Source organism: Arcobacter arenosus (genome assembly GCF_005771535.1).
In the GTDB taxonomy this organism is placed as follows: Bacteria; Campylobacterota; Campylobacteria; order Campylobacterales; family Arcobacteraceae; genus Halarcobacter; species Halarcobacter arenosus.
This window is the reverse complement of record NZ_VANU01000002.1, coordinates 461,372-519,042: the sequence shown is the minus strand read 5'-3', so window position 1 is coordinate 519,042 and position 57,671 is coordinate 461,372. Positions and strand designations below refer to the sequence as shown.

Annotated in this window: 60 protein-coding genes and 1 pseudogene (2 of these 61 running past the window's edge); 28 read left to right on the top strand and 33 right to left on the bottom strand. The window is 27.8% G+C overall.

Features of this window, described 5'->3' with window-relative positions:
* Together FDK22_RS07090 and FDK22_RS07085 are read right to left on the bottom strand one after the other, a co-directional pair.
* On the bottom strand, positions 1-318 hold the 5' end (the start) of the coding sequence (locus FDK22_RS07090) for an AEC family transporter (RefSeq protein WP_138152208.1). It extends 609 nt beyond the left edge of the window; only the first 318 of its 927 coding nucleotides appear in the window; its start codon is at positions 316-318; its stop codon lies beyond the left edge, outside the window.
* A complete protein-coding gene (locus FDK22_RS07085; protein ID WP_138152207.1) occupies positions 318-1,601 on the bottom strand; it encodes a tellurium resistance protein TerC in 1,284 nt (427 codons plus the stop codon). The genes FDK22_RS07090 and FDK22_RS07085 overlap by 1 nt, the downstream gene beginning before the upstream one ends.
* Before the next feature lie 90 nt (positions 1,602-1,691).
* Here FDK22_RS07085 and maf point away from each other — a divergent pair, with 90 nt between their 5' ends.
* The 5 genes and pseudogenes from maf (at position 1,692) to FDK22_RS07065 (ending at position 5,388) form a co-directional block, all read left to right on the top strand.
* A complete protein-coding gene (gene maf, locus FDK22_RS07080; protein WP_138152206.1) occupies positions 1,692-2,240 on the top strand; it encodes a septum formation inhibitor Maf in 549 nt (182 codons plus the stop codon).
* Entirely contained in the window at positions 2,237-3,169 is a 933-nt protein-coding gene (locus tag FDK22_RS07075; RefSeq protein ID WP_228711649.1) for a glycosyltransferase family 2 protein, read from the top strand. The genes maf and FDK22_RS07075 overlap by 4 nt, the downstream gene beginning before the upstream one ends.
* 161 nt (positions 3,170-3,330) lie before the next feature.
* Positions 3,331-3,816 (top strand): annotated as a pseudogene (locus FDK22_RS15955) (glycosyltransferase family 39 protein); the annotation flags it as partial.
* A 567-nt stretch (positions 3,817-4,383) separates the two neighbouring features.
* Positions 4,384-4,662 carry a hypothetical protein gene (locus FDK22_RS15820; RefSeq protein WP_228711648.1) on the top strand — a complete coding sequence of 93 codons (279 nt, stop codon included), beginning with the start codon at positions 4,384-4,386 and terminating at the stop codon, positions 4,660-4,662.
* A complete protein-coding gene (locus tag FDK22_RS07065) occupies positions 4,663-5,388 on the top strand; it encodes a class I SAM-dependent methyltransferase (RefSeq protein ID WP_138152204.1) in 726 nt (241 codons plus the stop codon).
* On the opposite strand, the gene FDK22_RS07060 is transcribed toward FDK22_RS07065, so the two are convergent.
* From FDK22_RS07060 to FDK22_RS07050, 3 genes are read right to left on the bottom strand one after another with little or no spacing between them, the layout of a single operon-like run.
* Complete coding sequence (locus FDK22_RS07060; protein WP_171012936.1) at positions 5,353-5,745, bottom strand: GtrA family protein; 393 nt, start codon at positions 5,743-5,745, stop codon at positions 5,353-5,355. The two genes, FDK22_RS07065 and FDK22_RS07060, sit on opposite strands and share 36 nt — an antisense overlap.
* Positions 5,729-6,676, bottom strand: coding sequence for a glycosyltransferase family 2 protein (locus tag FDK22_RS07055; protein WP_138152202.1), 948 nt, complete (start codon positions 6,674-6,676; stop codon positions 5,729-5,731). Before FDK22_RS07055 ends, FDK22_RS07060 begins: the two co-directional genes overlap by 17 nt.
* Positions 6,673-8,130 (bottom strand): hypothetical protein, encoded by a 1,458-nt coding sequence (locus FDK22_RS07050; protein WP_138152201.1) that lies wholly within the window; start codon positions 8,128-8,130, stop codon positions 6,673-6,675. The genes FDK22_RS07055 and FDK22_RS07050 overlap by 4 nt, the downstream gene beginning before the upstream one ends.
* Before the next feature lie 258 nt (positions 8,131-8,388).
* Here FDK22_RS07050 and FDK22_RS07045 point away from each other — a divergent pair, with 258 nt between their 5' ends.
* From FDK22_RS07045 to FDK22_RS07000, 11 genes are read left to right on the top strand one after another with little or no spacing between them, the layout of a single operon-like run.
* Positions 8,389-8,589, top strand: a complete 201-nt coding sequence (locus tag FDK22_RS07045; RefSeq protein ID WP_138152200.1) for a hypothetical protein — start codon at positions 8,389-8,391, stop codon at positions 8,587-8,589.
* Positions 8,590-8,638: 49 nt separating this feature from the next.
* Positions 8,639-8,797: a hypothetical protein gene (locus FDK22_RS15720; protein ID WP_171012935.1), complete on the top strand. Its 159-nt coding sequence runs from the start codon at positions 8,639-8,641 to the stop codon at positions 8,795-8,797.
* Positions 8,794-9,228, top strand: coding sequence for a prepilin peptidase (locus FDK22_RS07040; RefSeq protein ID WP_138152199.1), 435 nt, complete (start codon positions 8,794-8,796; stop codon positions 9,226-9,228). The genes FDK22_RS15720 and FDK22_RS07040 overlap by 4 nt, the downstream gene beginning before the upstream one ends.
* Positions 9,229-9,234: 6 nt before the next feature.
* Entirely contained in the window at positions 9,235-11,661 is a 2,427-nt protein-coding gene (locus FDK22_RS07035; RefSeq protein WP_138152198.1) for an Ig-like domain-containing protein, read from the top strand.
* Between the two features lie 8 nt (positions 11,662-11,669).
* Positions 11,670-13,256: a CpaE/TadZ family protein gene (locus FDK22_RS07030; RefSeq protein WP_138152197.1), complete on the top strand. Its 1,587-nt coding sequence runs from the start codon at positions 11,670-11,672 to the stop codon at positions 13,254-13,256.
* A 2-nt stretch (positions 13,257-13,258) separates the two neighbouring features.
* Positions 13,259-14,872, top strand: a complete 1,614-nt coding sequence (locus tag FDK22_RS07025; protein WP_138152196.1) for a TadA family conjugal transfer-associated ATPase — start codon at positions 13,259-13,261, stop codon at positions 14,870-14,872.
* On the top strand, positions 14,873-15,802 hold the full coding sequence (locus tag FDK22_RS07020; RefSeq protein WP_138152195.1) for a type II secretion system F family protein: 930 nt from the start codon (positions 14,873-14,875) through the stop codon (positions 15,800-15,802).
* Positions 15,802-16,644 (top strand): type II secretion system F family protein, encoded by an 843-nt coding sequence (locus tag FDK22_RS07015; RefSeq protein WP_138152194.1) that lies wholly within the window; start codon positions 15,802-15,804, stop codon positions 16,642-16,644. The genes FDK22_RS07020 and FDK22_RS07015 overlap by 1 nt, the downstream gene beginning before the upstream one ends.
* A gap of 9 nt (positions 16,645-16,653) precedes the next feature.
* Positions 16,654-17,844: a CpaB family protein gene (locus tag FDK22_RS07010; protein WP_138152193.1), complete on the top strand. Its 1,191-nt coding sequence runs from the start codon at positions 16,654-16,656 to the stop codon at positions 17,842-17,844.
* A 9-nt stretch (positions 17,845-17,853) separates the two neighbouring features.
* Positions 17,854-18,285: a hypothetical protein gene (locus FDK22_RS07005; protein WP_138152192.1), complete on the top strand. Its 432-nt coding sequence runs from the start codon at positions 17,854-17,856 to the stop codon at positions 18,283-18,285.
* A 10-nt stretch (positions 18,286-18,295) separates the two neighbouring features.
* Positions 18,296-19,864 carry a type II and III secretion system protein family protein gene (locus FDK22_RS07000; protein ID WP_138152191.1) on the top strand — a complete coding sequence of 523 codons (1,569 nt, stop codon included), beginning with the start codon at positions 18,296-18,298 and terminating at the stop codon, positions 19,862-19,864.
* A gap of 14 nt (positions 19,865-19,878) precedes the next feature.
* Here the strand turns inward: FDK22_RS07000 and dxs are convergent, their stop codons facing one another.
* From dxs to FDK22_RS06965, 7 genes are all read right to left on the bottom strand, one after another.
* Entirely contained in the window at positions 19,879-21,681 is a 1,803-nt protein-coding gene (gene dxs, locus FDK22_RS06995) for a 1-deoxy-D-xylulose-5-phosphate synthase (RefSeq protein ID WP_138152190.1), read from the bottom strand.
* 13 nt (positions 21,682-21,694) lie between these two features.
* Positions 21,695-22,804: a histidinol-phosphate transaminase gene (gene hisC, locus FDK22_RS06990; RefSeq protein ID WP_138152189.1), complete on the bottom strand. Its 1,110-nt coding sequence runs from the start codon at positions 22,802-22,804 to the stop codon at positions 21,695-21,697.
* A 2-nt stretch (positions 22,805-22,806) separates the two neighbouring features.
* Positions 22,807-23,874, bottom strand: coding sequence for a chorismate mutase (gene pheA / locus FDK22_RS06985; RefSeq protein WP_138152188.1), 1,068 nt, complete (start codon positions 23,872-23,874; stop codon positions 22,807-22,809).
* Positions 23,875-23,898: 24 nt separating this feature from the next.
* Positions 23,899-25,107, bottom strand: coding sequence for a diaminopimelate decarboxylase (gene lysA, locus FDK22_RS06980; protein ID WP_138152187.1), 1,209 nt, complete (start codon positions 25,105-25,107; stop codon positions 23,899-23,901).
* Positions 25,108-25,336: 229 nt separating this feature from the next.
* A complete protein-coding gene (gene fabI / locus FDK22_RS06975) occupies positions 25,337-26,164 on the bottom strand; it encodes an enoyl-ACP reductase FabI (protein ID WP_138152186.1) in 828 nt (275 codons plus the stop codon).
* Between the two features lie 2 nt (positions 26,165-26,166).
* Positions 26,167-26,877: a triose-phosphate isomerase gene (locus FDK22_RS06970; RefSeq protein WP_138152185.1), complete on the bottom strand. Its 711-nt coding sequence runs from the start codon at positions 26,875-26,877 to the stop codon at positions 26,167-26,169.
* A gap of 4 nt (positions 26,878-26,881) precedes the next feature.
* Complete coding sequence (locus FDK22_RS06965) at positions 26,882-28,078, bottom strand: phosphoglycerate kinase (protein ID WP_138152184.1); 1,197 nt, start codon at positions 28,076-28,078, stop codon at positions 26,882-26,884.
* A 171-nt stretch (positions 28,079-28,249) separates the two neighbouring features.
* Here FDK22_RS06965 and nadD point away from each other — a divergent pair, with 171 nt between their 5' ends.
* Positions 28,250-28,801: a nicotinate (nicotinamide) nucleotide adenylyltransferase gene (nadD, locus tag FDK22_RS06960; RefSeq protein ID WP_138152183.1), complete on the top strand. Its 552-nt coding sequence runs from the start codon at positions 28,250-28,252 to the stop codon at positions 28,799-28,801.
* The gene (gene rsfS / locus FDK22_RS06955; RefSeq protein ID WP_138152182.1) at positions 28,798-29,121 is read left to right on the top strand and encodes a ribosome silencing factor; all 324 of its coding nucleotides are present in this window, start codon (positions 28,798-28,800) and stop codon (positions 29,119-29,121) included. Before nadD ends, rsfS begins: the two co-directional genes overlap by 4 nt.
* Before the next feature lie 33 nt (positions 29,122-29,154).
* On the opposite strand, the gene FDK22_RS15895 is transcribed toward rsfS, so the two are convergent.
* From FDK22_RS15895 to FDK22_RS06910, 10 genes are all read right to left on the bottom strand, one after another.
* A complete protein-coding gene (locus FDK22_RS15895) occupies positions 29,155-29,283 on the bottom strand; it encodes a hypothetical protein (protein WP_276309173.1) in 129 nt (42 codons plus the stop codon).
* The gene (argS, locus tag FDK22_RS06950; RefSeq protein WP_138152181.1) at positions 29,283-30,872 is read right to left on the bottom strand and encodes an arginine--tRNA ligase; all 1,590 of its coding nucleotides are present in this window, start codon (positions 30,870-30,872) and stop codon (positions 29,283-29,285) included. Before argS ends, FDK22_RS15895 begins: the two co-directional genes overlap by 1 nt.
* Before the next feature lie 14 nt (positions 30,873-30,886).
* Positions 30,887-31,114 carry a twin-arginine translocase TatA/TatE family subunit gene (tatA, locus tag FDK22_RS06945; protein WP_138152180.1) on the bottom strand — a complete coding sequence of 76 codons (228 nt, stop codon included), beginning with the start codon at positions 31,112-31,114 and terminating at the stop codon, positions 30,887-30,889.
* 95 nt (positions 31,115-31,209) lie between these two features.
* The gene (gene crcB, locus FDK22_RS06940; protein ID WP_138152179.1) at positions 31,210-31,596 is read right to left on the bottom strand and encodes a fluoride efflux transporter CrcB; all 387 of its coding nucleotides are present in this window, start codon (positions 31,594-31,596) and stop codon (positions 31,210-31,212) included.
* Positions 31,596-32,276: a lysophospholipid acyltransferase family protein gene (locus tag FDK22_RS06935; protein ID WP_138152178.1), complete on the bottom strand. Its 681-nt coding sequence runs from the start codon at positions 32,274-32,276 to the stop codon at positions 31,596-31,598. The genes crcB and FDK22_RS06935 overlap by 1 nt, the downstream gene beginning before the upstream one ends.
* A complete protein-coding gene (locus FDK22_RS06930; RefSeq protein ID WP_138152177.1) occupies positions 32,260-33,408 on the bottom strand; it encodes a hypothetical protein in 1,149 nt (382 codons plus the stop codon). Before FDK22_RS06930 ends, FDK22_RS06935 begins: the two co-directional genes overlap by 17 nt.
* Complete coding sequence (gene purQ, locus FDK22_RS06925; protein WP_138152176.1) at positions 33,408-34,079, bottom strand: phosphoribosylformylglycinamidine synthase I; 672 nt, start codon at positions 34,077-34,079, stop codon at positions 33,408-33,410. The genes FDK22_RS06930 and purQ overlap by 1 nt, the downstream gene beginning before the upstream one ends.
* Before the next feature lie 4 nt (positions 34,080-34,083).
* A complete protein-coding gene (gene purS / locus FDK22_RS06920) occupies positions 34,084-34,329 on the bottom strand; it encodes a phosphoribosylformylglycinamidine synthase subunit PurS (RefSeq protein WP_138152175.1) in 246 nt (81 codons plus the stop codon).
* A gap of 67 nt (positions 34,330-34,396) precedes the next feature.
* Positions 34,397-35,350 carry a phosphoribosylaminoimidazolesuccinocarboxamide synthase gene (locus FDK22_RS06915; RefSeq protein ID WP_138152174.1) on the bottom strand — a complete coding sequence of 318 codons (954 nt, stop codon included), beginning with the start codon at positions 35,348-35,350 and terminating at the stop codon, positions 34,397-34,399.
* Positions 35,351-35,364: 14 nt separating this feature from the next.
* The gene (locus FDK22_RS06910; RefSeq protein WP_138152173.1) at positions 35,365-36,669 is read right to left on the bottom strand and encodes a S41 family peptidase; all 1,305 of its coding nucleotides are present in this window, start codon (positions 36,667-36,669) and stop codon (positions 35,365-35,367) included.
* Between the two features lie 116 nt (positions 36,670-36,785).
* Here FDK22_RS06910 and FDK22_RS06905 point away from each other — a divergent pair, with 116 nt between their 5' ends.
* Positions 36,786-37,367, top strand: a complete 582-nt coding sequence (locus FDK22_RS06905) for a tetratricopeptide repeat protein (protein ID WP_138152172.1) — start codon at positions 36,786-36,788, stop codon at positions 37,365-37,367.
* A 9-nt stretch (positions 37,368-37,376) separates the two neighbouring features.
* Positions 37,377-38,348: a hypothetical protein gene (locus FDK22_RS06900; protein WP_138152171.1), complete on the top strand. Its 972-nt coding sequence runs from the start codon at positions 37,377-37,379 to the stop codon at positions 38,346-38,348.
* Positions 38,349-38,393: 45 nt separating this feature from the next.
* Here the strand turns inward: FDK22_RS06900 and FDK22_RS06895 are convergent, their stop codons facing one another.
* The 4 genes from FDK22_RS06895 to FDK22_RS06880 form a co-directional block, all read right to left on the bottom strand.
* On the bottom strand, positions 38,394-39,617 hold the full coding sequence (locus FDK22_RS06895) for an EAL domain-containing protein (RefSeq protein WP_138152170.1): 1,224 nt from the start codon (positions 39,615-39,617) through the stop codon (positions 38,394-38,396).
* Between the two features lie 16 nt (positions 39,618-39,633).
* Positions 39,634-40,431 (bottom strand): ABC transporter ATP-binding protein, encoded by a 798-nt coding sequence (locus tag FDK22_RS06890; protein WP_138152169.1) that lies wholly within the window; start codon positions 40,429-40,431, stop codon positions 39,634-39,636.
* 124 nt (positions 40,432-40,555) lie between these two features.
* The gene (ntrB, locus tag FDK22_RS06885; protein ID WP_138152168.1) at positions 40,556-41,365 is read right to left on the bottom strand and encodes a nitrate ABC transporter permease; all 810 of its coding nucleotides are present in this window, start codon (positions 41,363-41,365) and stop codon (positions 40,556-40,558) included.
* A gap of 125 nt (positions 41,366-41,490) precedes the next feature.
* Entirely contained in the window at positions 41,491-42,870 is a 1,380-nt protein-coding gene (locus tag FDK22_RS06880) for a CmpA/NrtA family ABC transporter substrate-binding protein (RefSeq protein ID WP_138152167.1), read from the bottom strand.
* 181 nt (positions 42,871-43,051) lie between these two features.
* Here FDK22_RS06880 and FDK22_RS06875 point away from each other — a divergent pair, with 181 nt between their 5' ends.
* On the top strand, positions 43,052-45,040 hold the full coding sequence (locus tag FDK22_RS06875) for a molybdopterin oxidoreductase family protein (protein WP_138152166.1): 1,989 nt from the start codon (positions 43,052-43,054) through the stop codon (positions 45,038-45,040).
* A gap of 18 nt (positions 45,041-45,058) precedes the next feature.
* Here FDK22_RS06875 and FDK22_RS06870 read toward each other — a convergent pair whose 3' ends face one another.
* Complete coding sequence (locus FDK22_RS06870; protein ID WP_138152165.1) at positions 45,059-45,739, bottom strand: metallophosphoesterase; 681 nt, start codon at positions 45,737-45,739, stop codon at positions 45,059-45,061.
* A 151-nt stretch (positions 45,740-45,890) separates the two neighbouring features.
* On the opposite strand from FDK22_RS06870, the gene FDK22_RS06865 reads away from it, so the two are divergent.
* Positions 45,891-46,133 carry a hypothetical protein gene (locus FDK22_RS06865; RefSeq protein WP_138152164.1) on the top strand — a complete coding sequence of 81 codons (243 nt, stop codon included), beginning with the start codon at positions 45,891-45,893 and terminating at the stop codon, positions 46,131-46,133.
* Positions 46,134-46,403: 270 nt separating this feature from the next.
* Here the strand turns inward: FDK22_RS06865 and FDK22_RS06860 are convergent, their stop codons facing one another.
* The 6 genes from FDK22_RS06860 to FDK22_RS06840 form a co-directional block, all read right to left on the bottom strand.
* Entirely contained in the window at positions 46,404-47,180 is a 777-nt protein-coding gene (locus FDK22_RS06860) for an AraC family transcriptional regulator (RefSeq protein WP_138152163.1), read from the bottom strand.
* A gap of 4 nt (positions 47,181-47,184) precedes the next feature.
* The gene (locus FDK22_RS06855) at positions 47,185-47,775 is read right to left on the bottom strand and encodes a LysE family translocator (protein ID WP_138152162.1); all 591 of its coding nucleotides are present in this window, start codon (positions 47,773-47,775) and stop codon (positions 47,185-47,187) included.
* A 20-nt stretch (positions 47,776-47,795) separates the two neighbouring features.
* Positions 47,796-47,951 (bottom strand): hypothetical protein, encoded by a 156-nt coding sequence (locus FDK22_RS15715; RefSeq protein WP_171012934.1) that lies wholly within the window; start codon positions 47,949-47,951, stop codon positions 47,796-47,798.
* Positions 47,952-47,966: 15 nt separating this feature from the next.
* Entirely contained in the window at positions 47,967-48,377 is a 411-nt protein-coding gene (locus FDK22_RS06850) for a DUF2000 family protein (protein WP_129088391.1), read from the bottom strand.
* 275 nt (positions 48,378-48,652) lie between these two features.
* Positions 48,653-49,333 carry a response regulator transcription factor gene (locus FDK22_RS06845; RefSeq protein ID WP_138152161.1) on the bottom strand — a complete coding sequence of 227 codons (681 nt, stop codon included), beginning with the start codon at positions 49,331-49,333 and terminating at the stop codon, positions 48,653-48,655.
* Positions 49,317-50,807 (bottom strand): ATP-binding protein, encoded by a 1,491-nt coding sequence (locus tag FDK22_RS06840; protein WP_138152160.1) that lies wholly within the window; start codon positions 50,805-50,807, stop codon positions 49,317-49,319. The genes FDK22_RS06845 and FDK22_RS06840 overlap by 17 nt, the downstream gene beginning before the upstream one ends.
* 212 nt (positions 50,808-51,019) lie before the next feature.
* Between FDK22_RS06840 and FDK22_RS06835 the strand changes: the two genes are divergently transcribed.
* From FDK22_RS06835 to FDK22_RS06810, 6 genes are all read left to right on the top strand, one after another.
* A complete protein-coding gene (locus FDK22_RS06835; protein WP_138152159.1) occupies positions 51,020-51,862 on the top strand; it encodes a formate/nitrite transporter family protein in 843 nt (280 codons plus the stop codon).
* A gap of 95 nt (positions 51,863-51,957) precedes the next feature.
* Complete coding sequence (gene cynS, locus FDK22_RS06830) at positions 51,958-52,398, top strand: cyanase (protein WP_138152158.1); 441 nt, start codon at positions 51,958-51,960, stop codon at positions 52,396-52,398.
* Between the two features lie 51 nt (positions 52,399-52,449).
* A complete protein-coding gene (locus FDK22_RS06825; protein ID WP_138152157.1) occupies positions 52,450-54,174 on the top strand; it encodes a bifunctional protein-serine/threonine kinase/phosphatase in 1,725 nt (574 codons plus the stop codon).
* A gap of 169 nt (positions 54,175-54,343) precedes the next feature.
* Complete coding sequence (nirB, locus tag FDK22_RS06820) at positions 54,344-56,809, top strand: nitrite reductase large subunit NirB (RefSeq protein WP_138152156.1); 2,466 nt, start codon at positions 54,344-54,346, stop codon at positions 56,807-56,809.
* Positions 56,806-57,117, top strand: a complete 312-nt coding sequence (gene nirD / locus FDK22_RS06815; RefSeq protein WP_138152155.1) for a nitrite reductase small subunit NirD — start codon at positions 56,806-56,808, stop codon at positions 57,115-57,117. Before nirB ends, nirD begins: the two co-directional genes overlap by 4 nt.
* Positions 57,118-57,264: 147 nt before the next feature.
* Positions 57,265-57,671, top strand: partial view of a response regulator transcription factor gene (locus tag FDK22_RS06810; protein ID WP_138152154.1) — the 5' portion only. Its footprint extends 268 nt past the window's final position; only the first 407 of its 675 coding nucleotides appear in the window; its start codon is at positions 57,265-57,267; its stop codon lies beyond the right edge, outside the window.

The following is a 57,671-nucleotide window of genomic DNA, read 5'->3' as shown; positions in this document are numbered from 1 at the left end:
ATATCCTGTGTTCCCTGTACCACAAGTAAAAGCAAGAGTATTTACACTAGGATCTTTCCAGGTATCTTTATATTTGTGTAAAATAAAAAAGGCTATTGAACTTCCAAAAAGAAAAATAAAAACTGGTAAGAAAACAAGCTGGATATTAATCTCAATAGATAAAACTGCAAAAAAGATTACTACGGGACCAAGTATATAAACAAGTAAAAAAGCTATTTGTTCCCTTTTAATTTTAAAATATTTTGTAAAGATATAACCTGCTGCAATTGTTAAATACAAAGGAAATATTTTTCCTAGTATTATAAAAAGTATGTTCATTAAATTCCTAAATATTTAGCTAGTATATTTAAGATTATAACACACACAAAGTACATTTTGATGGTATAAGGAAGGTTAATTTTAAAAATATCCCAGGCAATCAATTTATATCTTGACTGAATAGTCAAATTAAGCCCGCTAAATGGGGAGGTTGATACTGCAATTGACCAAGACATTAGAAATGTTACTGCAAGTAACGTATGGTTTAACTCATTTATCCAATTTCCTATAATGGCTATTGTAATAATTGGATGGATTCCCATAAAAGATAAAAGAATAAATACTAAAAGTAGAATCGATGCACCCATTCCATCAAATTTTTCCAAAGGAAAATCAATATTTAAACCAACAATAATTGAACTTATACTAACTCCAAATAAACCCGCTACTAAAAAAAGCGAAAGTTCATTTTTCATATTTGGAAGTTCTGTTTTAATGTGAGTATCCAACAGTTTAAAAGAGTTTTTTAATCCCTCTTTAAGTGGTAAAATCAATATTGTTAGAAGCAAAGAAAAAACAGCAATAAGTAATATTACTTTTAGATTTGGAAAATAATGGTTTGTTATCAAAACAAATAATGCTAATAAAAAAGGTATATACAAAGATTCAAAATTTATAGGATAACCTTGGAAATCTTTAAAATCATATTTTACTAAAACCTCTAAATAAGTTATAACAAAAGCAATAATTGCCAAAAAAATCCCTAAAGGAAGTATTGTTGAAGCTTTTAAATTTGGAGCATAAGTTAATGCAGCAGCAAAAGCAACAAAAAAAGGTGACCAAAAAGCATCGGAAGAAAAAGCACGACTAAGAACTAAAACTTGCAATTTTGTTAATGAAGCTTTTTTATAAAGTTTATCAGCAACTAAAATAAAAGAAGATAAGTTTATAACAGACCCAAAAAGATGAACCCCAAAATATGTTTTTAAAAAAGAGTTTTTACCCCTAGGTAAATCTTTTATTTTTGTTTCCTTTGGACTTGCAATAAGCCTTAAAAAACCAACGCCTATTAAAAGTACTAATAAGTATTGATTAACCAAAATAGCCCTTTTAAAATCAATATCAAAACCATTTAAAAAGCTAAAAATAAAACTTATCATAGATAAAACCAAAAGGGAAACTAATAATTTCTTATTTGAAGTTTTACTAAACAATAAAAATAAAGCAAACCAAGCTAAAATTCCAGATAAAATATATAATTCAGGATAAAAAAAATAGCTAAAAACGGTTATTAAAAAAGATAGAAATATTAAAAAGCCAGATATTATATTGATTTTTTGCATTGGTGATTATATCCTATTTTCAATGAAAATATAAAAGTTAATATTTTATAACTTTTTAGTATACTTCAAATAAAAAAAGGTAATTAAGTTTTGATTCGACTAGGTTCAAATTCTCCTACAAGAGCACTAATTTTAAAAACTCACAATATTGATTTTATACAAAATGGAGGAGACTTTGATGAAGATACAATCAAAACTACAAACCCAAAATCTTTTGTATATGAAGCAACACTAGGAAAATATAAAGAGCTGTTTTCTAAATATGGCTGTGAGGATATGCCATTATTAGTTGCAGATTCTGTTGTAACTTCACAAGGTGAACTTTTAAGAAAAGCAAAAGATGAAAACGATGCAAGAAGAATGCTTGAACTTCAAAGTGGAAGTGAAACCTCTGTTATTACTTGTATGATTTTTAAGTCACAAAAAAAAGAGATTATTGATATTTCAATTACAACTTATATTTTTGAAAAATTTGATAAAAATCATATAGAAGAATATATCAAATCTGGCGAATGTTTTGGAAAAGCAGGAGCTATTATGGTGGAAGGTTTTTGTAAGCCCTATATTAAAAGGGTGAAAGGATATGAAAGTACTGCAATGGGACTTTGTGTTGAGAAGTTGAAAGAAGGAATACTTTGAATAATGAAATACCAATGATTTCTGTAATTTGTCCTTGTTATAATGAAGGAAAAAATTTGGAACAATTCTATAAATCTTTAAAAAAAGTACTTATTGAAACCAATAAATCTTATGAAATACTTTTTATAAACGATGGAAGTTCAGATGAAAGTTTAAATATTTTAAAGAAACTAAAATTAGAAAACTCTTCAATTAGAATTATAAACTTATCAAGAAATTTTGGTAAAGAAGCAGCACTTACAGCAGGTTTAGATAAAGCTTTAGGTGAAGCCATTATTCCAATAGATGTAGATTTCCAAGATCCACCATATCTAATTACAAAATTTATTCAAAAATGGGAAGAAGGTTATAGTGTAGTTTTAGCAAAAAGAATTGATAGAAGCAGTGATACTATCTTCAAATCTTTAAGTGCAAAACTATTTTATAAATTTCATAATAAAATTTCAGACATAAATGTACCTGAAGATGTAGGAGATTATAGACTTATTTCTAGAGAGGTTTTAAATGCAATTAAACTACTTCCTGAAAACCAAAGGTTTATGAAAGGCATTTTTTCATGGGTTGGGTTTAAGACGACTACCATTGAATACAAGAGAGAAAGTAGACATGCTGGGAAAAGTACTTTTAATGTTTGGAAACTATGGAACCTAGCACTTGAAGCAATAACTAGTTTTAGTACAGTACCTCTAAGAGTTTGGACATATATAGGTTTTTTTATTTCTTTTCTTTCTTTAAGTTATGGTTTATTTATAATTACACGAACTTTGATTTTTGGAATTGACGTACCAGGTTATGCATCATTAATTGTAGTTATTTTATTTTTAGGAGGTATTCAATTAATTGGTATTGGAGTATTAGGCGAATATATTGGAAGAATCTATTTAGAATCTAAAAATCGTCCAGTTTATATTATTGAATCGGAGCTATAATATTGTATGTTTTTTTTGTAAAAAATAAATTTTTACTAATATTACTACTTATAACTCTTTTGGGACTTTTTCTTCGTTTGTCAAATATTACAATAGGCAGTTATTGGCTAGATGAACTTTTTAGTGTAGCCTTTAGTCACCCTAAAAATAGTTTTAGCCAAATGTTAACTCTAACTTTAGAAGATGTGCACCCGCCACTTTATCAAGCTTTATTATGGTTTTGGTATAAAATATTTGGCTTAAATGAATTTTCAGGAAGATCTTTTTCCTCACTAATTGGATTATTTGTAATAATAAGTTCATATTATTTATCTAAAGAATTTTTGAATAAAAAAGAGTCCCTTTTTATTTCCCTTTTAATCTCTACAAATATTTTTTTAATTTTGCTTTCTCAAGAAGTAAGATATTATCAACTTTATATGCTTTTTTCGATATTGTCATTTTTATTTTTCTATAAATACCTTATAAAAAAAGATTTTAAAAATTTAATATTTTACTGGATAAGTTCATCTTTATGGATATATACACATTATTATAGTTTTATTTTTTTAGCTTCACAACTAATTTTTCTGATTTTCTATTTAATATATTTTGAAACAAATAGAAAAAAACTCTTAAAAGATACGATAAAAACAATTATTTTTTTAATAATTATATCCTTACCTCTTATAAAATACATTTTTCTTGCCACAAAAGGAGATAAATTTTGGTGGATTGATTCACCTTCAATATTTTATTTTTTTAATTATATGGTATATTATTTCAAAATTAATATACTCAGCTTTATAATAATAGGGTTTTTATTTACTATTTATTTTATAACTTTTAATGATTTAAAAAAAGAACAAAAGCTTCAACTTTCATTTCTTCTTTTTTGGATAGTTTTAGGAATTTTTTTACCTTATTTTATAAGCTTAAGTTTTACTCCATTAGTAAATTTGAGGTACTCTGTAATATTAATATTACCGATTTATATTATTAGTTTTTATGGTCTTTCTAAGACTAATTCTACTATTAAACTTTTATTTAGTATAGTTTTTTTATTTTTTATTTTTAACCAACTATATGTATTTTCAAAAACAAAAATAATAAAACCCCAATTTAGAGAAGTACTCTTTTACATAAATAAATTTAATAAAGTTCCAATTTATGAACTTATAAAAGAAAATGGGCATAATGGACATAATATAAATCATTTTCAAGTATATTCAGATATGTTGGGGTTAAATTTAAAAATTATTGATGATTTTACATTTGAAGACCAAAAAAAGTCAGAAAATTTACCAAAATGTTTTTGGCTAATATATTCATATTATTCTCCTACATTTAAAAGTCAGGATGATATATTAAATCTTTTTGATGTTAAAGATAATCCAGATTTTAAATTAATAAAAAGAACAAAATTTGAATCAACAGAAGCTGTACTTTTTTCATATAAAAAAGAATATCCTGAGTGTAAAAACTTACTAAAAAGAGCTAAAAGTAGGAAATAAATGGAATCATTTGCATATAAAGATATTCAAAATCAAGAAAAAAATCATTGGTGGTTTAAAGCAAGAAGAGAGATTATAAGAGAAAAACTTAATAAACTCAATATTAAAAAAGATTCAACTATTCTTGAAATTGGTTGTGGTACGGGTGGTAATATTCCTATGCTAAAAAAATATGGCAAAGTTTATGCAATAGAGATGGATGATTATGCTATTGAAATTTCTTCAAAACATAATATTCAAATAAAAAAAGCCTCTTTTCCAATAGAAAACCCGTTTGAAAATAAGTTTGATTTAATTTGTATGTTTGATGTTTTAGAACATATTGAAAATGATATTGTAGCTTTAGAGCAGATAAAAAAAATGCTAACTAAAGATGGAATCTTAATAATCACTGTTCCTGCATATACTTGGCTATATAGTACTCATGATAAATTTTTACACCATAAAAGAAGATATACCCTAAGTAAGATTGAATCTCTAGTTAAAAATAAATTTGAAATATATGAAAAAACATACTTTAACACACTTTTGTTTCCTGCCATTGTTATAGCAAGATTTATAGATAAAATATATCCCAAAGAAAATTCACTTGGCTATAAAACACCCAATAAAATTGTAAACTTTATACTTTTTCAAATATTTAGATTTGAGAAGTACTTATTAAGATTAATATCATTTAAATTTGGTTCTTCAATATTCGCAAGTTTTAAAAACAAATCTTCTTAACATAAAAAAATTAAAAAACATTGCCACTAATGCAGAAATTCCCAAACTTACAATTAAATATTTTTCAAAAAAACCATTAAGATAGATTAACATCATAAAAATTCCATAGTTTAAGAAAGCTCCAATTGATTGTATAATTAAATATAAGATATATTCTTTCCTTTTAGAAAAAGCCTGATTTCTTGAAAACGTAAAAGTTCTATTTAAAAGCCATGTAACAAAAACTGCACATAAAAAAGAGATTAGTCTTGAACTTTCTATAGAAAATAAAAATAGATTAACTCCAATTACTAAGACAGATGCATCTACACAAAAGCCTATAGTGCCAATTATTCCAAATTTAATTATTTGTTTCAAATTCAATCAATCTTTGTTCAAACTCTAATTTATTTTGATAGGATATTGAATCTAAAATAATTCCTACAGCAAACAAGATAATACTTATTAACCCTAATCCAGTTGCTAAAATAGCTAATGGCACATGATAAATATATTGATATGACAACCAATCATTAATTACAGGTATTCCACTTAATAAAGATAACAACATAAAGAATAAAGCTAAAAAACTAAAAAATACAAATGGTTTAAAATATCTAAAAATCTTAAAAATCGTCACTAAAACTTTAAATCCATCATTAAAAGTATCAAGCTTAGACTCACTTCCATCAGGTCTATCTTTATAAGAGATATCTATCTCTCTTATATTAAATCTTTTATCCAAAGCATGTAGTGTCATATCAGTCTCTAGTTCAAAACCTTCCACTAAAATTGGATAATTTTTAACAAATCTTTTACTAAAACTTCTATAGCCACTCATGATATCGATGATATTTGAATTAAAAAGTTTATTTACAAGATTTTGTACTAGCTTGTTTCCAAAATTATGAAAAGCTCTTTTATTTTCTTTTTTATAGTCACCTTTAGTAATCCTATCTCCAATACACATATCGATATTTTCATTAATTATTGGATTGATTAATTCATGAACTTTTGATGCAGGATATGTCATATCTGCATCTACCATCACATAAATATCAGCATCAACTTCTTTAAAGGCTTTCCTAATAGCATTAGCTTTACCTTGTCTAAATTCATTTAATAAAATTCCATCAATACCATTATTTTTAAATGTTTCTAAAGATATTTGTTTAGTATTATCAGTAGAATTATTATTAACAACAATAATTGTAGATTCAGGAAGTTCTCTAAAAAAACTAAGAATAGTTTCTTTAATTGTTTTTTCCTCATTATATGCAGGTATTATTATTGCTATACTTTTATTCATTTTTTTACTTTAAATAAAATTTTATTTACATATATCTCATTTGGTTCAATACCTAGCTCTTTTAATTTCGTTATACTTAAAACTCTTTTTGAACGATTAAAATAATGTAAATAATAATCTGCATTTGTTGCATCAACCAAACGTTTTAACTCTTCTTCTGTTATCCCCTCAAGTTTCATCATCTTTACATAAATTTCTTTTAAATCTTTATTTTCATGATAAAACCAACCAATACTACAACTTGGGACAACTTTTATTGTTGGATTGTGATATAAACCAGAATACATATCTAAATTCATTATATTTGATAAAATAACTTTATTATTAAATCTTTTTTCTATAAAAATATTTCCCCTTTCAATAGATTCTTTGCTAGTTTGATTTGAAAACATATAACCTAAAATAAATATGCTATAAGGTAAAGCTATTATAAAAAATATTTTTTTCCCTTTTGAGTAAGAAAAAAATCTTTTAATTAAAACTTGATACTTCCTCAAATAATAAAAAACATATTTTTTTCTAGAATTAAAAATAATTGAAATTAAATATACAAATATCAAAGGTAAAAAAAGATGATAGTATCGATATTGATTCATCCATAAAATTGAAGTTATTAACAAAAATGTTGCTAGTGTATTTGATTTAAAATATTTATAATTTTTATAAATTAAAAGAAAAGAACCTATTAAAAAAATAGGTAATAGTATAAAATAGTTTAAATTTGTTAAAAAATCAAAAATTGGTCTTCCCTCTGAGACTTCTAATCCCATTCTTAATTTTTGATCAATTAAAACATTATAAACAGTATTAGTATAACCATCAAAATCATCCACAAAGAAAAATATAAAAGTTATTAAAGTTCCTAATATAGTACCAATAAATGATTTCCACTTTTGTTGTATTAAATATACTAAACCTATTGAACCAGTATATAAGAAAAACAGATAATAAAAAGGACCATAAATTATTGTTATAAATAAAGCTGGAAGAAACTTATTCCTTACTAAAAGCATTAACATTATATAGAAACCTGATAACATATCTGGTCTAACCATAACATATCTATAAGAAGTTAAAACTACAATTATGAAAACTATTATATATGTAAATGAGTCTAGTTTATATTTAACATATTCTCTTATAAATTTGTCAATTAAAATCATAAACAAAAATAAACCTAAAAAGTTTACAACTATTTGAGTTTCTTCTTTTGAGAAAAAATATAACAACTTATTTAATAAAAAATGCCAGCCAAACCATGGATCATACTCACTAAATAAAGAATGAGGAAATACATTGCCCCATGATTCCAAAATATCTTTATTAAGAGCAAAAGATATATGCCTTAATCCATCATCAAAGGCACTTACACCTAAAAACAAAGCAAAAACAATTGCACTAAAAGTGTAAATTAAATAATGTAAATAAGGTGAAAAAAAACTTTTATTTGTCATAATCGTATATTAACATATTGTTATAGAATATATTACTAAACATTTCTTAAATTCTAAAAATTATCATTTTTTATTAATTAATAATTGAAAAATATAACTACAAATAAACAATAGATCCCATAAATAAGTTACTGTATGATTACAAAAAAAATAAAAAACATTTTTTATACAATAAATAATTAATTTAAAGCTATATTTCAGTTTAAAAAAGTAATTTATGTGTTATAATTTAAAAAAATTACAGTAAGGATATAAAAAATGTTAGAATTCTTAAAAAGAAGATTAAAATCTGAAAAAGGTGCAATGGATAAAATCATTGTAACATTATTATTAGTAATTGTTGGAGTTGGAGCAGTTGTAGGTTTACAATCATGGGTTACAGGTCAAAAAGATTCTCTACAAACTTCAGCAGCAACAGTAATTACTAACGTAACATCTGATGCAAGTGGTAATAAGTAAAAGTTAGTATATATGGAAGGTTAACATAACTTTCCATATCAAATTATATATGGATAGAATACTAATAAGCTTACTACTTGTGTTATTAAGTGTTGGTGCTTTTTTTGGAATTCAAAGATGGTATGTTGATGAAGAGTCTAAAATAAGAACAAATACTACAGAGCAGGTAAATAAAGCAACAAAAAATATACAAGATAATATAAAATGATATTCTATATATCATTTTATATTTTTTCCCTACTCCTATCATATACTGATTGTACTAAATACAAAATTCCAAATATTACTATTCTCACTTTAATTATTTTCTTAATTATATTTGGTTTATTAGAAAATAAGTTAAATCTTTATTCAATAGCAATTTCATTTGCAATTTTAATTTTTTTTGTTATAATATTAATAGCTATGCCTAAAGCTATATTAGGTGGTGGAGACATAAAATATATAATGGTTGTGGCTTTATTTTTAGAGCCTATGTTATTCCCACTTTTTTTAATTATTTCTGGTATTTGTCAAACATTATTTTTACTATATTTTCAGAAGATTAAAAAACGAAGAGTAGCACCAATGGCACCAGCAATATTTTTAGCAGTAATGATAAGTCAATTAATAGATTTAATGGGGCTTTATATGAGGTAAAGGAATATGAAAAAAGCAGTTATTGAACAATTTTTGTTAGGTTTTATTCTTGTCTTTGCAACAATTACTTTTATGGCTACAGTTGGTGATGAAATTAGTGCTAGAAATAAAGCTACAAACATAAAAGAAATAGCTTATCAAACTGCAAATACAATGGTTAAAGGTTTTGAAGAGACTAATAATATGTGTTGGGCAAAACAAAAAGCTGAAGATATATTAGATTCAACAAAACTCGGTCAAGAACTTATAAAACTTAAAAACACAGGTGAAATCTCATTTACTTATGATTATTATGATTATTTACCCCTTGTTAATGATAGTGGAGGAGTAGGTGACAATCATCCAGATACTGTAATTGTAAATATTTCAAACTATTCCCATAAAAATTTTTGGTATAAATTTTTTGATAAAGATTCTTTTTCAATAGGCCCAATAAATACAATACAATCAGTTACTCCACCTTTTACTCTTACTATGAGTTATGGGGGAGGAATAAGTGGAAATGATAATATGGTTGGAACTTACCAACTTGATAACAATAACTGCGTTACAAATACTAGAGTATTAATTGATGCGCAAGACAATTATTCTGTAGGAGATAAATTAGCAGAAGATATTTCATCTCCTCCAACATACTTTTTTATTATTCCAAATGGGGGAAATAACTTTCCTTATGCAAATAAAGATGATATTATTAATATATCTCCTTCACATTGTGAAAATACTACAACTAATACACACACTGTTAATATTGGTGGTACTACAAAATATAGTCAAAAAATTCACTTTCAACAAGATGAATTAAATAATGGTGATACATTCGTTCATGTTATTCCTAAAAATGTAGTTGATCTTTACGATAAATATGTAGATCCAGTGGAAGGTAAAAACAGTAATAGTACATATAATGGATTTATTAATAATTATTGCAAATCTGATGAATTTAATGATATAAAAAAAGAAAGAAATAATGATCAAGATTTAACAAATGATATTATTGATTGTAAAACTGATCCAAATGGCCAATATAAATATGGAATGGAAGATTGGGATCAAGGTGATGATGACTACAACGATGTATACCTAGATGCAACTCAAGTTATTATTCCAAATACTGATGGTACTGATAACTATGATGTTGACTTAGCTACTAGAAGAATCGTTTTTAATCAAAACTATTGTATAAATAATGATCCTCCAACACTAACATTAACTTGTCCTAATTCAATTATGGAGGATACACCTACTAGTGCAATAACTTGGACTGCCACAGATTCTGATGGTACTGTAGAATCAAAAAATGTCAGTGTGACTGTTGGTACTGCAATAATAAATACGCCTGATGCTGAAAATGGAACAATAACATATACTCCTGAAGCAAATTATTATACAGGATTAAATGAAACTGTTACACTTACTATGACTATTATCGATAATAATGGTTCATCAGACACTGATACTTGTAGCTTCACAGTAACAGAAGTTAATGATCCACCTACAATTTCTGGAACACCACCTGAAACAATACAAGCTGGTTCAACATATTCTTTTACACCTACTGCAATTGATGTAGACAATGATACATTAACTTTTACTATTCAAAATAAACCATCTTGGGCTTCTTTTGATACAACAACAGGAACTTTAAGTGGAACACCCTCAACTGCTGATATTGGAATTTATTCAAATATAATTATAACAGTTGATGATGGTAGAGGTGGTACTGCTTCTTTACCTGCATTTGATATTGAAGTTACTATTTCAACTAGTTCAACAGATATTAATGCATCAATATTTAATAATGAAAGTTATTCTTATAACCTACCTACTTCAGCTACATATGATATAATTAAAAATCCATCAAATGGTACTTTAATTGTTGATGCAGCTACAGGTTTACTTACATATACTCCTATAATTACATTTGTAGGAACTGATACATTTAGTGTAAAAGTAACAACAGCAGGTGCGATTATCACTTATAACTTTACTATCGTAGTACAAGATCCAACAGGAGGTTGTAAAACTTTTGACTTTACATTCAATTCTGACAGTGAAGAATGGAGAGGTGGTGATGGATATAATGACTTTGTTGCAAAAAGAGATAATGGAAGATTGTTTATACCAAGAATGGAATATGTTTATCGAGCTTTAGATTTTGGGTCGAGTTGTGCAAATACAAAAATCCAAATTACTTTCTACTATGAAACATCAAATCCTTGGGATTGGAACGATAGAACAATGTTATCTATAAATAATTTTGATAAAATAGCTGATTTATATGAAGCACCTAGTGGTGGAAAAGAATATACTTATAGAACAACAAATTTCATAACTGATGATGATGGTTGGGTTGTAGTGTTTTTCGACAACTACGCAAGTAGGTCTAATGAAACAGTATATATAGATTATATAAAACTTGAAAGACAATAAGGGAAAAAATGGATTATAAACAATATCAAGAATATTCAAATATACAAGCAGCATTAGAAATACGAAGAGAAAATGTTATAGAAATTTTACAACTTTTTGTACTAATTTCAAATATTCAGAAATTGACATTTATGAAATATGATTTCAAATATAATAATTTTGTTTATGGCTTTACTATAGATGGATATGATATTATCGATGATGATATTAATTTTATAAATAATAGATATTCTATTATTTTAAAAGATGGCGATGTTATTTTTGGTAAAATCACTTTCAATAAAAAAATTTGGTACAGATCTGTATTAAGAGAACTTTTAAAAAAATCTAAATTAGCTTTAAGAAAGATTTTTGAAATAGAAAAAGATTTATTATCTCAAAACACTCCATTAAATATTTTTATAGTTACTGATAAAAATACAGTTAAATTTGCTAATAAACTTGAAACAAATCTGGATATTCTTTTAAATGCTGAAATTACTACAACACATGATGTAATGAAAATTTCTGATAAACTAAATAAAAAGAATTCTAAAAATATAATCATTTATACAGTTCAAAATAATGATTTAATTAAAGACGATGAAGAGATTTTAAGAAGCTTTAATGAATTCGTTATTGTAATTGGTCCAAATGATCATCATCTTTCACTTACATGTGGAAAACTAAATATTGAAAATTATATATCTATTGATGAATTTTCACCAGAAAGAATAAAAAACATAATTCTTGATACAAAATATAAACTTATAAATAAAAATAAAAATGATAATAAAATAATTGCAGTTGGAGGAGTATCAGGGGGGATTGGAGCGACAACAATTTCTATGAATGCTGCAGATTTAATTGCAAAAAACAATCCTAATAAAAATGTTTTGTATATAGATCTTTCTACAACAAAAGCTATTAGTAATCTATTTCTTACACAAAATCCAATTCCTAATGAAACAATAATTGACTTAGTAAATTATGGGGATTTTAATTTAAAGAAGAACTTAGAATTAGGAATGGAAAAAGTGAGAGAAAATTTTTATTCAATAAATGGAATTCAAAAACATATCGATAAAGATTTACTAGAAAAAGATAACTTCATTGAAAAAATGCTTGATTACATACTGAAAACCAGCGATCATTTTAACTATATTATTATTGATACAGGAACAGCTGACGCATCAAGTTTAAAAAGTACCATATATGACTTAGTTAATGAAATTTGGATATTAACAGAAATGACACTCCCTCATGTAAGTAAATTAAAAACATTTTATTCGCTTATGAAAAGGGCAGGACTTAAAGATAAGGTTAGTTTTGTAGTAAATAGAGTTAACTCACTAAATGAAATTTCATCTTCAGATTTTGATTCTATTATGAATACTAGTTCTAAAGAAGATAAGTTAATGTATTTAAAAATACCAAATGACTACCAAACTCTAGGTAAATGTTGGAACTATTGTGAATTAGCTTCTCAAATTTCAAAAGATTCAATTTTTATAAAAACATTAGAAGACATATTAAGACAAAAAGAATACATAGGTAATTCTACAAAAAAGCCTACCAATAAAAAAAGTTTATTTTCTTTTTTAAATAAGGATTAAAATTGAGAAACCTAAGATTACTTATTGCAGATGAAGAACAAAAAAAAGAGATAAAAAAGCAATCTTTTTCTTATGATGTTGAAGAAGAAAATGATAAAAAAGCTTATGAAGAAATTTTAACAAAAGAAAAAATTGAAAAAGTAAAAAAGAAAACAAAAGAAACAGGTTTAATATTCCCAAAACTATACCTAGATTCAAAACTGTTAGAATTAGCCTATGAAATAAATGACAATTTCATGATTAATCTAAAATCTGATAAAAAATTAACGAGAGATTCACTTGAAGAAGTTTTACCAGAATTTATTTTATCATTCAAACAAACATCAAAACTTTCTAAAAATACTTTAGAAGAGATTAAAGAGTTTATTATAAATAATGTAATTGGATATGGTCCTATAACTGCATTATTTAATATTGCAAAAGATGGATTAAATGATGTTATTGTAAATACAAAAGACTATATTGATATTATTTATAAAGGTAAAACTGTTCAAACACCATTTACCTTTAGAAGTGAAGATGAACTAAGAAAAGTAATTGATAAAATGCTTGCTGAAAACAATAGAAAAATTGATGAAGCCCATCCTATTATGTCAAGTAAATTAAAAGATGGTTCTAGGGTTGAAGTACAAATTCCTCCAATTGCTGCAAATGATGGAAGTTGTGTAACAATAAGAAAATTTAATGATCTTCCACTACTTTTAGAATTTTTAATTGATTCAGGACAAATGGATTATAAGATGGCATACTTTTTACTAAAAGTAGCTAAAGGAAAATGTAATATCATTGTTTCAGGTGGTACTTCAAGTGGTAAAACAACCTTTCTTAATGCAATGACTAGATTTATTGATGAAAATGAACAATTAATGGTAATTGAGGATACTAAAGAGATGAAACCTCAAATGCCATGTCACTCAATTAGACAATATGAAGCTAGAATGGCGAATGAAGAGGGTAAAGGTGCAATACCCTTAGATTTTTTACTTCGTTCTGCATTAAGATCTTCTCCAAGAAGAATCATCGTTGGAGAGTGTAGAGGGGCTGAGATTGTTGTTATGCTTAATGCAATGAACACAGGACACCCAGGATCTATGACAACAGTTCACGCCGATAATACAAAAGAAGCCTTAGTAAGAATTGAAAATATGTATTTAGAAGCAAGACCTAGTGCAAATATAAACTTTATTAGAGCTCAAATTGTTTCAGCAGTTGATATAATTTTACAACTTGTAAGGTTCCCTGATGGTACAAGAAAAGTTATTACAATCTCTGAAGTAGAAAGAAGAATTGAAGATAATTCAGTTATTTCATTAAATAATATCTTTGAATTTAAAAGAGATACAAGTGATATGACAAAAACAAAAGGTAAATTTGAAGTTGTATCAACACCATCAAGAACAATTACTCAAATGAATATGTTTGGGGTAGATATTGACACAACAATTTTTAACAAAGAATATGAAATGCCAAAATCGATGCTAATTGATGAATTAGAAAAAGATTTACCAGATAAAATGTGTGGATGGAAAGATGAATTTATTGATATTTTTCTTTACCAAGACCCTCAAATATTTCATAAATGGCCACATTTCCAAAAAATCCAAAGGGAAATATAAGTGGGTTTAAATATCTTAATACCAATTATAATTATCCCTATTTTATTAATATCATTAATAATTTTAATTTACAATTTTTCATTAAATTATAATAAAAAAAATAAAATAATTAATAAACTAAAAAAAGACAATAATGAGATTTTAGAAGATTCAAAGAAAAGAAATGCCTTTTCAAAAAAAGAAAGAAATTGGTTAGGAAGGAAACTAGCTTATGCAGGTTATCCTTCTTCATTTTCAGAAACTGTTTTTATAATTATATCTATAGCTTTTGGTTTTTTAGCTGCAACATTTGTAAACTTTGCTATTACAAATCCTGTTGTGTTTGTTATAAGTTTCATATTATTCAGTTTTTTCCCATTACTAATTTTAAAGAAAATTATAGATTTTAGACTTGAAGAATTCAACTTTGGACTTAAAGTTATAATTGATAAAGTAACAAGTATGATGAAAAGTGGTGTAGGATTTGAACAGGCCTTAAGAAAATCTGTTGCAACTACAAAGTCAAAATTTACAAAAGAAGTATTTAATATTTATTTAGTAGAAAAAGATATTATAGGAGAAGAAAAATCTTTTGAAAAAATGTTCAAGATGGTTGAATCAAAAGAATTAAGAATTTTTTACTTAACAATATCAATTGGTAGACAATCAGGTGGTAAATTTTCAAATACTTTAGAAAAATTAAGAAAAACACTACATGACCAAGGCGAGATTAAACAAGAGATTACTGCTTCTACAAAAGAGATAAAAGTTGGTAGTTATATGATTATTGGGATAGTTATTTTTATTTATGAAATGCTTGATCAAACTATGGATGGAGTACTCGACGAACATTTTTTTGGTACTACAGAAGGTCAAATTCAAATATTTTTTATAGCAGTTTGGGTTGGATTTGGCCTTTTTGTAAATAATTTATTAACAAAGGTAAAATAATGAGTTTAATATACTTTTCACCTATTTTAATTATTATTATTTTTTTATTAGTTTGGTATTTTTATGATAATAAAAGTCAAAAAAAACAAATTGTAAAACTATCAAAACTTGATACTTTAGCAATAGTTGACCAACAAAAAACTATAAAAGAAGATTCATCAGAAGTTCAAGAGAAGGATTTATTTTTTAAATTAATACAAGCAGGATTAACAAAAAAGGAATACAATGAAGGAAAACTAGTATTTTCACTCATTGGCTTAATAATTGGTATTGCAGCTCCAATACTTTTTAATATAAATATAGGAATGATAGGAATTTTAGTTGGTGTTTTACTTGTAATATTTGGGGGTCCTTTGTATCTATATATTGCAAAATCTGAAAGAATTGAGAAAATCAATAATGACTTGGGTGTTTTTTTAGATTTAATTAATGTAATATTAGAATCTGGAGGAGGACTAAAAAATGCCTTTTTTACTGTTTCAACAAGAGCAAATGGAATATTAGATGAAGAATTACTAAAGGAAATAGCAATTCTTGAATATGAAATGACAAATTATTCCACTAAAAAAGCTTATGAAAATCTAAAAAAAAGAGTTGATTCTGAAGATGTAGCAAAAATAGTTGACTTTTTAATTTTAAGTGAAGAAGCAGGGATTGGTGTAAAAAATATTTTTTCTACACAATCTGATGAGATGAGACAAGAAAAGTTTTATAAAATAAAGGGTAAAGTTAATACATTAAATATGTATTTAATGGTTATTATTTTTATTTTTGTATTACCTTCATTGGGAGCGTTTATAATATTCCCTATGATGGCAGGAAAATTAGAATTCGGTATGTAAAGGGAAAAAATGAAATTTGACAAACAGTTAGCGATTATATTAATATTACTTTCAATGCTATTATCTGCAATAGCAATCTCAGTATATTTTTATAATCAAAGTCAAGAAACTATCAAAAAAAATAATCAGTTAGTTGTTATATATGTTGCAAAAGAAAATATTCCAAAGGATACGTTAATAGAAAAAAAACATATCGTACAAACAACAATAGCAAGACAATTTCTTTTAACAAAACCCCTACTTGAAAAAGAGATTATAGGAAAATTTGCAAAAGAACCAATATACAAAAATGAAGCATTTTTAAAAGAAAAGTTAACTGAAAAAATTGAGAAGAAAAAAGTCAATAAAGATTTTAACTATAAATATAATAGTTACAATATGTCTTTAGATCTTTTTCAAAATCCAAACTACTCATTACAACCAGATGATATAATAAAAATTATTACTGTATACCCTTCAAGTTTAAATAGAGAAAATAATGATTTTCAAGTACAATATATTGCAAAAAATATTAGAGTAGTTGGTTTTATGAGAGATGGATATCCCTCTGACAAAAGTATAATTAAGAAAAAAATTAAAAAAATCGAGAAAAAACAGCAAGTTGAAGAAATAGTTGACATAAAAGCGGACGAAATAATATTAGATATCAAACAAGACACCTTAATCTCTTTAATTGAACATTATTATAAAGGTAAAAATATAAATGGTAAACAACTTTGGATGGTAAAATCAAAACTTGAAGAAGAATCAGATAAAGATGCTGAAAAGAAAAATGAAGAAAAGAAAATAAAAGAGATTGTTGTAGCTAAAAAAGCTAAAAAGAAATATATTCCTAAAAAGAAATATTATCCAGTTAAATGGTATCAACCTAAAAATGAAGTATCAACAAAAACTGCAACAATTTCTTATGCAAATAATAAAGAATTGCAAGAAACAAAAAAAGCTAAAATTATTTCAAATTATGCACAAGAATGTTCTAAAAAAGATAAACTGTTGATGGTAGTTTCAAATAGTACAAAACTAAAGAAAAAACCTTCACATAAAGCTAAGACACACAAAACTTTATACAAGAACTATGTTGTTGCATATAAAAGTGTATCTAAAATTAATCCTTCATGGTATTTAATTTGTGATGATAGTTATATAAATAGCGAAGATGTAGTTATTACATCTTATGACGAATATATAAAATTAAAATAAGAAGATTATATGGAAAATAAAACGACTAACATGAAAAAAGCTGCTATCGAAAATATACTCGTTTGGATAGTACTTTTTGCAATGTTTGCCTCAATTTTTTTCTTTGTTATAAACTATACTGTAATAATTAGAGCGAAAGATACGATGGATGCAATAGCTGATTTTGGTTCAAACTATGTTGCAGTAAATGGTATTGGAGATGATTTGTCTGACAGAATGAATGATATTAAATCAAGAAACTTTAGTAATATAAATGCAGATACATCTACAATATGTAATACAAATAATGATAATGAATATAAGGTTATTTTCAATGTGACAGCTACAAATAATAATTTATATTTTTACAATGGACAACTATTCAGTAAAAGAGTAGTTTTTAATCAAGATGGAACTGGAGACACAATAACATGTGATTTATCAGTTACTATAAATAATTAGGAGAGAAAAAATGACCAATATTTTTAAATATATCATACTTTTAATGATAACTTTAATATCACTTAATGCCTATGATATAGATGATAAAAAAATATATCAAAAAGATTTTGAAAATAAAACTATATATTTACCATTAAATAACTACCGGACTTTAATTTTTGATGAAAGAATTAAAGGTATACAATTAACTAATAGTGAAAATATTAGAGCAGAATTTATAGACACTGATCATTCTCCATTGAAAATGTTAAAAGTTTTAGGGAAAAATATAAGTAATGAAAGTGCAATTGTTGAACTAGAAAGTGGACGAACTATACAAGTAAATTTTAGTATTATGCAAAATTTAGACACTATAATCTCTATTGTTAAAACCACATATCCTGAACTTATAATAGAACAAGCAAATGATACAATTATATTAAAAGGATATGTAAAAGATTACAGAGAAAAAGATAAGGTCTTAGATATATTTAAAAAATCTGGCATAAGTCTTGAAGAAAAACTTGTTGACATGATTGAAACTTCTACTCCATCTAAAATGATTAGAATTAAACTTTATGTTGTTGAAATAAATAATGATGATGGAATTGATTTAAAAAATGGGTGGTCATTGTCAAGTAATAATTATCAAACCTATACAGTATATGATGAAGTAAATGATAGAGAATATACTCGAAATTTCCCTCTAGGGTCTGTTCCTGATGCAGGAGTAAGAGATCAATATAATGATTTACTTGATACAGCTTTGCAAACATATATAGCTGAAGCAGTTAGTTTAACTGGTGGTTTAACTGGTGCAGCAAATTATTTAGGTAAATACTTTAATACATCTTTAGTATTAAATTATTTATCATCAGAAGGAGTTGCAAACGTTTTAAATGAATCTACATTATTAACATTAGAAAACTTAAGTGAAACAGATGATGGTGCAGCTGAATTTTTAGCAGGTGGTAGTATTAGACTTCCTGTTAGTACAACTACAACAACTACAACTAACTCTGGATATGAAGAGATTGAATATGGTATTAAGCTAAAGATAAAAGCAAAAAATGTGATGAGAAATAACTATATTGATTTAGAAATTACTACAAGTAATACCACTCTTGACTGGACAAATGCAGTTAATGATATCCCAAGTTTTAATAAAAATGAAGTAAAAACAAATATTCTTACAAAAGATGGTTCAACTATTATTTTAGGCGGACAAATTACAAATAGTAATAGTTTTGACTCAAGTAAGATACCTCTATTAGGAGATATTCCAGTTCTTGGTAAATTATTTTCAAGTGACTCATTTAAAGAAGGTAAAAGTGAAGTTGTATTTTTCTTAACCCCTGAAATTATTGATCCTGCAGAAAATAACCAATTTGAGAGTTTTTTAAAAACTAAAAAAAGAATATTAGATACATCAAAATATAAAGATAGCGTCTCATGGGCTGATGAAAAGTATGATAATGAGAAAAAAGAAAAAGAGATTACAGAAACGACTAAAAAAGTAGAAACAAAAGAAGAAAAAGTTGAACTAACAGATGAAGAAAAGCATAGAAAAAGGGTAAATGAAATACTTTATAGAAATTAACTAGTAAATAAATACTAGTTAATTTTTTCTACTAATTGAGAAGGGTTTAAAAATAAACTCTCTTCAACCTTTTTTGTATCTCCATGGGGAATAAAATCATCTTCATATTCAAATGATGTAACATCAACAAAAAGTTTTTCTTTATTTAAAAATTCTAAAATAGCACTTCCTACTCCACCTTGTTTTTGTGAGTCACTAAACACATACCATTTTGAATATTTCTTTGATAATTCTCTTAAAGTTTCTTCATCTAAAGGTTTTACAAATCTTAAATCTAAAATTGCTATATCTTCTTCATGAAGTTTTTCAGTTTCACAGGCTCTAGTAACACCAGCACCATAAGCAATAAAAAGTTTATCAGAACTTCCTTCTTTTAAAAGTTCTGCTCGTCCTAATGTAAAAGGTGTTGATTTAAATTCTAATTCACCAAAAGCACCTCTAGGATATCTAACAGCACAAGGACCTTGTGCTTCATATGCAAAATCTAACGCATATTTTAATGTTTCATTATCTCTTGGAGCACAAAGAATCATATTTGGAATAAATCTTAAATATGATATATCAAAAGCTCCTTGATGTGTTTCTCCATCATTTCCTACAATCCCTGCTCTATCTATAGCAAATACAACAGGAAGATTCATTAAACATACATCATGAATAATTTGATCAAAGCCCCTTTGTAAAAAAGTAGAATAGATTGTAATAAATGGTTTAAATCCCTCTTTTGCCATTGCAGCCATTGAAGTTACTGCATGTTGTTCAGCAATAGCAACATCCCAAAATCTAGTTGGGAACTCTTTCATTAGCTTATCAATTCCTGTTCCACTAGGCATTGCCGCAGTTACACCAACCACATTCTCATGTTTTTTTGCCAAATCTAAAAGGGCATCAGCAAAAACTGCAGTTGCAGATTTAGCGGCATTTTTCTTAACAAATTTTCCATCATCAATATTAAAAGGCCCTACCCCATGCCAACATTCATGTTGACCTTCAGCAGGAGAATAACCTTTTCCCTTAACTGTTCTAGCATGAACAATAACAGGTTTTTTCATATCTCGTGCAATTTCAAGGGTTTCAATAATCTCTTCTAGATTATGTCCATCAATAGGACCGATATAATCAACTCCCATCTCCTCAAATAGTATTCCAGGAGTAATAAGCTTCATAGCTTCTTCCATTCTTTTAGCTATATAAGTAGTCCCTTCTGGCATATTATTTTTAATAAATCTGTCTACTTTATCTTTGAAACTTTGATAATACTTTCCTGCTAAAATTTTTGATAAATATTTAGAAATTGCACCAATAGGTTTTGCTATTGACATCTCATTATCATTTAAAATAATTACAGTTGGATATTTCTTGTCCCCAAGTTCATTTAAAGCTTCATATACCATTCCTGCTGTCATAGAACCATCACCTATCATAACAACAGGAATTCTATTTTCACCCTTTAGTTTTATAGCTTTTGCAGCACCCACTGCTAAGGAAATAGAAGTTGAACTATGCCCTGCTACAAAATAGTCAGCATTTGATTCTTTAGGCTTTGTAAAACCACTTAAACCATCAAATTGTCTAATTGTTTCAAATTCATCCCATCTATCATTTATTAATTTATGAGGATAACATTGGTGAGATACATCATAGATAAAAGGATCTTTTTTTACATCAAAAACTTTATGCATTGCGACAGTTAACTCAACTGCACCAAGTGTAGAAGAAAAGTGTCCACCTTTTCTTGATACAACATCTATAATCCTATCTCTGATATCTTGACAAATTACTTCTAATTCGTCAAGGCTCTTTTCTTTTATTTCCATAGTCCTAAGCTCTTTATTTTTTTAGTTCGTCCAATACTTCATCTAATACTTTAAATACTTTTGTATTTTGTTCTTCTGATCCAATTGTAATTCTTATTGCATTAACTCCATAAGAAGTTAAATCTCTTATAATAATACCTCTTTCAAGTAAGTTTTGAGCAACTTCTTTAGAGATATATTTATCTTCAAATTTCAGTGTAATAAAATTTGTATAACTATCTATATATGAAAAACCTTTATTTAAAGCATACTCTTCATATCTTTTCATTTCATCAAAATTAAGTTTTATGCACTCATTTACAAACTCTTCATCTTTTAATGCCTCAATAGCAGCTGCAAGAGATAATGTTGAAATATTAAATGGAGGTCTTAATTTATACATTGTTTTTATAATATCAACTTGACCAATTCCATATCCAGTTCTCATTCCACCTAAAGCATAAGCTTTTGAGAATGTTCCTAAATAAACTGTATTTGGGAATTTATTTATTAAATCAGCTGGATCAATTCTCTTTTTTGAATCTTTAAATGCCGCATATTCTTGATAAGCACCATCAACAACAACTAATGTCTCACTATCAATTTTTTCTAAAAACTCATAGACATCTTTTGTATCCAAGCACTCACCAAGTGGATTATTTGGCAAACATAAGAAAATCATATCTGCACCATGTTCTTTATACATAGCTTCAAATTGCTCTAAATTGTGCTGATCATCCGGTGTTCTTAAAATTTCAGCACCTGCTTGTCTTCCATAAATTTCATACATAGCAAAAGTAGTTTTGCTCATTAAAATTTTAGAATTTTCATCACATTTTGCTTTTACTAAAAAATCAATTACTTGGTCACTTCCTGCACCAATAACAATGTTTTCACTAGTAACTTTAAACTTATTAGCAAGAGCTTCTTTTAATTCATACATTGAATCATCAGGATACATAAACATATTTTTTGAAATATCTTGAATTTTTTTAGTTACTTTTGGTGAGGTTCCATATGGATTCTCATTTGAAGCAAGCTTTACAATATCTTTTGTATCAACTCCATATTCTCTAACTACAAGCTCAATTGGCTTTCCTGCTTCATAGATTTTACAATTATCCAGAACTTTATTAAATTTCATTTTTAAATATCCTCTACTTCTTTAACATATGAACCTAAGAATTTTATAGATTCACCATGTTTATCAAAAATTGTTTTTACATTATCATCATCTTTATGTCCATTGAAATCAATAAAGAAAATAGAAACACCCTCTACAATGTGTGATTTGATTTTTGTCAGGTTTATTCCTGCTCTATCAAAATCTGTTAGAAATTCAACTAATGCACCAGGAGTATTTGGTAATTTAACTAATATTGATGTTTTATCATGTTCACTTTTACCATTTTCAAAATCACTAACAATAAAAAATCTTGTTTTATTGTTATCTTTATCTTCAATATTTTCAAATAAAATTGGAAGATTATAAATCTTTGCTCCAACATGGGAACAAATTGCTGCACTTCCTTTTTCATTTAAAGCTAATTTTGCAGCTTTTGTTGTTGACTCAACAGGTATATGTTCAACTTCATCAAGTCCAACATTCTCTAAAAATCTACTACATTGATCAAAGGCAATATCTTTAGAATAAATTCTTTTTATATCTGAAACCTTATCACATGTTGTTGCTAGAGTATGGTGAATATTTAGAACCACTTCAGCAATAATTTTAAGGTCATAATTTGAAAGACAACTAATGGTATCACTTACAATTCCATTTGAAGAGTTTTCAATAGGTATAACTCCAAATTTTGCTTTTTTTGAACTAACTTCCCTAAATACACCTTTAATAGAGCCAATTGGCAAATATGAACTCATTGCACCAAATCTACCCTCTGCTGCTTGATGAGTAAAACTTCCTTCAGGACCTAAATATGCTATATTTTCTGGAAGTTCTAAATTTCTAGAAATAGCAAAAATCTCTAAAAAAAGTGCTTCAATTGCAGTTCTATTTAGTTTACCATCATTTAATGACTCAAGTCTATCAATAATAGCTTTTTCCCTTTCAGGTCTATATATTGCTCCCCCACTTTGTGCTTTTAACGCTCCAACTTGATGAACAACTTCCATTCTTTTATTTATAAGTTTTAATAATTCATTATCAATTGAATCTAACTTATCTCTTAATTCTTGTAGTCCAGTCTCACTCATAACCCAACCTTTTTATTGCTTTTATTATTTTATAAACTCTTCTTCTAAAGCAATTATATCTTCAAAAGTCTCTCTTTTTCTGATTAATCTATATTCACCATTTTCATATGCAATTTCAGCAACTTTTCCCCTAGTATTATAATTGCTTGCCATTGTAAAACAATAAGCTCCTGCAGAATATATAGCAACCAAATCATTATGTTGTGTTTGTGGTAATTCAATATTTTTAGCAAAGAAATCTCCACTTTCACAAACAGGACCAACTAAATTACAATCGCTAAACTCTTTATTATCATTTAAAACTTCAATTTTATGGTAGGCATTGTATAAAGCTGGTCTAATTAAATCATTCATAGCTCCATCAACAATAACAAATCTTTTTTCACCATTTATTTTTTCATATAAAACTTTAGTTACAAAAGTACCACTATTCCCTACTAAAAACCTTCCTGGTTCACATACAATTGTAATATCAAGACCAAACATTGTTTCTAAAATTGCTTGTGCATATTCATTTGTATCAATTAACTTTTCATCATCATAAATAATTCCAAGTCCCCCACCAACATCTATAAAAGAAAGCTCAATTTTAAGAGCAGAAAGATTTCTTACTAAATCAGCAATAATTTGAACTGATTCTTTAATTGGTTGAAGTTCAGTTAATTGTGAACCAATATGGCAATGAATACCAGTTGGTTCTAAATTATCTGAGTTTTTACATTGAATATACATTCTTTTTGCTGTATCAATATCTACACCAAATTTATTTTCATGTAATCCTGTTGAAATATATGGATGTGTTTTTGGGTCAATATTAGGATTAACCCTAATAGAGATTCTTGCAACAACATCAAGTTCTTTTGCAATAGTTTCTACTCTTTGTAACTCTGCATCTGATTCAACATTTATCATTAAAATACCAAGTTCTAATGCTTCTTTTATTTCAGAGTCAATTTTACCAACACCTGAAAAAATAATCTTATATGGAGCTATTCCAACTTTTAATGCTCTTTTTACTTCACCAATAGAAACACAATCAGCCCCTGCACCTAAAGATGCTAAATGTTTTATAACTGATAGATTTGAGTTTGCTTTTACAGCATATGCGATTAAAGACTTTCTTGCTTTAAATGCAGTTTTTAACTCTTGATATTGATTTGTAATATAATCAAAATCATATACATAATATGGTGTTTGATATTTGTCTGCTAATTCTTTAAAATTAATACTCATTTTTTTCCTATAACAATTTAAAATTTTAATTTAAAATTCCAATAAATTTTAAACAAAAACTTTTAATCTGTACTGATAAATTAACTTCAAATAAATAGTTAAAAATAGTGAGATTTTGTTTGAAATTCAAGACGGAGAAGAAAATTTAATCTAGGAGTTTACTAAAGTAAATGACTAGTTAAATTTTCTTTGACAACGTAGAAGTTCTACAAAAGATTATAGTTTATAACTATTTATCCGTACCATTCCAAGCAATTGTAGGTCTTCCATCTTCGTTGAACTCAACTGCTGGCATACCCATGATATTAAACCCTGAATCCACATAATGAATCTCACCTGTAACAGCCGAACTTAAATCAGATAATAAATACATACCCGAATTTCCAACTTCATCAATTGAAACATTCTTTTTAAGTGGTGAGTGTGCTTCATTCCATTTTAACATAAACCTAAAATCACCAATTCCTGCAGCAGCTAATGTTTTAATTGGTCCTGCACTAATTGCATTTACTCTAATTCCATCTTTCCCTAAATCCTCAGCTAAATATTTAGTTGTCATCTCTAAAGCAGCTTTTGCTACTCCCATTAAGTTGTAGTTTGGAATATATTTTGCTCCACCATAATATGTTAATGTTAATACAGATGAATTTTCTGATAATAAAGGTTTTAATTCTCTTACTACTTCAATAAGTGAATAAACAGATATATCCATAGCAATATCAAATGCTTCTTTTGAAATATCATAAAACCTTCCAGATAATCCCTCTTTTGGAGCAAAAGCAATTGAGTGTACAATAAAATCAATTTTACCCATATCTTTTTCAATAGATTCTTTTAAGGCTTTAATCTCTTCTGGTTTTGAAACATCACATGGATAAACACAGTCTGCACTACCAAACTCTTCAGCAATTGGAACAACTCTTTTTTTAAGAGAATCATTTAAATAAGTAAATGCAATTTCTGCTCCTTGAGCAGCACAAGCTTTTGCTATACCATATGCAATTGATTTATTATTTGCAACACCTAAAATAACACCTTTTTTACCCTTCATAATCATCTTTATAATTCCTTTGTATTTTCTAAAATTTGTTTAAAGTCATTAGCATTCCATGATGCAGTACCTATTAATGCACCATCAACACCATCTAAAGAGCATATCTCTTTTACATTTTCAACTTTTACTGAACCACCATATAGTAATGGTTTATCAATTTTTTCTTTTATTGCACTATGTACTTTTATTATATCATCAGTTGTAGCTGTAACCCCAGTACCTATTGCCCAAACTGGCTCATAAGCTAAGATTAAATTTTCATAATTTGTGTCAATACCAACAAACTGTTCATAAATATACTCTAATGTTTTTTCAAGACCACTTTGTTTAACCTCTAAAGGCTCTCCAATACAATATACAATTTTATAACCTTTACTTTTGTAAAACTCATACTTTTTAGCAATATTCTCTTGAGATTCACCTAAAATATGTCTTCTTTCACTGTGTCCAATTAAAATTGTTTTTATTCCAAATTCATCTAATTGTTCAGTTCCAATTTCTCCTGTAAAAGATCCTTTATCAACTGCATAAGCATTTTGTGCACCAATAGTTAAATTTGAAGCTGTCGAAAAAGAATCTAATGAAGTTGCAGTTGGGAATACTATAACTTCATTTTCTATTTTATTTTCTTCTAAAAAACCATTAATCTCTTCTATGAAAGATGCTGTAGATTTTCTAGTATGATTAGTTTTAAAATTTGATGCAATTATTTTCATTGAATTAATCCTGTAAAACCAAAGCTTTAACTCCAGGTAAAACTTTTCCTTCAATTAACTCTAATGATGCTCCACCACCTGTAGAGATAAATGTCATATCCTCTTCATCTCCAGTTACTCTAACTAAATCTGCTGTATCTCCACCACCAACAACTGTTGTTGCAAAAGATTGAGCAACAGTATTAGAGATTCTAGTACTTCCCTTTGCAAATTTTTCCATTTCATAAACACCCATTGGTCCATTCCATAAAATAGTATTTGCATCTGAAAGTGCAAATCTAAATAATTGAGCAGTTGCTGGTCCAATATCAAGTCCCATCCACTCACTTGGAATCTCTTGAGCTGTTACATGTTTAGCTATTGCATCTGCATCAAAAGCTTCAGCTGCAACAATATCTACAGGTAGATAAAGTTTAACTCCTAACTCTTGTGCTTTTTGCATAATCTCTTTTGCATCAGGGATTAAATCATCTTCAACTAATGATTTTCCTACTTCATAACCTTGGGCTTTTAAGAATGTAAACGCCATCCCTCCACCAATTAAAATCTTATCAACTTTTGTAATTAGATTATGTAAAACTTCAAGCTTTCCAGAAACCTTTGACCCACCAATAATAGAAACAAATGGTCTTTTTGGCTCTTCAATAATTTTATAGAAAAATTTAATCTCTTTTGCTAATAAAAACCCTGCTGCTTTATGTTTAATATCAAAGAATTTTGTAATAGCCTCTACAGATGCGTGAGCTCTATGAGAAACACCAAAAGCATCATTGATATATACATCAGCCATCGATGCTAGTTTTGAAGCAAATTCTTCATCATTTTTTTTCTCACCTTGCTCATATCTTAAGTTTTCAAGTAATAAAATCTCACCTGCTTCAAGATTTTGTGCAGTTTCAAGTGTGTCATCGCCAATTACATTTTTTGCCATTTTTATCTCTTGTTTTAAAAGAGTGTGTAATCTTTTTGCAACTGGTTTTAAAGAATATTTCTCTTCTCCTGGTTCAGACGGTCTACCAAAGTGTGATGCCAAAATAATTGAACAATCTCTATCAATACAGTATCTAATTGTGTTTAATGCACTTTTTATTCTTCTATCGTCTGTAATATTATTATATTCATCCATAGGTACATTAAAGTCACATCTTATAAATACTTTTTTCCCATCAATATCAATGTTTTTAATCTCTTGTAATTTCATTTTTCCCTCATTTTAAACTGTATTAAATTTGTGTTAAAAATTGTTCACACACCTAGCCAAGTTATAACTATAAATTTATAGTCAATTCCCCACTTAATTAACAAAATCGTGGATATTTTATCGAAAAATTGCTATAATATTATTTAATCATTGTATAAAGGTAATATATAGGTGCATATAGCAATTTTTGGTGGAAGTTTTGACCCTCCACATATTGGTCACCAAACCATTGTAAAAAAAGCTTTAAAAAAGTTAGATATAGATTTATTGCTTATTGTCCCTGCATATTTAAATCCCCTTAAAGTCAAATCTTTTTTGGATGCTAAAACAAGATTTAAATTACTAAAAAAACTCTTTTCAAAAAAAGAATCTGTTAAAGTTTCTTCTTTTGAAATTGATATGAAAAGACCAGTTTATTCTATTGAAACAATTAAATTTGTTTTAAAAAAGTATAAACCTGAAAAACTGTACTTAATTATAGGTGCGGACAATTATAAGTCGTTTCATTTATGGGACAGTTTTGAAGAGATTGAAAAACTTGTAACCCTTGTTGTAGTTACTAGAGATGGAATAAAATACAATAACAATGGAAATGTTAAAAAACTAAAGGTTGATATTAAAATTAGTTCTACTGAATTAAGAAACACTTTTAGATTAAATTATATTCCCAAAAAAATTAGAAAAGATGTAAAAAACATCTGGAAAGAAAAAGGTAAAATTTGAACAAAAGATTAGAGACAATTAAAGCTATTTTAGATGATAAAAAAGCTGAAAACATTGAAGTTATTGACTTAACAAACAAAGAATATATAGTTGATTATGTGGTTATAGCTACTACATTAAACCCAAAACATGGATTTGCATTATTAAACTATTTAAAAAATGATTTAAAACCTTTAGGTGAAGAGTTTTTAAGAGTTGATGATGATGAAAATTGGACAATTATAGATATGGGTGATATTTTTATTCATCTAATGAGTGAAAAATATAGAGAAAAATATACTATTGAAGAGTTCTTAAGTGAACTTGAGGCTAAAGCCTAAAAATCTATATAATAAAAGGGATAATCCCTTTTATTAATTAGCAGCAGGTTTTCCTGTTAATAGTTTATTATAGTTTGATGCAGCATCTTTAGCTCCACCCATATATCCCGTTGAGATTGCAATACCAATTAAAATTATAAGTATAATTATAAACCATTTCATTACATCACCTCTTTAGCTTTTATTCCTAATAAACCTAATGTTACATTAATTGTTAATGCACAAAGACTTAAAACTTTTAAGTATTTATTTTCATCATCACTTCCAACAATTTTATGTTCATTGTAAAATCTATGTACTGATGATGCAAGAGAATAAAGATAATCAGTAATCTTTTGCATATCTCTTTTTGCAAATGCCTCTTCCAATACTGAAGGCATTAATAAAGACTCATATACTAAATTTAAACCATCTTGATTAAGATTTTCATAGTTTTCATTTAATACTGATTCAAAACTTTTTTCACTTTTTTTGAATACTTGATTAATTCTAGCATATGCATAATTAATATAAAAAATTGGATTTGAACTATCTTGATTTTTTAACATATCTAAATCAAACTCTAAGTGAGTATCACTTTTTTTAGTTAAGAAAACAAATCTTAGCGTATCTGAACCAATCTCTTCAGCTATATCGCTCATTAGGATTACATTACCAGCTCTTTTACTCATTTTATAAGGTTCTCCACCTTTAAGTAATTGAACCATTTGAGAAAGTAAAATTTCAAGTTTTGAAGAATCGTTTCCTAAGAACTCAACTGCAGCATGTACTCTTTTTATATATCCGTGGTGATCTGCACCCCAAATATTTATATAATGGTCATAAGCTCTATCAAACTTATTTTTATGATAAATTATATCTCCAGCAAGATATGTTGGTATTCCATTTTCTCTTACTACAACTCTATCATTGTCATCACCATGTAAAGTTGACTTTAAAAATATTTTTTCATCTTTTTCATAAAGTGAACCATTGTCAAGTAGAACTTTTTTTGTATCAAGCCATGCGTCATATAAAGATGCTTCTGAAACAAAGTTATCAAATTCTATCCCTACATCTTTTAGGTCAGAAATTATAATATTCATTACAATATCTTTTCCAAACTCAGCCATTTCTCTAAATCTTGATTCATCATGGAAAATTTCTGCTCCATGTTTCTCAAAGATTTGTTGGGCAATATCAACTAAATAATCACCTCTATAATACTTTTCAGGATATTCAACAGTTTCTTTTAAAATTAAATCACGACCTGCTAAAGAGATAGATAGACCTAACATATCCATTTGAGCACCTGCATCATTTACATAATACTCAGTTGTAATATCAAAACCTAAATGTCTACCAACTCTAGCAATAGAATCACCAAGAACAGCTCCCCTTGCATGACCTATATGAAGTGGTCCAGTAGGATTAGCACTTACATATTCTAAAAGTATTGATTGATCTCTTTTTTCACATTTTCCAAAATCGTTTCCAAGTTGTAATGCTTCTTTTGAAAGTTGTTCTAAAAATCCATTTGAAAGTTTAAAGTTAATGAAACCTTTAACAGCTTCAACTTTTTCGAAAATAATTGATTCATCAAACTTTGAAGCTAGTTCTTCAGCTATAATCATAGGTGATTTTCTTAATTCTTTAGCCAAAGAAAAAGCTACTGGTGTTGCGAAGTGTCCTAAAGTAATATCTTTAGGTTTCTCTAAAACTACCTCTTTTTCTAAAATATCTTCAATATAATTTTTTACTAATTTTTGCAATCTAGTCTCTTATATTATACAGTTTTATTTTCAGTAGGCTCTTCTTTTTTAGCCTCAGCTTTTTTTTCAATCTCTTCAGCTTTTTCAGTTGTAGCTACTTCTTCATCATCTTTTACAGCTTTTTTGAAGTTTTTAATACCACTTCCTAAACCTTTTGCTAATTCTGGAATTTTCTTTCCACCAAATAATAGTAATACAACTAGAGCAATTAATATCCACTCCATACCACCTGGCATACCCATTTTTAAATCCTTCTTATCTAATTTTTAGTGATAATTATATCTTTTTGAAGCTTAAATGAAATGACGTAAGTCAATTTTTTAAGTTAATGTGAATACTATTTCAGAAAAAAGTGAAGTAACTTATATCCACTTGCAGCAGCAAGTACTGTTCCAAATAGATTTAAGAACATATTAGTTAATCCAAGGAATAGTGAAGTTTGTAATAAAAAGAAACTCTCAATTGCAAAGGTTGAATAAGTGGTTAAAGCCCCTAAAAATCCTGTTGTAAGAAAGGCTTTAAGGGAATCATTTATTGTATAGTGGGCAAAGATAGCAAATAAAACACCTATTATAAAACTTCCTAAAATATTTACAATTAATACACCTAAAGGAAACTCCAAAGGTATAAGTTTATTACTTAGGTGTACAGAGTAAGCCCTTGCAATTGCACCTAAAAATCCACCTAAACCAATAGCTAATATTGTTTGCCAAGAAAGAGTCATTACTTATTAATCTCTTTTTCAAATACAGATTTCATATTTTGTTCTGTTTTCTCAAACCAATCAGTGTTTTTATCTGCTTGTATTGGGTCTAAGTAAATTACCTTTACAATACCAGGTGTTTGTGTTAGTTTTTTAGAATCTAAAATTGCCCTTGTGTTTATGATGATTACAGGTTGAACTTTTAAATTAAATTTATTTCCAATTAACCTTGCACCTGGCTTAAAATCAAACATTTTTTTTCCAGTTGATCTTGTTCCTTCAGGGAACATTGCAATTGGTCTTCCACGCCCAAGTCTGTCTTTTACTTCTTTTATTAAATGGATAATGCCAGCTTTATCTTCTCTGTCAATTGAGATCATATTTGGTCCCTTAATAATATGTCCAAAGAATGGTAAATCAGTAATCTCTTTTTTTGCAACCCAAGCTAAGTGTCTTGAGTGAATATGTTCCATAATAATAATATCTAATAAACTTTGGTGATTCATTAAGACTAAATCACATGATTCATCTAGTTTTCCAACCTCTTCTAGTTTTATACCTAATAAATAGATTTGAACTTTCATCCAGATTTTAATAATTTTATGGACATGGTTTCTTAACGTATACATTGCAGCAATTACAATTGCTACAGTTACAGAAAACTGAACTAATACAAATAAACCTCTAATTCGTGCTAACATCTTCTTCTTTTACCCATCCAATATAATTTCCACTACCAAACATAATTTTAATAAAACCATTTTTTCTTTTCATCTCTTCAACTGTAGATTCTTTTTCTACTTTTTGAAATATAGTAGAGTTTTTAGTAGGAAGAATATAAATAACTGTTTTTTCTTTTAATGTAATTGTTTTATTTGGCATAGCGAATAAAATAAAAATTGCAAGTGAAATTAAAAAAGGAATCAAGATATAATATTTTCTTTTCCAAATTAATAATACCAATAAAACAAGTGATAAAACACCCATAGCAATTTTTTTATAAAATTCAAAACTTGAATTATTTGGATTTAAATCAGTTTGGGTACTAACTAATTCTTCATCAAAAGTAATAGGAACTTCAATTTTTTCAAATTGATTTTTTGTTGTATTATAGTAGTTAAAAATAATATTTTTTTTATGAATAGGAATAGTTACATTATATATAATATGTTGATCAGGTAAGTTTTCTTCAAAAACTGTAATTCCCTGTTCTTCAAATCCTTTTAAACTAAAATCTTCTAAGTTTGAATTTTTAGCATTAATATCAATAATTGTTAATGCTTCTTTATTATTATATTGTTTTGTTTTTGTACCAATTAATGTCAATTGTGAAGCGATTACATTTGTAAATCTTTCGTCACTTTTTGCAATATCAGAAAAACCTACATTTTTTCCCATGATTTGTCTAGACTCTACTAATTGATTTCCATTATATAATCTAACTTCAATTGTAGGCATTACAAAATTTGGATTTTTTGCTTTAAAATAAAATTTATTTGTGTATGTATTATCTTCAGTTTCTAATTTCTTCCAAATCTCTTTTGGATTAGAAGGTGCAATTCCATTACCATTTAAAAAAACTGTTTGTATTGAATTAAAATTTTTTCTTGTAATTAATGCTTTTATTTCAACTACAAATCTTTGATTTCTAAAAACGTGATTTGGATAATTTAAATATGATAAATATAGATTTTTTGTAAAAGTTGTGTTTGAATAGCTTTGAGCTTTTGGTTGAGTTTGATCACCAAAAGCTGAAGCTTCTTCATTTGTAAGTTCATTTGCAAAAGCAAATGTAGATAAAAATATTAAAAATAGTGCAATTAGCCTTTTCACTATTTTAAAAACCCTTTTAGCATGATAACACCATCATCACAACCAAGTAAGTCTTCCATTGCTCTTTCTGGATGTGGCATTAATCCAAATACATTTTTCTCTTTATTACAAATACCTGCAATTTGAGAAACTGAACCATTAAGATTTTTAACTTCACCATTTTCATCACAATATTTTAATAAAATTTGACCATTTTCTTCAAGTTCTTTTAAACCTTCATCATCAATATAATAGTTACCATCATGGTGTGCAACTGGGATATTAACAACTTCATCAAGTTTTAATCTTGATAAAAAGATATTATCATTATTAATAACTTTTAAATGGTTAAATTTAGAAATAAAGTGTAAAGAATCATTTCTTTTCATAGCACCAGGTAATAATCCAGCTTCTAAAAGAATTTGGAAACCATTACAAATACCTAAAACTTTACCACCTTTTGCAGCATATTCTTGAACTGAATCCATAATATTTGCAAATCTAGCGATTGCCCCTGATCTTAAATAATCTCCATAAGAGAACCCACCAGGGATAACCAAAAGTTCTGTATCTTCTGGAAGTTTTGTTTCTTTATGCCATAAAATTTTTACTTCACATCCAAGTTTTTCAAAAGCATATTTTGTATCATACTCACAGTTAGTACCTGGAAATTGTAGTACAGTAACATTCATAATATTAACCTACAATTTCGATATCATAATCTTCAATAACAGTATTTGCCAAAAGTTTTTCGCACATTTTTACAACTTCAGCTCTAGCATCTTCTTCATTTGAAGAGTTAAGTTCCATAATAATTTGCTTACCAATTCTTACGTCTTTTACAACTTCTTTAAATCCTAGAGTATCTAAAGCATGATGAGTTGCTTTACCTTGGTCGTCTAAAACTCCCTGCTTAAGTGCTACATTTACAATTGCTTTCATTTATTACCTTCAATTTAATTTTTTTGGGATTATATCTAAAACTGCCTTAGTAGTTTTATTTGCCAATTTATTTGCTTAATCTATTTAAAATTGTTGTATATCCACTTAAAATTTTATCTTTAATCTCTTGTGGTACATTAACTTCTAATTTTTCTCCAGCTTTTAAACTTTTAGCTTGCTCTTTCCAGTTTTGTGCCTTACCAAAATCTCTTAAGATTTGTTTATCCATAGAGATATAATTTCCTGCATCAAAATCCTCTTTTGAAATAAATCTTGAACTTTCAGGTGTTAATACTTCATCACCTAAAACCCACTCACCTTTTGAATTTATGAAAATTTCAAATTTTGTATCAACAATCACAATACCATTATCAAGGGCATATTGTGTGAAACTTTTAAATAGGTTTTCCATACTTGAAATAATCTCTGGAAATTTTTCCCTTACAACTTGAGAATTTAAAGGTACGTCTTTAATCCCTTTTGTTGTTGGAGTGAAAATTGGAGTTTCAAATTTATGCCATTGTGGTAAATCTGAAGATAATTCTAAACCATATGGATCAATACCATTTTGACATGCATCATAAAGTGATCCTGTTAAATAGTTTCTAAAAATAAATTCAAACTGAACTACATCTCCATCAATTTGAGCTTCTAATGGTTTACATAATTCCATAAATTGACATCTTGGTGCAACCTCTAAAGATGGGTCAACTTTTTCATCTAAAATTGCTGTTCTTATTCCTGCTTCTTTTGCAAACGCTGCACCATTATTTGAAATAGCTGTTTGAGAAACACCTTTTCCCTCAATCTCAAGATTTAAAGGGATATCGAAAACAGAACATCTGTCACTTCTAACTAATAATACTTTTGCTTCATCACCTGGACAAGTATATAGGTCTGCATTTTTACCAATATAAAATAAATTGTAACCTAAATCTTCAAGTTCATTTATACCTTTTTGTGTTGTAGTCTTTTTTGATTCTGGCCAAAGCCCAAGTGCAACAATATCACTAATGTTCATTTATTCTCCTGATTTTATTTATTAACAATAATTAATGATTTTAAAATACCAATTGCAGTATTTAATTGATTATCTTTAAGTACATCTTCTGCAGATATAACTTTTTTACTAGAAACCTTTTCTTTCTCTTTTTTAACTTTTTTACCACCATTATCTTTTTCAAGCTCTTCTTCAAGATGTTTTTTTAGATCAGCTTCTTTAATTTTAAATTCACTATCACTTTCTTTTACAGCTTCACCTGCATATGAAATTACATCTGGAGTAATTCCAGTTGCCTGAATAGTTCTTCCACTTGGTAGATAGTATTTTGCAATAGTTAATTTAATATTCTCTTTTCTATCTTGTGTAATTGGTAAAATTGCTTGAACAGAACCTTTACCAAAAGTTTTTTCACCAATGATAATTGCTCTTTTATGGTCTTGTAAAGCTCCCGATACAATTTCTGAAGCTGATGCAGAACCACCATTAACTAAAACAACTAAAGGGATATCAGTAACTGTATTTATAGCTTTTGCTGTAAATTTTTCTTCATCTCCAATATCTCTACCTTTTTGTGAAACAATAACTCCATTATTTACAAAAAGATCTGTTACACCAATAGCTTGAGTTAAAAGTCCCCCTGGATTATTTCTTAAATCTAAGATAATTCCTTTTGCATTTGGTTTATTTTTAATCTCTTTTTTTAAGCTTTCAGTTACTTTTCTATCAAAGCTTGAAACCCTTAAATATAATAAGTCTTCATTCTCAATTGTTTTAGCAAAAACAGATTGTATTTTTATAATATCTCTAATGATATCAATTTTAATTGGTTTATTTTCACCTTTTCTAACAACTGTTAAAGTAATTGGAGTTTTAGGTTTTCCTCTCATTAAAGAAACCGCTTCATCCAAAGTCATATTTAAAGTTGATTTATCATCAATTTTTAAAATAATATCACCTGCTTTAACACCCGCTTCATAAGCTGGAGTATCATCAATTGGAGAAATAACAGTTAAAGCGGCATCTCTCATACCAACAGTAATTCCTAAACCACCAAACTCACCTTGTGTTTGAATACTCATCTCCTTTGAAGATTTTCTATCAAGATAAGTTGAGTGAGCATCAAGCTCTTGCATTAAACCTTTTAGTGCTTTATTTACTATCTCTTCAAGCTTTATATCATCTACATAATATTTTTCAACAGTTCCTATAACTTGAGTTAATTTTGAAAGTGATTCAAATCTAGTTTGACTTGATTCGTCCTCTTGTACTTGTTCTTTTGCAATAATTGATTGTGAGATAATTAGTAAAAATGAAGTTACTAAAAAAAACTTTTTCATTATTCACCTTTATATTTATTATTTATAAGAGTTTGTATTATATCAAAAATACATAAAAGTAAGGTTTTATAAATTTTTTTGTATTATTTACACTTAATTTTTAGAAGAGGTTTTAAATGAGCATAAAAGACAATGTTGATTTCGTAAAAGAAGAGTTAAGTAGTGAAGAAAAATTTTTAGAAGGTTTTGTAAAAATTGAAAGATTTTACAAAAAATATAAACTTATTATTATTGCGGCAGTTGTAATTATTGTTGGTGGAACTATTGGATATTATGTATCTAATTATTTTCAAAAGCAAACTAAACTAGAAGCTAATATTGCCTTTAATAAGGTATTAGAAAACCCTAATGACAAAGCTGCACTTGATTTATTAAAAGAAAAAAATGAACAACTTTTTCAAGTTGCAAAATTTATCCAAGCATCAAAAGAGGGAACTAGTGCAGATATCCAAGTTAAGTTTTTAAAAGAATTAACAGCTTATGAAAAAGCATTAAGTAATAAAAATATTGAACAATTAAATACACTTTCTATGAATAATGATTTTCTTTTAAAAGAGTTTGCAATTTTTAATAAAGCCTTAATTCAAACAAATGAAGGAAAATATAAAGATGCAAAAGCAACTTTACAGTTAATTCCTGAGGATTCAAAAGTTAATGATTTAGTTAATGTTTTAAAACATTATTTAGTAACAAAATAAGGAAAAAAGATGAAAAACCTATTACTATTTGTAAGTTTAGTATTTATCCTAGCAGGTTGTGCTACAAAAGAGCATTTTGAACCAGAAGATACTATTGGTAGTTATGATAATACAAAAGCAAATCTAAGCGCACAAATTACATCAATGAACAAAGATGGGGCAACTTTAGATAATGGTGAAATAATTACAAAAAGAGGTTTATCAAAATTTAAAATTCCAGAAGGTTATAATTTTTTAAATATCAGTGATGATAAAGTTATCTCTTCAAATTACAAAGATAAAATTTTAATTGATAAACAAGAGATTGAAGTTAGTGGAGTTGTTGTTGCAGCATCACTAAAAGATAATAAATTAGCTTTATTATATTCTGATAATTCAATAGAATTAAGAGATATAGCTGAAAATAAAACTTTATTAAAAGAGTATTTTAACCACTCTTTTGTAAATGATACAAGAATTGCAAATCCATATTTTATGAGTAATATTGTTTTATTCCCTACATTAGATGGTAGAATTATTGTTGTATCTTCTACAAATAAAATTGTAAAAAATATTGTTGTTGATCCTGATGGACAATTTAACAATATTACATTTTTAGATGTAATCAATGATACTTTAGTTGCAGCAACAGCAAATAAAGTTATCTCTGTTGGTGATGGAGTTTTAAACTTAAAAAATTATAATGTAAGAGATATCATTGCACATGGTAGCTACATATATATAGCAACTATTGATGGACAAATTATTAAAACAGATATTTCATTAAATATCATCCAAAGAAAAAAATATAAATATGCAAAAGTTTATGCTCTTGCATATGGAACTTCACTTTATGCTTTAGAATCTCAAGGATATTTAATCAATATCTCTGATGATTTTAAATCTGATGCAGTTTATGATTTTGGATTTGATAATGAAAGAAAAGTTATCGCTTTAGGTGACACAATCTATTATGATGATGAGTATATCATCTTAAAATAAATGCTCAAAAAACCATTTAAACCTTTTTTATAAGGTTTAAATGTTCTAGTTTTTTTCTATTATAATATCCAAACACAAAATATAACTTACACCATTTAAATCAAACTTTTTTGCAAAGGTTTTACATACATTTCCTGTTGCAAAAGAAACATACCTATTACTTAAATAAATCCCTTTTTTTGTTTCCATTGTTATATAAAAATACTCTTTTAAATAGTGTTCATCACCATCACTAGTTATATTATACATTCCACTTATAGATTCATCAAGAATTGTATCTTTAATCTGTTTTGAGCTTAAAACATCAATAATATAAATTGCTTCAATTTCATTATAGTATTTAAAATTTCTATTTAAATACTGGTGTATTTCTTCAATGGATTTATTTCCATTAATCATATCAATTGCAATTTGATCAAACTTCCCTATAGTATCCCTTTTCTTTTTGATACTATTTAATACTTTATCTTTAAATTCATTACCTGTTTTGTTAATTAAAGTTATGATTTCCAAAAACTCTTCATGGTTAAAAGAATCCTTTGGTTTTGAAAAATAATACCCTTGAAATAAATTTATTCCTGCTTTCATTGCCATAGAGATTGAATTGAAATCTTCAACACCTTCTGCTAATACTTTTATTCCTAAATTTTGACTCATTTTTGATATTGATTTAACTATCTCTTTATTTATAATTCTTTTAGATGTCGCAGTAAATAAAGACTTGTCAATCTTAATAATATCAGGACTAATTACATTTAATCTGTAAAAATTAGAGTTTCCTGTACCAAAATCATCAAGGGCAATCCCAAAACCTAAACCTTTAAAGTATTTACAAAATTTTTCTAAAGCTTCTATATTTTCTATCTCATCCTCTTTTATCTCTAAAATAAAATTTTTAAAAGGAATATTTAGTTTTGTTATTAAATCTATAAAGCCTAGTTTTTCTTTCTCAAAGTTATTTATTATGTCTGCTTCAACATTTAAAAAAAGTAGTTCTTTATTGTTTTTTTTATAGTAAGTATGAAACTTTTTAATTGCCAATTGTCTTGTCATTTCATCTAATTGACTACTTAAATTAGCTTTGTTAGCTAACTCAAAAAGTATTTGAGGGGGAATCATTTTGCCTTCAAATCTACATCTTGTTAAACTTTCATAAGCAAAAATTGATTTTGTTCTAATTGAAACAATAGGCTGAAGATGAATTTCAACAGCCTTGTTGCTTAATATTTTTTCTATTAAATTATTATCTGTTATATATGGTGAATTCATACCCTAGTATAACAATTTATTCATCATCCTTTGCAAATTTTTTGTATAAAAAATCTAATATTGCTTCTCTACATCTAATATATTCAGGATCAGATTGTAAAGCTACTCTATCTCTTGGTCTATCTAAGTTTACTTCTAAAACCTCACCAATAGTAGCTTCTGGGCCATTTGTCATCATAATTACTCTATCACTTAATAAAACTGCTTCATCAATATCATGGGTAATAATAATTACAGTATTTTGAACTTTTTGTTGAATTCTCATTAAATGTTCTTGTAAATTTGCCCTTGTTAAAGAATCAAGTGCACCAAATGGTTCATCCATTAATAAAACTTGAGGTTTAATTGATAGTGCTCTAGCAATACCAACTCTTTGTTTCATACCACCTGATATTTCGCCAGGATATTTATCTTTTGCATGGTCAAGATTTACCATAGAAACAAATTTTTCTACTCTTTCTTTTAATTGAGTTTTGGATAATCCGGGCATCACTTTTTTAACTGCCATCTCAATATTTTGATAAACAGTTAACCAAGGAAGTAATGAGTGGTTTTGAAATACAACTGCTCTTTCTGGTCCTGGTCCTTTAATCTCTTTATTATTTAAGATTATATTTCCCTCAGTTTGCATATCTAAACCTGCAATCATATTAAGAAGTGTTGATTTACCACATCCACTATGACCAATGATTGAAATGATTTCATTTTTTTTGATATTTAAATCAACATCAACAACGGCAACATACTCTTTTCCCCCTGGTAAAGGGAATGATTTTCTTATTTTTTCTAATTCTAAAAAATTGTTTTTACTCATAATATATTCCTTAAAAATGATCCCATTTTTAAGGGACCAATATCATTTTCTTTCTACTTTTTAACACAATTTATAAAAAATTGTTAAAAGTAGCAAAATCTAAAGTGCTTTAAAAATAAAGCTTTTACATTTTTTTTCTATAATCAAAGAAATCTGCAATAAACCCCATAATAACATCAAGGATAAATCCGATTATACCAACTGTGATAATCCCTAGAATAATATTATGATATGCTAAGTTATTGTATTCATCCCAAATCCAAAAACCTATTCCAATTCCACCTGTTAACATCTCAGCAGCAACAATAACTAACCAAGCAATACCTAAAGATAATCTCATACCTGTAAATATATAAGGAACTGCTACTGGTAATATAATTTTTGTAACCTTTTCTAAAGGTGTAAATTGTAAAACCTTTGCTACATTTAAATAGTCTTGATTAACACTTTTAACTCCAAGTGCAGTGTTTATAATAATTGGCCATATTGATGTAATAAATATTGTTGAAATTGCTGTTGCATCAATATCTTGAAATACAAATAACAATAATGGAAGCCAAGCTAATGGTGAAACTGGTTTAAATATTTGAATAAATGGATCTAATGCATATTGAAATGATTTACTCATTCCAACAGCAAGACCAACTGGAACACCTACAATAATTGCTAAAATAAAACCACTAAATACTCTTTCTAAAGATGCTAAGATTTGCCAAAAAATACCTTTGTCATCTTGATTCTCTATATAAAATGGATCAGAAAATACACCTTCTGGTTCTTCACCATCTGATGTTTCGCCACCAAATGCATATACATATGTATCACTTGGTGTTGGAAAATTTTCCACTACATTTGCAAGGGTTGACCAAACTTGAATTATTATTACTAAAACTACAAGTGGTAGAAATATCTTTTTATACAATTCTTTATTCATAAATTTACCTTCTTAATTAATCTCTTGTCCTTTATAATGCTTAGCCTGACAAATTGCGTAGGAGAAGAGATGACTAAGCATTATAAAAGACAAGACCCCTAAAGGGATTTTGTCTTTTTTAATTACTATTTTTTAGTTACATATTTTTCATCAGCACATCCTGCTGGTCCATAAGGACAAACATATGCAGGTTGTTTAGTTTCAACAGACCACTTATTTGCAGCTGCTAAATCTTCTTTTGATACTAAAGAATTTTGAACTTCAAAATCATAGATATAATCTACAGCTTTATTTGGATCCCAAACTTTTCCATCAATAAACTTATTGTATTCATCAACACCATCTTTTTTCCAAGCACTTGGTGGTAATGTATATCCAACCTCTTTTGCAACTTCTTCAAATAAATCAGGTCTATAAACTTTTTCAATAGTTGCTTTCATATCAACTGGTTTATCAAGTTGTCCCCATCTATACATTTGAGTAATAAACCACATACCGTGTGAATAAAAAGGATAAGATGCATAATAGTTAGCAAAAACGTTAAACATTGGGTTTGCTGAATCTACACCTTTGTTATAAAGGAAAGTTCCTGACATAGATTTTCTAAGTACATTTTTTGGAGCTTTTACATAATTTTTCTGAGCTAAGTAACCAATAGCTTCTTCTCTGTTTTCCCATGATTCATCTAACCACATTTGAGCTTTAATAACTGCTCTCATAACCGCTTTTGTAGTTTCTGGATATTTTTCAACAAAATCAGCTCTTGCTTGTAAAACTTTTTCTGGGTTATTGTTCCAAATATCATAGTTAGTTACAAGTGCCGAACCTTTACCTTTAAGTACAATTCTTGAGTTCCATGGCTCACCTACACAGTAACCTTCAATATTACCTGCAATTAAATTTGATGGCATTGTTGGTGGTGGGAATGGTTTAATTGTACAATCTTGATCTGGTTTAATTCCAGAACCAGCCATCCAATATCTCAATTCATAATTGTGTGTAGAAACTGGGTGAACCATACCAAAGTTAAGTGGTTGATAATTATCACCTTCTTTTGCTCTTTTTGCATCGATATATTTTTTAAGTGATTCAGCTGAAACAGGTCTTTTAGTCTCTTCAAGTCCATACTCTTTCATTTTATCAATAATATCATTACCATAAGTAATTGCATTACCGTTAAAATCAAGTGATAAAAGTGCTTGTAAGTTAGCATTTCCATTGATTCCTAAAGTTGCAGCAATTGGCATACCAGCTAAAGCGTGAGAAAAATCATACTCTCCGTTGATAACTTTTTGCTGAATACCTGGCCATCCACCACCCTCTTTTGCAACATGAACATCAAGCCCTTCTGCTTTGAAAAAACCTTTCTCTTTTGCAATAACTAATGGTGCACAGTCAGTAAGTGCAATAAAACCAATTTTTAATTTTGTTTTCTCCGGTGCTGCTAATAATGTAGAAGCTACAACTGAAACACCTAAACCAATTTTTAATACCTGTTTTAACATGAACTCTCCTTAATTTTACCTTTATCTAGTTTTGATGTGAAAATTCTAACACAGTATAAACAATTATTCAGCAGAAAAAAGTATATTTTTTATACAATCAAATCTTAATTTTTCATAAAATAAACTATATAATAAACTCCATAGAAAATTGAATGTATAATATATTTATAAGGTGCAGATAATGATTAAATCAGTTTGTGGATATTGTGGTGTTGGATGTGGATTAGAATTTGATACAAATAAACTTGTTGGAGATATTACATATCCTGTAAATGAAGGAAAACTTTGTTCAAAGGGTGTTAGTGAATTAATTAGTATAGAAACACCATCAAGACTTCTAAGACCCCATATAAGAAATGATATAAATAATGATTACAAAATAACCAGTTGGGAAAAAGCAATTGAATCAATTGTTAATAAGATGAAACAAACGCCCAAAAATAAAATAGGGTTTTATCTATCCGGGCAACTATTAACGGAGGATTATTATATTGCTAATAAACTAGTAAAAGGGTTTATTGGAACTAATAATATTGATACAAATAGTAGAACATGTATGGCAAGTGCTGTTGTTGCACACAAAAAAGCCTTTGGAGCAGATTTTGTTCCAGTTAGAATGAAAGATGTTGAAAAAGCAAACCTTTTAATATTAGCAGGAGCAAACACAGCAGAAGCTCATGTTGTATTTCATAATAGAATAAAAAAAGCAAAGAAAAAAGGGCTTCAAATAGTTGTTATTGATCCAAGGGAAACTGATACGGCTAAATTAGCGGATTTACACTTAGCAATAAAACCTGGAAGTGATATTGATTTTTTTAATTTACTATCTAAAAGAATTATTGATGAAGAGCTAGTAAATAAAGAGTTTGTTGAAAAACACGTTAACAATTTTGAATTATTAAAAAACAAATTTAAAAGAGTCCCTGTTACAAAGATGCTAAAAAGAACAGGTCTAAGCCAAGATGAATTTGATGAGTTTTGGGAGATTTATAAAAATAGTGAAAATATAATCACTGCTTGGACGATGGGATTAAATCAATCAGTTCAAGGTGTTGATAAAAATCTAGCACTAATCAATACCCATCTTTTAACAGGAAAAATATTTAAAGAGGGGAATGGGCCTTTTTCTCTAACAGGTCAGCCAAATGCAATGGGAGGAAGGGAAGTTGGAGGATTATCAACTATGCTTGCTGTTCATTTTGGTTTTGATAAAGATTCCATTGAAAAAGTTTCAAAATTTTGGGGAACAAAAACAATAGATAATAAACCTGGATTAACTGCAACACAAATGCTTGAAGCTAATCTAGATATTTTGATAATTTGTCATACTGATCCAATATACCATCTTCCAAATAGAAATAAAATGGAACAATTAATTAAAAAAATTCCAATGGTAGTTGAGATTAATGCTTATGAAAACTCAGAGACTGCAAAATTTGCTCACATAAGACTACCTGCTGCTCCATGGGGAGAAAAAGAGGGAACTCAAACAAATCTTGATAGAACTATAACAAAACAAGAAAAACTTACAAGGAGTTCAATTGATTGTAAACCTGATTGGGAGATTTTCCAATTACTAGCACAAGGTTTAGGATTTGGTCATACATTTAATTATAACACCCCTAAAGAGATTTTTGAAGAGTATCAAGAGATGACAAAATTAAGTGATCATATGAATATTCATGAAGCTAATTATGATGATATAAATGCCAAACCATTTATTTGGGGAGAAGATATCATTGCTAAAAAAGAGTTCTTAACACCTGATAAAAAAGCAAACCTATTTTTTGTTGAAAATAAACTACTTAGTGAAAAAACATCATTAAAGTACCCATTTACTCTTTTAACAGGACGAACTAGAGACCAATGGCATAGTGGTACAAAAACCAATCTTCCAAAAACTTTATTAAAATATAAGGAACTAAACTTTTGTGAAATAAATCCAATTGATGCAATGGAATTAGGAATAGTTGATGGAGAAGAGATTAAAATTAGTTCCACAAGAGGTGAAATTATTTCAAAGGCTTTAATTACAAAAGATATAAGAGAAAAATGTATATTTATTCCAGTAAGTAATAGAGAGATAAACTATCTTACAAATGACCTTTGTGATAAAGAATCATTTGAACCTGATTATAACCATAGTGCAGTAAAAGTAGAAAAGGTTTAATTTTCTACTTTAGCATTTTTATTTATCAATATTTTCTTGACTAATTATTCTTAAGCTTGGAAACTCAATTGCAGTTAAGTTTCCTAGTTTTTCATAACAAGCTCCCGTATCTGCATCGGCATAATAATCTGTTATCAAAGCCTCTTTGTGTGGTGTATGCCCATGGATATTGTAAATCTCTTTTATATCTTTTGGATGATTAATTCTATTATTTGTGATCTGGGCAATAAAATCTTGATACTCAAAACTATCTTTATCTAGGTTTCTCATTTCCCAAACATCACCAATACTTGAATGACTAACTACTAAATATCTTCCATCTTTGTTTTTAATATCTTTATATTCTATATAATAGGGTAAACTTTCAAGCCACTGTACATCAAATATAACTTCTTCTTTTGTGCAATTTCCATAACTTTTTAAAGTCTCCATGCCGCCCCATGTATTCACCCAATACGAACTTTTCACCAAAGAGTTATCTGCTAATAAATCTAATATAACATCACACATAGCTACTTCATGGTTTCCCCTTACACAATCATAATTGTTTTCTTTTATTAATTGAATAACTTCCTTTGAGTTTGGACCTCTATCCATTAAATCACCCACAAATATAACCTTGTCATCTTTTGGTATTTTATTTAATAAGGCTTTTAAAGTCTTGATGCAACCATGAACATCACCAATAACCCATGCCATAAATAATCCTTTGTTTTCTTTTAAAATAACATAATTTTTGTAGTAATTCTCTTCAAGAAGTTAGTTAGTTTCAATCTTTTAGCAATGATTGTTTTTTGTAACCTATTAAATGATTATACGTGGTATAATTTTCTTTTTAAAGGATTAAAATATGGATGAAAAATATAAACCTATAAGTTGTTATTTTTATGATGAATTGGAAGCCTTAGCAGTAAAAAAAATAAAATCAAAGATTTTATATCAAAATGGAGATTCTCAAAATGAAATTGAGGATTTTATCATTGATTTTAGGACATTAAATAAAGAAGAGTTTATGATACTTGATAATGGAATTGAAATAAGACTTGATAAAATTTTAAAAGTAAATGGTAAAAAGCCACAAACTACTTGTTAGTTTATAACTTTTACCTCACTAATAAATCTTGCTCTTCTTTGATATTTAGTGATTTAATTCTTCTTGTGTGTTTGGGTCTAAAATATTACAAAAAAGGTCTACACTCTATGTTCAAAATCTCTTAAAGAAATGTGAGAATTTGTATTTTTCATTTTTTGAACACTTTGTGGAACAAGGAAAATTGATTTTAGTATTTTGTGCTCCAAATATAAGGGGTTGTTGATAAGATTACTCAGATTTTTTTGTGGTATTAATTGTTATTTCTTTATTTTAACTCTTTGATATATATTCATACGCTGTAACACCATAAACTCTTTTAAAATGCCTATTTAAATGGGAAAGGTCAGTAAATCCAAACTCAACTACAGTTCCATATAAATCTTTTGTTGTATCCAAATATTTTTTTGCATGGATTATTTTACAGTTTAAAAAATATTGATAAGGAGTTATTCCTGTATTTGCTTTAAAAATCCTAATAAATTGGAATTTTGAAATATTTAATTCTTTAGATATTTCATCAATATCTAGAACTTCATCAAGATTATAGTAAATAATTTCTTTTGCTTTTTTTATAAATTCTGTTTCTTTTGTATATTCTAAAGAGAAGTCTTTTGAAGTAAAATTACTCATCAAGTTTAAATATAGTTCATTACATAAAGTGATGTCTTTATTGTTTAATATTGAATAAGAAAGGTTTAATATATCATTTTTCAATTTATCTTCATAAATAATAGGTTTAGAAAAAGTGACTATATCTTTTTTTTCTAAAGCTTCTAAAAATAAATCAGGTTTAATATAAAGCATAACATAATCTAATCCATCTTTGTAGTTCCCTGCATTTCCATCATGTACTTGTTCTGGATTAAAAAGCATAACACCATTTTTATATGATGTTTGAGAAACTCCTTCTAAGTTATATTGTTGAACACCATTTAAAGTAACACCTAAGGTGTATTCTTCATGTGCATGTTTTTTATAAGAGAATTTACTCATTTTTGCAGATAAAACAGTAATATCTAATTTATTTTTATATATAAATTTATCCATATTTTTAGCTAAACTCCGTAACTCCTGATATGATAATAGCACAATATACTAAAAACAGGGATAATAATGTATTTGTAATTCTTTTATGCTTTATCAAAAATGACTTTAATAAGCTTCCAAAGATTACCCAGAAAAAGAATGACATTGAACCTATACTTGCAACAACAATAGTAAAAATAAGTAACTCAGATAAAGAGCTATAATAAGGCATAATAAAACTTGGAAAAACTGTTATGCAAAAAAGAATCACTTTTGGATTTATAAACTGCATTAAAAATCCAGATTTAAAAGTGCCAAAATTTTTTTTCTCATTTAATGAATTATCCATATTATAAATTTGATATGCTAAATATAAAATATAGCTTGCCCCAATTATTTCCATTACAAGCATAGCTTTTGGTGTAAATGAAGCCAATAAAGAGTTTAAAATAACAGACAATACTAAAATAATTGCAAAAGCAATAGATGCTCCATAACAAAAACTAACTGCTCTTTTTACTCCATAGTTTTGAACAGTTGACAAAGTAACTATATGAGTAGGGCCTGGGGCAAATGTGATGATAATACAGTAGATTAAAAATGATAATATATTCATGTTTTTTCCTTTTTTTGCTATTACATATTACAATGTAATTTAAAGAATATTTCTTTACTGCTATTTGTTAAAGTAGAGTTAGCTCCCTTATCAGCTTGGTTACTACTTCCTGCACTTAAACTTTTTATTACTATTAAAGAAAATAAAATTAATAGCATTAGTTTTATAAATCTCATAACTGACTCCTTTTACTATTCATGTAGTTTCGCACCTCTAGTCACTTTATCAACAATCTTTTTTTCTGCTCTTATACCAATTCCAACCACAGGAAGATTTTCTGTTTTATAAGCACGAACTGTTTCCCTATTGGCAGAGTCGTGACCAGTGGCAAACATATCTTCGATATATAATGCAACTGTAATTTCTTTAGATTTTGCACGTTGAAGAATAGTCTGTAACTTTTCTCTAGAAGTTTTTAATATTATCGTTGGTTGAATACTTAAAGGAGAATATTCTTTTCCTGATTTGTCTATATATATTTCTCCAATTATTTGTGGAGATTGCCCCACAATTCCAGAAGTTAAAAAAGAGACTACATTTAATTTTTGCCAACTTTGTAAGTCTTCAGCAACTACTATTGCTACTTTAGTTTGAAATTCCATTTGTACTCCTTTTTTGGAATTATACTTAGTTGCCTATTTTTTGAATAGTACATTATTGCATTTTGAAAGTTATGTAGATATATTTTTAAAAGGTCATTTGAGTACATTGATATATAATAAACCCTAAAAATAAGAGCTATATAGTAATAAAGTATTAGTTGATATGCCAACCCATCTAAAACCATCAACTTATGAATAACTGATGTCTATAATATATAAAAGTTCAACAACCTGTAATATTTGGAACTTTAAAACCCCAATTTAATTAGATAAATTCACCTCAACCTATACCCAATTCCTGAAACATTTACAACAAACTCACTTCCTATTTTTTTTCGCAGGTCTCTAACCACACTTCTTATAGCAGATAAACTCATAGAATCACTTCCCCAGATTTGATACTCTATCTCTTCATATGAAACTGCTTTATTCATATCAACACAAAGAAGTGTTAAAAGTTGATTCTCTTTTTTATTTAGTTTTACCTCTACACCATTAATTATTGCTAAGTGTTTATCAATGTCTATTTTAGTGGTTTCATTTAAATCAACTACTTTAGGCGTTGTTTCATCAAGCTTTTTAAAATATGCTTCAAAAGCTTCAAATAGTTCATCTTCTGTTACTGGTTTTATTATATATCTATCAACTCCATTATTAATCGCTTCTATTAAAAGTTCTGTATCTGTATGGGCTGATACTATTATTGTGTAAGCTTTACTTGAACGTTTTTTTAACTCTTCTATTAATTCAAATCCACCCATAATAGGCATTTTTAAATCTGTCATAACTATATTAGGAAGATAATCTTCATATTTATCGACACCTTCATAACCATCACTTGCCGTATAAACTTCTTTAAAAAAATGTTTCAACATCGATGCAATATTATTTCTAATAATATCTTCATCTTCCACTAAAAGTATTGTTTTTTCTTTTAATCTACTCAATATTTGCATTACACATATCCTTTGTTTTAGGAATTGATATCTTAAAGTTTGCACCCTCTTCTATATTTTGTGCGATTAGTAAACCTTTCATATGTTTATGAATAATCTCTTTTGAGATATATAAACCAATACCTGTTCCATGTCCCTCTTTAGTTGTAAAATATGGTTCAAAAATTTTATCAATAATTTTTTCATCTATTCCTCCACCATTATCTTTTACTTCACAGTAGATATTTTTTTCATCTTCATCTAAATATATCTTAATTTTTGGATTTTGAATTTCCCTTTCTATTAATACATCTTTAGCGTTTGAAATTAAGTTCAATACTACTTGAGAAAACTCATTTGAGTATCCATAAACTGTAATCACCTTTTTACAATAAATTTGTAAATTTATATTTTGATTTTCTAAAGATGCTTGCAATATTTTATATGCTTTTTGCACCTCATCTTTTAAGTTAAAGCACTCTTTTTCTCTATCTGGTTTAAAAAATGTTCTAAAATCATCTATTGTTTGACTCATATACTTTAACTGTTCATTTGCTTCTTTCATTCTTTCATCAAGGAAGTTTTTATCAGCACCTTGTTCTATTGCAGTCCATTTTATATTCATCATAATAGCACTAACTGCTGAAATAGGCTGTCTCCACTGGTGGGCAATATTTCCAATCATCTCACCCATTGCTGCCATTTTTGATTGCTGAATTAATAAGTTTTCTTTTTCTCTTTGTTTATCAACCTCTATTTTTACTTTTTTATGAAGTGTTTTATTAAACTCATCTAACTCTTTTACTTTTATCTCTAATGATTCGTTTAGATTTGAAATTTTTCTTTCATCTCTTCTTTGCATAGTTTGATAAAGTATTAATGTAATAATTGAACCAATGGCAGCTATTATAAGAAACATTATTGTTTGCTCTTTATCTTTATTTATCTCTTCAAGTTGAGAAAACTCTTTTTTTGCATCAAAGGTAACACTAATACCACCCCTTACATCACCTACTTTATAACCTTGAAAAGAGTGACAGTTTAAACAATCAGGCTCAGTTTTTAAAGCCCCTACAAATCTAAAAGTATCCCCTTTTATATTCCAATAATAAGGTATTTCTGGATTTTCATCAAATCTATCTAAGACAGATTTCTCGTACTCATCTGGAGCATTGTGTTTATTTATAAGCTTATTACTAGTGATTTTAAGAGTAAAACCTTCCCTTGTACTTGCAATATCAGAAATCATCCTTGTCATAAAGGCAGGATTTACCCAAACCATTGTCTCACCCTTTTCTGATTTGATGAAATTTGGATTCAAATATGGATTTGGCTGTAACTCTTCTGTTTTTACATATACACCATTAAATTGGGCATTCCAATGTCGCATATCAACAATAAGATTAAAGATAGCCTCTGCTTTACTTCGTAAACTTTCAACTAATAAATCTTCTTGGACTTTATATGAGTCTTTTATAGTACTACCAATTAACAAAAACAAAGATAGTATAAAAAATACAAACAAATATACAATTGACCGTCTTATTTTAATTTCCTTAGTTTTTCATAATTGTATCTATTCTGTACAATTGATTTTTTCTATATATGTATATAATTTATACACAAAAATTTAAAAATCCTATTTTTTTCCTCACTTTATTTGATTTAATACCACATCTTAAAAATAAATATTAAAAAGGAGTTTGGATGTCGTATATTAACCCATCTGAGTTTGCTACCAAAATGGTAGATGCGGGTGAAGAAAAAGTCTTCATGTCAACAAAGGATACTCTTATTAGAGCTTACATGGCTGGTGCTATTTTAGGTTTAGCAGCGGTATTTGCAATTACAGTTGCAATGAAATCAGGTTCTCCAATTTTAGGAGCTTGTTTATTCCCTGTTGGTTTCATTATGCTTTACTTAATGAAATTTGACCTTTTAACTGGTGTATTTACTTTAGTACCTTTAGCTTTAATTGACAAAAGACCAGGGGTTACAGTTGGTCAAATGTTAAGAAACTGGGGATTAGTTGCTTTAGGTAACTTTGGTGGAGCCTTTACAGTTGCTTGTATGATGGCATTTATCTTTACTATGGGTTTTAATACAGACGGTGGAGCTATAGCTGCAAAAGTTGCTACTATCGGTGAATCTAGAACTTTAGGATACTCAGCACATGGTGTTGATGGATGGATTACAGTATTCATTAGAGGTATGTTATGTAACTGGATGGTATCTATGGGTGTTGTTGGAGCTATGATTTCAACTTCAGTTTCAGGTAAATGGCTTGCAATGTGGATGCCAGTTATGTTGTTCTTCTTTATGGGATTTGAGCACTCAATTGTTAATATGTTTTTATTCCCATTCTCTTTAATCATGGGTGGAGACTTTACAATCGCTGATTACTTATTATGGAATGAACTTCCAGTTGCATTAGGTAACTTAGTTGGTGGTTTAGTATTTGTTGGCCTAATGATTTATGCTACTCATGTTAAAACAGGGGCAAAAAGAGATTTAGGTGTGACTGCTTCTTATGATAAAAAAGCTGCATAATTAAAAACAAAAGGTGAAGGTTAAACCTTCGCTCTTTTGGATTTTAAAAGTATTGATACCAATGTTTTTATAATCTAAAAGCAAAAAGGATGAAAATGACAAAAATTGAAATGACCGAACAAATTATAGTTGCAAAAAAAGAGTTAGGACTTTCATGGGAAGAGATTTCTAAAAAAGTTGGATTAGGTTCTGTATTTTTAACTTCCGCTTGTTTAGGACAAAACAGTTTAACAAAAGAGCCTGCAAAAAAACTTTGTAAAGTTTTAAAACTAGGGAAAGATGTAGAAAAAGCTTTAATTGAATTTCCATATAAAACTTGGGAAAAATCAATTCCTACAGACCCAGTTGTTTATAGGTTTTATGAAGTAATTGGAGTTTATGGGGATACTATAAAAGAACTTATAGGTGAAAAATTTGGTGATGGAATTATGAGTGCAATTGATTTTTCAATGGACATTGATAAAGAAAAAAATCCAGCTGGCGATAGAGTAGTTATAACTATGAATGGGAAATTTTTACCATATAAATCTTGGTAAAAATAATCTTTAACGAAGAACATTTTTTGTTCTTCCTTAAGGTTTAATAGTATGAAAAATATATTACAAATAAACTATGGACAATACTCATCAAAAGGTGTGAAAGAAGTAAACCAAGACTTTCACGGTATTTGTGTACCAAATGAACACCAACTAAAATATAAAGGTATTGCAATTGCCCTTGCTGATGGAATTAGTTCAAGTAATGTTAGTGATATAGCTAGTCAAATTTCCGTAAACTCCTTTTTAGAAGATTACTATTGTACCTCACAGACTTGGTCTGTAAAAAAATCAGCCATGAGAGTTTTAAGCGCCACAAACTCATGGCTTTTTTCCCAATCTAAAAAAAGTATCAATTCCTATGACAAAGACAAAGGGTATGTTTGTACTTTAAGTTCAATAGTTATTAAATCAAATACTGCACATATATTTCATATTGGTGATTCACGAATTTATAGAATTAGAAACAACAAAGAAGAGTTACTAACAACTGACCACAGAATATGGGTATCAAGTCAAGAGAGTTATTTAAGTAGAGCTATGGGATTAGATTCCCAACTTACTATTGATTATGAACATACAGCCGTTGAAAAAGATGATATATTTATTTTAGCAAGCGATGGTATTTATGAATTTTTAGATTTTAAAACCATAAAAGATACTTTAAATATTTTTGATGGACATTATGACACTGCTGCAAGAGTTTTAGTTGAAAAAGCACTTGAAAATGGTAGTGATGATAACTTAACTATTCAAATAATTAAAATCACAAATCTTCCAGATAAACAAATTAAAGAGATTACTGAACAACTAGAAGAAAAAAAAGTTCCCTCTTTACTTGAAGCAAGACAAGAGTTTGATGGGTTTTTAGTTTTAAGAAACTTAACATCAAGTAGTAGAAGTCACACCTATGTTGTTAAAAATATCAAAACTTCAAAAAAACTTGTTTTGAAAATTCCATCAACTGAACTACAAGATAACAAAGCTTATCTAGAAAGATTTTTATTAGAAGATTGGATTGCCAAAAAAATCAATAATCCCCACGTAGTTAAATCATTTATACAAACAAGAAAACAAAACTATGTTTACAATGTAACAGAGTTTATTGAAGGACAAACTTTAACTCAATGGATAATTGATAACCCAAACCCAAAACTAGAAAAAGTGAGAGATATAATTGAACAAATTGCAAAAGGATTATATGCATTTCATAGATTAGAGATGATTCATCAAGATATACGTCCTGAAAATATAATGATAGATGATACTGGTCTAGTTAAAATTATAGATTTTGGAGCAACTAAAGTTGCAGGTTTATGTGATATTTCTACATTAACAGAACAATTTCATATTCAAGGGACAGCTATGTATTCTGCCCCTGAATATTTTTTAGGATTTGAAGGGACTACAAAATCAGATATTTTTTCACTTGGGATAATTACTTATCAATTGTTGTCGGGCTCTTTTCCATATGGAGTTAATGTTTCAAAATCAAATACAAAATCTCTTCAACGAAAATTAAAATATAAATCAATTTATGATGAAGATAAAAAAAATATCCCTATATGGGTTGATGAAGCTATTAAAAAAGCGTGTGAGATTGAGCCATCAAAAAGATATTCTCAAATTTCTGAATTTATTTATGATTTATATAATCCAAATGAGAATTTTTTAAGGAAAACAAAGCCTGCTTTAATACAAAGAAATCCATTAATATTTTGGCAAAGTAGTACACTAATACTTTTTGTTTTAGTTTGTATACTTTTACTTTCATAATTTTAATGTATTTTTAAGCATTAAAGCAAGAAAAATAAGATTTATTTTAGCTAAATACTTATTTTTAATTAATTTTTAAGTTTATTAGTATGTTTTATATACAGTATTTTGTATTTAAAATTATCAAAATTTGCAATAATAAAATAACAAGAAATAAAGGAAAAAAACTATGAAAGAGAAATTAGTAGTCATTGGAAATGGCATGAGTGGTCTTCGTGTAATTGAAGATTTATATGAATATACAAACGATAAATATGAGATTACAATTTTTGGTGAAGAGCCATATGTAAACTACAATAGAATTATGCTTTCATATATCTTATCTGGCGAAAAAACATTTGAAGATACTATTATTAATCATCGTTCATGGTATGAACAAAACCATATTGCTTTACATAAAGGGGATAAGGTAGTTTCTATTGATAAAAAGAATAAAAAAGTAAAATCTGAATCTGGCTTAGAGATTTCATATGACAAACTTTTAATAGCTACGGGGTCAAAACCTTTTATTCCTACAACACAAGGAAGTGATTTAGGAAATGTAATTGCCTTTAGAAACAAAGCTGATGTTGACACTATCATGTCTACAATAAACAAAGAAAAAACTGCTGTTGTTGTTGGGGGAGGATTACTTGGTCTTGAAGCAGCTTATGGTATTGCTATGCATGGAGTTAAGACTGTCTTAGTGCATAGGTCAGGTTCAATTTTATCTCAACAATTAGACTCTACTGGTGGAAGACTTTTACAAAAAAACTTAGAAAGCTATGGAATAGAGTTTAAATTAAATACTACAGTTGAACAGATTTTAGGAAGTGAAAAAGTTGAAAAAGTAACTTTTAGTGATGGAACAATTGTAGATTCAAATCTTATAGTATTTGCTACAGGGATTATCCCAAACAAAGACCTAGCAATTGATGCTGGATTAGAAACTAAAAAAGGTATCTTAGTAGATGATTTTCTAAAAACTTCAGATGATTCAATCTATGCTGTTGGAGAATGTGTTGAACACAATGGAAACACTTATGGATTAGTTGCTCCTCTTTATGAACAAGGAAAGGTTTTAGCTAAAAAATTAGCTGGTGTAGAAGTTCATGGTTATAGTGGCTCAACACTATCAACTAGACTTAAAATTTCTGGTGTTGATTTATTTTCTGCAGGGGATTATTTAGGTGATGAAACAACTGAAGAATTAATTTTACTTGATGAAAAAGTTGGAGTTTATAAAAAACTTGTTATCTATGATAATAAAATTATTGGTATTGTACTTTATGGAGATACAGCTGATGCATCATGGTATTTAAAACTATTAAAAGAGCATACAGATATAAGTGACTTAAGAACAAAAATTTTATTTGGTAAATCTGCACTTGGTGATTCTGGTCATGGTGGAGATGATGTCAATGCTATGAGTGATGACGAAGAGGTTTGTGGATGTAATGGTATTTGTAAAGGTGATATTGTAAATGCCATAAAAGATAAAGATTTAAAATCTCTTGGGGATGTAAAATCATGTACTAAAGCTGGGGCTTCATGTGGATCTTGTGTTGGTTTAGTTGAGCAAATTTTAGTAAATACTTTAGGTGATGAGTATAATTCTGCACCTGAGGGAATTTGTTCTTGTACAGATAAAGGTCATGGAGAAATCAAAAAAATCATTGATAATGGTGAGTTTGATACAGTTTACGATGTATTTAAAAAAGCACAATGGAAGACAGAAGATGGTTGTGCAAAATGTAGACCAGCAGTTAACTACTACTTATTAGCTAAATACAATGATGATAAGTATATGAATGATAAAAGATCTGCACTTGTAAATGACAGAAACTTCGCAAATATTCAAAAAGATGGTACCTACTCTGTAGTTCCAAGAATTTGGGGTGGATTAACAACTCCAAAAGAGTTAAAAGATATCGCTGATATTGCTGTTAAATATGAAGTTCCAACTATCAAATTTACTGGTGGTCAAAGACTTGATATGTTTGGTGTAACAAAGGAGCAATTAGCACCTATGTGGAAAGACTTAAATGATTGTGGATTTGTATCAGGTCAAGCTTATGCAAAGGGTCTTAGAACTGTTAAAACATGTGTTGGAAATACATATTGTAGATTTGGTACACAAGATTCTATGGGTATGGGTGTTAAGTTAGAGAAACTTACTTGGGGTTCATGGACTCCACACAAATATAAAATCGCTGTATCAGGATGTCCAAGAAACTGTGCAGAAGCAACAATCAAAGACTTTGGTGTAATTGGAGTTGATTCAGGATGGGAACTACATATTGCTGGAAATGGTGGTATAAAAGTGCGAGTAACAGACCTTTTATGTAAAGTTGAAACAGAAGAGGAAGTATTTGAATACACAAAAGCATTTATGCAATTTTATAGGGAAGATGCTTACTATTTAGAAAGAACTGCCCATTGGATTGAAAGAGTTGGTTTACAATATATCAAAGATGAAATCTTAGATGAAGAAAAAAGAAAATATTGGGCGAGCCGTTTTGATGAGTCACAAAAATCAGCACAAGTTGACCCATGGAAAAAAGCAATCGAAGATGGATTTACAAAAGAATTTGACAAAATTGTAATTAGCCCAGAGGATTCACATAGTTTTGAAGCAAAAGGAGTAGAGGCATGAGTAATTGGTATAAAATAACTGAAGTAGATAATATCCCAGAGATGGGTGCAAGAGTAATAGAATTTGGAAAATTAGAACTTGCTATTTTTAAAACAAAAGATGGTGAGATTTTTGCTATAAACAATATTTGTCCACATAAACAAGGTAAATTAAATGATGGTTTAGTTCATGAGCATATAGTAACATGCCCCCTGCATAATACTGATATCAATTTAGAAAATGGTTCTGCCATTGGTGAAGATTATGAATGTTCAAAAACATATGAAACAAAAATTGAAAATCAACAAATCTATATACAAATCCCTTAACAAACCTAACAATTAAGGAGTTTATTTTTTATAAAATAAATTCCTTATCATTTAATAATTTTTATCATCTAAGAGTATTTTCATAAATAAAATGTCACAATCAGAAATTGGTTTTATATATTAATTTATTACTAAGAAGTTACATTTATGGAAATCCTTAAAAATTTAAAAATACTCTATATTGATGATGAAAAGCTTATTAGAGAAGATGCAGTGGAATACCTTTCTTTTTATTGCGAAAATGTTTATGAAGCTTGTGATGGAAATGATGGTTTAAAAAAATACCAAGAGCATAAACCAGATATCATTATTACAGATATAAAAATGCCAAAATTAAATGGTATAGAGATGATTAAAAAAATTAGACAACATGATAAACTAACTAAAATCATAGTTGCAACTGCACATTTAGAAACTTCATATTTAATGGATGCAATTGAGTTAGGTTTAGTAAAATATTTAGTTAAACCTATAATGGAAGATACCTTACTTCAAGTTTTGGAAAAATGTACCGAAGATGTTGTAAAAGAACAATCAGTGTTTAATATTTTCGG

What these genes read in the sequence shown, in the direction of transcription:
- FDK22_RS15715 (WP_171012934.1), bottom strand. Translation starts at nt 47,951, where the DNA reads ATGAGATTTATAAAACTAATGCTATTAATTTTATTTTCTTTAATAGTA.
- tatA (WP_138152180.1), bottom strand. Translation starts at nt 31,114, where the DNA reads ATGGGTATGCCAGGTGGTATGGAGTGGATATTAATTGCTCTAGTTGTA.
- FDK22_RS07035 (WP_138152198.1), top strand. Translation starts at nt 9,235, where the DNA reads ATGAAAAAAGCAGTTATTGAACAATTTTTGTTAGGTTTTATTCTTGTC.
- FDK22_RS15895 (WP_276309173.1), bottom strand. Translation starts at nt 29,283, where the DNA reads ATGAAATGGTTTATAATTATACTTATAATTTTAATTGGTATTGCAATC.
- purS (WP_138152175.1), bottom strand. Translation starts at nt 34,329, where the DNA reads ATGAAAGCAATTGTAAATGTAGCACTTAAGCAGGGAGTTTTAGACGAC.
- FDK22_RS07000 (WP_138152191.1), top strand. Translation starts at nt 18,296, where the DNA reads ATGACCAATATTTTTAAATATATCATACTTTTAATGATAACTTTAATA.
- FDK22_RS07065 (WP_138152204.1), top strand. Translation starts at nt 4,663, where the DNA reads ATGGAATCATTTGCATATAAAGATATTCAAAATCAAGAAAAAAATCAT.
- FDK22_RS07010 (WP_138152193.1), top strand. Translation starts at nt 16,654, where the DNA reads ATGAAATTTGACAAACAGTTAGCGATTATATTAATATTACTTTCAATG.
- cynS (WP_138152158.1), top strand. Translation starts at nt 51,958, where the DNA reads ATGACAAAAATTGAAATGACCGAACAAATTATAGTTGCAAAAAAAGAG.
- fabI (WP_138152186.1), bottom strand. Translation starts at nt 26,164, where the DNA reads ATGATTATGAAGGGTAAAAAAGGTGTTATTTTAGGTGTTGCAAATAAT.
- dxs (WP_138152190.1), bottom strand. Translation starts at nt 21,681, where the DNA reads ATGGAAATAAAAGAAAAGAGCCTTGACGAATTAGAAGTAATTTGTCAA.
- FDK22_RS06910 (WP_138152173.1), bottom strand. Translation starts at nt 36,669, where the DNA reads ATGAAAAAGTTTTTTTTAGTAACTTCATTTTTACTAATTATCTCACAA.
- FDK22_RS06865 (WP_138152164.1), top strand. Translation starts at nt 45,891, where the DNA reads ATGGATGAAAAATATAAACCTATAAGTTGTTATTTTTATGATGAATTG.
- FDK22_RS07030 (WP_138152197.1), top strand. Translation starts at nt 11,670, where the DNA reads ATGGATTATAAACAATATCAAGAATATTCAAATATACAAGCAGCATTA.
- FDK22_RS06965 (WP_138152184.1), bottom strand. Translation starts at nt 28,078, where the DNA reads ATGAAATTACAAGAGATTAAAAACATTGATATTGATGGGAAAAAAGTA.
- FDK22_RS07050 (WP_138152201.1), bottom strand. Translation starts at nt 8,130, where the DNA reads ATGACAAATAAAAGTTTTTTTTCACCTTATTTACATTATTTAATTTAC.
- FDK22_RS06915 (WP_138152174.1), bottom strand. Translation starts at nt 35,350, where the DNA reads ATGAACATTAGTGATATTGTTGCACTTGGGCTTTGGCCAGAATCAAAA.
- FDK22_RS07040 (WP_138152199.1), top strand. Translation starts at nt 8,794, where the DNA reads ATGATATTCTATATATCATTTTATATTTTTTCCCTACTCCTATCATAT.
- FDK22_RS06860 (WP_138152163.1), bottom strand. Translation starts at nt 47,180, where the DNA reads ATGGATAAATTTATATATAAAAATAAATTAGATATTACTGTTTTATCT.
- FDK22_RS15720 (WP_171012935.1), top strand. Translation starts at nt 8,639, where the DNA reads ATGGATAGAATACTAATAAGCTTACTACTTGTGTTATTAAGTGTTGGT.
- FDK22_RS06970 (WP_138152185.1), bottom strand. Translation starts at nt 26,877, where the DNA reads ATGAAAATAATTGCATCAAATTTTAAAACTAATCATACTAGAAAATCT.
- FDK22_RS06875 (WP_138152166.1), top strand. Translation starts at nt 43,052, where the DNA reads ATGATTAAATCAGTTTGTGGATATTGTGGTGTTGGATGTGGATTAGAA.
- FDK22_RS06900 (WP_138152171.1), top strand. Translation starts at nt 37,377, where the DNA reads ATGAAAAACCTATTACTATTTGTAAGTTTAGTATTTATCCTAGCAGGT.
- FDK22_RS07055 (WP_138152202.1), bottom strand. Translation starts at nt 6,676, where the DNA reads ATGAATAAAAGTATAGCAATAATAATACCTGCATATAATGAGGAAAAA.
- lysA (WP_138152187.1), bottom strand. Translation starts at nt 25,107, where the DNA reads ATGAGTATTAATTTTAAAGAATTAGCAGACAAATATCAAACACCATAT.
- FDK22_RS06870 (WP_138152165.1), bottom strand. Translation starts at nt 45,739, where the DNA reads ATGGCATGGGTTATTGGTGATGTTCATGGTTGCATCAAGACTTTAAAA.
- FDK22_RS06935 (WP_138152178.1), bottom strand. Translation starts at nt 32,276, where the DNA reads ATGTTAGCACGAATTAGAGGTTTATTTGTATTAGTTCAGTTTTCTGTA.
- FDK22_RS06890 (WP_138152169.1), bottom strand. Translation starts at nt 40,431, where the DNA reads ATGAGTAAAAACAATTTTTTAGAATTAGAAAAAATAAGAAAATCATTC.
- FDK22_RS07015 (WP_138152194.1), top strand. Translation starts at nt 15,802, where the DNA reads ATGAGTTTAATATACTTTTCACCTATTTTAATTATTATTATTTTTTTA.
- ntrB (WP_138152168.1), bottom strand. Translation starts at nt 41,365, where the DNA reads ATGAATAAAGAATTGTATAAAAAGATATTTCTACCACTTGTAGTTTTA.
- FDK22_RS15820 (WP_228711648.1), top strand. Translation starts at nt 4,384, where the DNA reads ATGTTGGGGTTAAATTTAAAAATTATTGATGATTTTACATTTGAAGAC.
- FDK22_RS06895 (WP_138152170.1), bottom strand. Translation starts at nt 39,617, where the DNA reads ATGAATTCACCATATATAACAGATAATAATTTAATAGAAAAAATATTA.
- purQ (WP_138152176.1), bottom strand. Translation starts at nt 34,079, where the DNA reads ATGAATGTTACTGTACTACAATTTCCAGGTACTAACTGTGAGTATGAT.
- pheA (WP_138152188.1), bottom strand. Translation starts at nt 23,874, where the DNA reads ATGAGTGAGACTGGACTACAAGAATTAAGAGATAAGTTAGATTCAATT.
- crcB (WP_138152179.1), bottom strand. Translation starts at nt 31,596, where the DNA reads ATGACTCTTTCTTGGCAAACAATATTAGCTATTGGTTTAGGTGGATTT.
- FDK22_RS07045 (WP_138152200.1), top strand. Translation starts at nt 8,389, where the DNA reads ATGTTAGAATTCTTAAAAAGAAGATTAAAATCTGAAAAAGGTGCAATG.
- FDK22_RS06835 (WP_138152159.1), top strand. Translation starts at nt 51,020, where the DNA reads ATGTCGTATATTAACCCATCTGAGTTTGCTACCAAAATGGTAGATGCG.
- FDK22_RS07085 (WP_138152207.1), bottom strand. Translation starts at nt 1,601, where the DNA reads ATGCAAAAAATCAATATAATATCTGGCTTTTTAATATTTCTATCTTTT.
- FDK22_RS06905 (WP_138152172.1), top strand. Translation starts at nt 36,786, where the DNA reads ATGAGCATAAAAGACAATGTTGATTTCGTAAAAGAAGAGTTAAGTAGT.
- nirB (WP_138152156.1), top strand. Translation starts at nt 54,344, where the DNA reads ATGAAAGAGAAATTAGTAGTCATTGGAAATGGCATGAGTGGTCTTCGT.
- nirD (WP_138152155.1), top strand. Translation starts at nt 56,806, where the DNA reads ATGAGTAATTGGTATAAAATAACTGAAGTAGATAATATCCCAGAGATG.
- FDK22_RS07005 (WP_138152192.1), top strand. Translation starts at nt 17,854, where the DNA reads ATGGAAAATAAAACGACTAACATGAAAAAAGCTGCTATCGAAAATATA.
- FDK22_RS06880 (WP_138152167.1), bottom strand. Translation starts at nt 42,870, where the DNA reads ATGTTAAAACAGGTATTAAAAATTGGTTTAGGTGTTTCAGTTGTAGCT.
- FDK22_RS06825 (WP_138152157.1), top strand. Translation starts at nt 52,450, where the DNA reads ATGAAAAATATATTACAAATAAACTATGGACAATACTCATCAAAAGGT.
- FDK22_RS06855 (WP_138152162.1), bottom strand. Translation starts at nt 47,775, where the DNA reads ATGAATATATTATCATTTTTAATCTACTGTATTATCATCACATTTGCC.
- FDK22_RS06850 (WP_129088391.1), bottom strand. Translation starts at nt 48,377, where the DNA reads ATGGAATTTCAAACTAAAGTAGCAATAGTAGTTGCTGAAGACTTACAA.
- hisC (WP_138152189.1), bottom strand. Translation starts at nt 22,804, where the DNA reads ATGAAATTTAATAAAGTTCTGGATAATTGTAAAATCTATGAAGCAGGA.
- FDK22_RS06845 (WP_138152161.1), bottom strand. Translation starts at nt 49,333, where the DNA reads ATGCAAATATTGAGTAGATTAAAAGAAAAAACAATACTTTTAGTGGAA.